Origin of the sequence: Halorubrum depositum, from assembly GCF_007671725.1 — an archaeon.
Lineage (GTDB): Archaea > Halobacteriota > Halobacteria > Halobacteriales > Haloferacaceae > Halorubrum > Halorubrum depositum.
In genome coordinates this window covers 713,446-768,538 of record NZ_VCNM01000001.1, presented here as the reverse complement: position 1 = coordinate 768,538, position 55,093 = coordinate 713,446, and the positions used below count along the sequence as shown (strand labels likewise).

The following is a 55,093-nucleotide window of genomic DNA, read 5'->3' as shown; positions in this document are numbered from 1 at the left end:
AAGGTCCCGTACATGGAGAAGGGGCAGATGGTGGTGTACTCGCCGGACAACTCGGAGCCGGTGGAGCTGATCGGGCTCTCGAAGTGCGTGACGCGCCACGGCGAGTAGGCGAGCGGCGGCCGGGTGAGATCGGTTTTCCGTCCGGACAGATCCGCCGTCGCCCTTTTTCAAGTCGGAACGAGAAGCGCCGAACATGACCAAACGGATCCTGGTGGCGGTCGACGGCTCGGCGGAGGCGACCGAGGCGCTGCGGTTCGCGGCCGCCGAGTGGCCGGAGGCCGATCTGACCGCGCTCCACGTGATCAACCCGGCGGACTCGACGACCGGGGCGGAGGGCGGGTTCCCGGGCGCGGTCGACCAGTGGTACGACAGCGCCAAGGGCCGCGGCGAGCGGATCCTGCGCGAGGCGACCGAGGCGGTGGACCGCGACGTCGACACCAGACTGGAGGTTGGGCGGCCGACCGCGACGATCCTCGCGGTCGCGGGCGGCGAGGCCGCCGTCGGCGACGAGGACGGGGCGGAGGGGACCGGGGAGCCGTTCGACCACGTCGTGCTCGCGAGCCGCGGCCGAACCGGGCTCTCGCGGATCCTGCTCGGCAGCGTCGCTGAGGGGGTTGTCCGCCGCGCCGACGTGCCGGTGACGGTCGTGCGGTAGACGACGGAAACGCGGCTATCAGCGCGCGGACGCCCTCACTCCTCGGCGCGCTCGGCCTCGACGATCTCCCCGACGACGGTCCAGCCCTCATCGTCCGGTCCCGACCGACCCAGCAGCACCGACTCGTGGTCCTCGGCGGTGATCAGTCGGAACTCGGCGTCGCCGTCGGCGTCGGTGCGAACCCCCTCGCCGCGGAACTCCCGTTGGAAGAACTCGGTGGAGGAGAACTCGAAGACGCCGGTCTCGCCGTCGTCGAGGGTGAGGCGGACCGGCCGCGGCTGGACGTTGTGGATCCGCTTCGCGATCGGGTGGAGATCGGGCATGGTCCCGAGTCGGCGCGGTGCGGAAATAAAACCGCGGTCCGTCCCCGAACCGCCACCGTACGCCTTTAAGTCCTTTCAACGCGTCTATATGTGGGATCACCGATGATATCCGCGTCACTCGACTACCTGCGCGACGGCGACGACGCCGTCGTGACCGTCCTGATCGGCGGCGTGCTCCTGCTCGCGAGCCCGCTCGTCGTCCCGTCGATCCTCGTACTCGGCTACGTCTCCCGCGTCCTTCGGCGGACGGCCGACGGCGACGACGCGCCCCCGGTCTTCGAGGAGTGGGGAGACCTGCTCGTCGAGGGAGCGAAGGCGTTCGCGGTCACGCTCGTCTACTCGCTGTTGCCGCTCCTCGTGTTCGCGGTCGCCGCGGTCTTCGGCGTCGGGGCGGCCGTGATCGGTTCGGGCGGGGGCGACGGTGGCCTGCTGGGCGGTCTGATCGGCGGCGCGCTCGCGCTGCTCCTCGCGCTCGCCGCGCTCGCCGTCTCGCTCGTCGGGCTGTACGTCACTCCCGCGGCGCTGGCCGCCGTCGCCGACTCCGGACGGGTCGGGGACGGGTTCGCGGTAGGAACGCTCTGGACCGTGGTCACGAAGCGGGCGTACGCGACCGGCTGGCTCACGGCCGCCGTCGTCGTCCTCGCGGGCGCGCTGGCGATCGGCGTGCTCTCGGTGGTGCCGGTGCTCGGGACGATCGCGGGGCTGTTCGTCCAGTTCTACGCGCTCGTCGCCGCGGCCGCCGTCATCGGCTGGACGTGGGCCGACGTGCGGCCCGTCGCGGCCGAACCGACTGACACCGAGCCCGCGGAGCGGCCCGCGGTGTAGGCGGCTTCAACGCGGAACGAACGCATCGGAACGCAGCAAAAAGCGGCGGCGGTCGCGTTACGCGTCGAGGACGTCGTCGTAGTCGCCGGCGTCGACGCGGTCGTCGAACGTCCGGGCGTCCTCGCCCTCGATGGTGACGCCGAGGGAGGCGCAGGTGCCGCCGACCTCCTTGGCGGCGTTTTTCACGTCGTACGAGAGCAGGTCGGTCGACTTCTGCTCGGCGACCTTCTTCACCTGTTCGATCGACATGTCCGCGACGAAGTCCTTCTGGGGCTCGCCGGAGCCCGTCTCGAACCCGGCCTCGTCTTTGATCAGCTCGGCCGTCGGCGGGACGCCGACCTCGATGGTGAACGAGCCGTCGTCGTCGTACTCCACCGTGACGGGGACCTCCATCCCGTCGAACGCGGCGGTTTCGTCGTTGATCTGCGCCACGACGTCCTGTACGTCCACCGGCGTCGGCCCGAGCTCGGGACCGAGCGGCGGGCCGGGGTTGGCCTGCCCGCCGGGGACGAGCGCTTCGATAGTTCCAGCCATGTCCGTACGAACCCGGTGACGACTTTTAACGGTTGTTCTTTCGGGTAGGGGGAGCCAGCGGTTCGCATACCTCGGACACCGAGCGGACGCGACGGGCGCGTTCGCGAGACGCGAGCCGGGTCGAATCGGAGGCGGACGTCGCGAGCGGTCGCCGTCGGTGGCTGGTGCTTTTATAAGCGGCAGCGTTACGACTCCCGTATGGGCACCCACATCGTTCCGGTCGGCTTCGACTACGACCGCATGATCGCCCCGCTCATCCGGGACCAGTTCGACGTCGACCGGGTGATCCTCCTGGAGGGGACGGTCGGCAGCGAGGCCAACGTCGAGTACTCGCGGAACATCGCCCGGAAGCTCGAACAGGACTTCCGAAGCCTGCTCGGCGCCGAGACCGTCCGCGAGCGACTGACCGACGTGTACGACTACGACGCCGCCTTCGAACGCGCCTTCGACCTGATCAACGCGGAGCTCGACCGCGACGGCACCGGAGAGGAGGGGAGCGGGACCGGCGGCGAGGGCGCCGCGGACCCCCCGGCTGAGCGCGAGGTGTGGGTGAACCTCTGTTCGATGCCTCGGCCGGTCTCGTTCGCGTTCGCGACCGCGGCCCACTCGATCATGGTCGAGCGGCAGGACGACCGCGACCGCATTCACACCTACTACACCGCCCCCGAGAAGTACCTCGAGACCGAGCTCGCGGAGGAGCTGCGCGCGAACCGCGACCTGCTGCGCGAGCTGGTCGAGAGCGACGCGGTCGACGGCGACGCCATCGACGACGGCCGCGTCGCCGACCGGCTCGACACGACGACGGACCTGTTAGAGGAGTTCGACGAGCGCGGCACCACCATCGGCGCGAAGCGCATCGGCGACAGCCACGTGATCGAGCTGCCCGTCGCCTCCTTCCAGAACGTCAAGCCGTTCGAGGAGCTCGTGCTCTTCACCCTCGGCGAGCACGGCGAGTTCGCCTCCGTCTCGGAGCTGGCGGAGACGCTCGCGGCCGACCTCAACGAGGAGTACACCGACTCGTTCCGCTCGAAGGTGATCTACAACGTCGACCGGCTCGGCCCCGGCGGGAAGGGGTACATCGAGCAGGAGGAGCGCGGGAAGTCCTACCGGACGACGCTCTCGCGGATCGGCCAGCTGTGGGTCCGAGCGCACGCGGACGAGGACCGAGAACTGGCGCGATAAATCGGGATTGCTGCGGTCGTGCTTCGCATCACGTCTGCCCCTTTGAGTCCCGCCCCGCACGGCAGCCACAGCCTCACGCCTCCCCAGCCTCGCGGCTCCCTTCGGTCGCCGCGTCCAGCGAGAATCATAGATTCTCTGGCAGCCGGCGGCGAAGCCGCCGGCGACCTCGCGCGTGCTGGCTCGCGGCCTGCCGGCCGCTCGCAGGCACGCGCCACCGCGGTTATTTAAATACGAAACCGAGCGCCTCTCGCCGATATCTCTACCACGTCGCCGTCGGCGGTTCGAAGCCCCGTTTCCGCCCCGCTCCACGTCTGCAGCCCGCGTCACGATTCTGAGAAGGGGTGCCGTGACCGTCCCGTTTTTACCCGTGGGGCGGGGACGTTTACCCCATGACTTCGGCGCGGGACCCCGACGCTGACGCCTCCGACGCGGAGGCGCTCGACCGGGACGACTTCGGCTTCGCCGATCCCGCCACCGACCAGTCGTTCGAGAACGCGCTGGCGAAGGCCCGCGACGGGACGCGCCTCACGGTCGACGACGCGACCGAACTGCTCGCGACCGGCACCGACCGGGCGGGGATCGACCCGGTCCGGAAGGAGGCCGTCCTCGAGGCCGCCGACCGCCGGCGCCGCGACGAGGTCGGCGACGAGGTGACGTTCGTCGCCAACCTCAACAACAACGTCACCACCGCCTGCAACACGGGCTGTCTGTTCTGCAACTTCAAGGACTCCGCGCACGCCTTCGAGGCCGACAGCGACGCGGACCACGCCGGATTCACGAAGCCCCCCGCTGAGTCCCGCCGGATCGTCGAGGACGCCCTCGATATGGGGATCTACGAGGTGTGTTCCGTCTCCGGGCTCCACCCCGCGCTGGCGCTGAACGAGGAGCACCACGAGCTCCTCGCCGGCTACGACGACCCCGCGAGCGCGGTGAACTACAAGCCGCCGGAGCGGTACGACACCGACCCGGGGACCTACGTCGAGCAGATCGAGGCGATGTCCGTCGGCGGGGTCCACCTCCACTCGATGACGCCGGAGGAAGCGTACCACGCCGCCCGCGGCACCGACTGGGAGTACGAGGCGGTCTACCGCGAGCTGGCGACCGCGGGGCTCGACTCGGCGCCGGGTACCGCCGCGGAGATCCTCGTCGACGAGGTGCGCGACGTGATCTGCCCGGGGAAGATCCGCACGGACGACTGGGTGGCGGCGATGGAGGGCGCGGTCGCGGCCGGCCTCGACGTCACCTCGACGATGATGTACGGCCACGTGGAGACGGTCGCGCACCGCGCGGAGCACCTCGGAGTGATCCGCGATCTCCAGGACCGCACCGGGGGAATCACGGAATTCGTCCCCCTCTCCTTTATCCATCAGAACACGCCGCTGTACCGCCACGGCGTCGTCGACTCTGGCCCCTCGCGCGACGAGGACGAGCTCGTGGTGGCGGTCGCGCGCCTCTTCTTAGACAACGTCGACCACGTGCAGGCCTCGTGGGTGAAGTCGGGAGACGCCCACGGTCTGAAGCTGCTCAACTGCGGCGCCGACGACTTCATGGGCACCATCCTCTCGGAGGAGATCACGAAGCGCGCCGGCGGCGAGTACGGCGAGTACCGCTCGTTCGACGACTACGTCGAGATGATCGCGGCGATCGGCCGCACCCCGGTGGAGCGCTCCACCGACTACCGCACCCGCCGCCGGATCGACCCCGACGGCGGCCCGCACGGCCCGCGGCTCGGCCCGCGGGCCGACGGCTCCCCCATGCTGCCGGACCGGTCGCCCGACGGCCCAGGCTCGGGCGGCGAGTCGGTCGGGGCCGACGACTGAGGCGGGACGCCGGGTGCGGCTCGCGCCTTTCGACGCCTCTCAGCGGTCGGGAACCACCGGAATACTCTTTACTGTGGTACTCGTTAGCACACCTAATATGCCCGCGTCAGACGTACCGACCCCCAATTCGGGGAGCGACGCCGAGGCCGAGGAGGGCGACGGCGATCGGGACCGTCCGGGGGTCGCGCTCACGCGCTCCGACGAGCGGGTGCTCGCGTACCTCGGCGACGCGGGAACCGACTACCCGGCGTTCGTCGCGAGCAACACGGGGCTGTACGTCGACCACGTCGAGTCTCGGCTGGACGCGCTCGAAGCGCTCGGACTGGTGGCCCGGGTCCCCGGCGAGGAGGTGTTCCGGATCACCGACGACGGCCGCGACGCGCTCCGCGACGACTGCGCGCCGTGGTCGGACTGATTTTCAGAAAGACGCGCCGACGAGAGCGACCTACCGCCCGAGGTCCGCGTGCGCCGAGGAGAGGTGTCTGGAGCCGAGCGCCGCGAGCAGCGAGAGCTCCCCCGCGAGCGCGCCGACCGCGATCGCCTCCGCGAGCGCGTCGCCGTTGCTGCCGGCCGGGTCCCCTCCACCGCGGACGCCGAGCACGTCGAGCCCGGCGGCCTGCGTGGGGAGTTTCGTGCCGCCGCCGACGGTGCCCACCTCGAGGCTCGCGAGCGACACGGAGCAGTAGAGGTCGCCGTCGGGCGTCGCCTCCGCGGTCGTGATCGCGTTCGCGCCCTCGACCACCTGCGCCTCGTCCTGTCCGGTCGCGAGGAACATCGCGGCGACCGCGTTGGCGACGTGGGCGTTGAAGCCGAGCCCGCCCGCCTTCGCGGAGCCGACGAGGTTCTTCCGGGTGTTGATCTCGGCGATCGCCTCGGGGGTCGTGTGGAGGCGCTCCTCGACGACCTCGCGGGGGACCTCGACGTCGGCGCTCACCGACCGGCCGCGCCCCTCGACCGCGTTGATCGCGGCGGGCTTCTTGTCCGAACAGAGGTTCCCGGAGAGCGCGATCAGGGAGGCGTCCGTCTCCGCCTCGACGACGTCGCAGGCCTCCCGCGTCGCGATGGTGGCCATGTTCATCCCCATCGCGTCCTTCGTGTCGTAGCGGAACCGCAGGAAGACGTTGTTGCCGACGACGTACGGCGTCACGTCGAGCAGCTCGCCGTGGCTCGTCGTCGACTCCGCCGCCTCCCGAAGCGCGTCCTCGCTGTCGCGGGCCCACGCGACGAGCGCCTCGGCCTCGGCGACGTCTGCGACGCGGAAGACGGGCGCGCGGGTCATCCCGCTCTTCGTCACCCGCGCGGTCGCCCCGCCGGCGTCGTTGACGACGGAGCAGCCGCGGTTGATCGAGGCGACCAAGGCGCCCTCCGTGGTCGCCAGCGGGAGGTACCGATCGCCGCCGAACGCGCCGCCGTCGACCGAGACGGGGCCGGCGACGCCCAGCGGCACCTGCACGGCGCCGATCATGTTCTCGATGTTCGAGCCGTGCGCGTCGGCGGCGTCGAACGCGTACTCGCCCAGCACGTCGACGTCGGCGTCCGCGGTCTCCGCGACGAGGCGCCTGCGCGCCGCCGCGGCCGTGTCGGCGTCGGCGTGCTCCTCGAGCTCGTGGAAGCGGATCTCGCCGTCGCGGACGCGCGCCGCGAGCGACGCGGGGGTGGCGTCGGTCATGCCCGCGTCTCCTCGCGGCGTGTGCTAATGACTGTCGGTTTCCGCGGTCATCGATCGCCTCCGGGCTCAGCGGTCGCCCTCGTCCAGCGCCGCCCACAGCTCCCCGAGAGTCGCCTCGTCGGCCGCGGCGACGTACAGGTCCCCCTCGCGCCGGACCGCGGCGCCGGCCTCGACCGCGAGCAGCTCCGTGACGGCTTGCTCCTCCTCGTCCGGGTGGAACTGCACGAGCCCTTGGATCCGGCCGCGGGCCAGCAGGCCGGAGTGGACCGTCGGCGCCCAGCTGTCGACCACGCGCTTGACGCGCTCGCCGAGCGCGCCGCGGATCGCGTCGGCCTCGGCCGCGAGCGCCGGGTCGCGGGGCACGTCCCGACCGACGATCGTCGCGACCGTGGCTCCCGCGACGTCGCTCTCGCCGTCCTCGCCGCCCTCGCCGCCCTCGCCGCCCTCGCCGTCCTCGCCGCCCGCCCCGACCCGCGCGTCGGCGGCCGTGACGCGGTCGCCGTCGTACCGGACGCCCTCGCCCGAGCGAGCGACGTACGTCTCGTCCGTCGCGGGCAGGTGCACCGCCGCGACGAGCGGCGCTCCGTCCCGGAGGACCGCGACCGACGACGCGAACGTCGGCAGGCCCGCGGCGAAGTCGTTGGTGCCGTCGAGGGGGTCGACGATCCACCGGTACGACTCGCTGCCGGGGAACTCGCCCGCCTCCTCGGCGAACACCGCGTGGTTCGGGAACGCCCCGCGAACGACGGGGAGCATCCGCGACTCGGCCGCCACGTCGGCCGCGGCCTTCACGTCGTGTGCCCCGTACTCGGCCTCGGCGTCGCCGTCTCGGTACCGGGCACGCAGCTCCGCGCCGCCGGCGAGGACGGCCGCCCGCGCGACCGCCTCGATCTGGTCGTGATCGGTCACGCGGCCCGGTTCGACGGGGGAACTAAAACGCGTTCCGGTGGCGGGCGCCGGGCGGACGAGGCGCCTACCGTCCGACGGACGAGCGGCCTACCGCCCGACGATCCCGGAGAGCCGCTCGCGGAGCGACTCGCCGCCGAGCTTGAGGTAGTAGGCGTCGCCGCCGTCCTCGTAGTAGTCGTCGATCCGCCGGACGACCTCGAAGCCGAGGTGCTCGTAGAAGCCGAGGGCGCGCTCGTTCGTCGTCCGGGCGTGGCAGGTGACCGACCGGTGGTCCTCGGCGACGTCGGCGACGAGCCGTTCGGCGTGTCCTCGCCCCCGGTGGTCGGGATGGACGGCCAGAAAGAGGATGTACCCGTCGCGGCGGACCGAGGCGAACGCGACGAGCGCGTCGTTCTCGACGAGGAGGTGCGTCGTGGAGCGGCGGTAGGCGTCGGTGAAGAAGCCGCGCCGCTGTCGGAGGACCCCCTCCTCGGTCCGGATCCGTTCCTTGAGGTCCCACGCCGCGGCGGCGTGGTCGGACGTCCCGGGCGGATCCGTCCGTTTCTCCACGTTGACGCTCACTGAAAGGAGCTAACAGGCCAGCGGAATATAACTCCACCGCCACCGGGGAGGGTTGCGGTCGGGCGGGCTCGCCCCGCGGCGGTTTCGACGGACCCGTCCGACGACGGAAGCATTTTGGTCGAGTCGGCCGTGATGCCGACAATGGCTGTCGAGTCCCCGCCGGACCGCGGGCGCCTCAGGCGAGCGCTGCTGACCGGCGTCGCCGTCATCGTCCCCTCAGTCATCACGCTCGCGGTGCTGGGGTTCGTGTTCAACGCGATCTACGACTACCTCGACGCCTTCTCCACGGCGGTCCTGCCGCTGTTGCCGCCGTCGACGCTCCCGGTCGACCGCGAGGTCGCCATCGAGGTCGCCACGCCGGTCGTGTTCGTCGGGACGATCCTCCTCATCGGCGTCGCCGTCGAGTCGACGCGATACGGCGAGCGCGCGGTCGACTACGCCGACTACGCGATCGAGCAGATACCGGGCGTCGGCTCCGTCTATCAGGGGTTCCGACAGATGAGCGACGCCATGCTGGAGTCGGACGGCGGGAACTTCCAGGAGGTGGTCCTCGTCGAGTTCCCGACGGAAGACGTCTACACCCTCGCGTTCGTCACGAGCGAGACGCCGGACGCGGTCGCCGGCCCGGCCGAGGGCGGCGAGATGCGGACGCTGTTCATGCCGATGGCCCCGAATCCGGTGATGGGCGGGCACGTCCTGTTCGTCCCCGAGCGCCGCATCGTCGATGTCGACCTGAGCGTCGAGCAGGGGATCCGGGCGCTGGTGACGAGCGGCGTCGCCCTCGAACGCGCCGCGGCCGACGCCGAGGGCGTGTCGCCGGCGCAGGTCCGCGACGCCGGTCAGGGGGGCCGGATCGACTCGTACCACTCCTCGATGTCGGACGCCGCGAAGCGCCCGGACGAGGAGACCGACCGGCCGAGCGGCGAGCGGAGCGACGACCGCGGCGCGCGGAGCGACGAGCGGATCGCGCCCGACGACGGCCCGGGTGACGAGCCGTGAGCTTCGCGCTCCGCGACCACACCGCCGACGTGGCGGTCGAGGCGACCGCGCCGACGCTGTCGGCGCTGTTCGAAGCGGTCGCCGACGGGCTCGCGGCCGCGAGCTGCGAGGAAGTCCCCGAGAGCGGTGACCGCTTCTCGCTGTCCGTGCGCGCCGAGAGCCGCGAGGCGCTGCTGTTCGACTACCTCGATCGGCTGATCTACGAGCGCGACGTGCGGCTCGTCCTCCCCGCCGACCACCGGTGTTCGGTCTCGGGGCCGGACGACTTCCCGGCGGACGGCGACGGTGCGGCGACGGACGACCCCGACGCGTGGACCGTCGACGCGACGGCCCGCGGCGTCCCGCTCGGCGACGTGGCGGCCCGCGAGATCAAGGCGGTCACCTACTCCGAGATGACGCTCGAACCGCGCGACGACGGCTGGTACGCGTACGTCGTATTCGACGTTTGAAGGGGGATACAAACCCGAGCGGAAGCGATCCGGGAAAACGACTATGAGTGTCGAGGGCGTTGTTACCGTATGTCACAGACCGAAGGCGCGGAGTCGACCGACCTCCGCTGGCGCTCGGGCGCGCTCGCCGGACTCGTCGCCGGCGTGGCAATGGGCGTGGTGTTACACGGGGCGTTGGGACTGATGCCGACGATCGGCGCGCTCGTCGGCGTCGAGACGGTCCTCGCCGGGTGGGCGGTCCACCTGTTCAACAGTTCTCTCTTCGGGGCCCTGTTCGTCGCGGTCTTCGACCGCGCCTTCTTCGACGACCTCCGCGCCGACGTCGGGGGGTGTCTCTCGCTCGGGGTCGTCCACTCGGCGCTGCTCGGGGTGATCACGGGCGGGCTGCTGTTGCCGACCGCGATCGCGCTCGAGGGGGCGACGTCGCTGCCGGTCTCCACGCTGCCCGTTCCCGGCCTCACGGCGAGCTTCGAGTTCGGCGCGGTGATCGCCGTCGCGCACCTGGTCTACGGGCTCGTGCTCGGCCGCGTCTTCGCCGCGCTCACGCTCGCCGAGGGAGCGATCGGTTGGCTGCCGTTCGATCCCGTCGACCGGTAGCGCGGCGGCCGTCGCCCGCCGCGGTCGACGGCGCCTCGTCGCGAACGACTCGCCGCGCCGGGACGCCCGCGCCCGCCTCTCGCAACGCCCTTGCCTCCCCGCGCCGAACGCCGGGGTATGACCACGCGCGAGTTCGACGGGATCCGACTGGAGAAGGTGCGGGAGCACGTCTGGGAGATCCCCCGCGAGGGCGACATGAACGTCCCCGCGCGGGTCCTCGCCAGCGAGTCGCTGCTGGAGGAGATCGGCGAGGACGACTCGCTCCGGCAGCTGAAGAACGCGACGCACCTCCCGGGCATGGTCGAGCCGGCCCTCTGTATGCCCGACGGCCACCAGGGGTACGGCTTCCCCGTCGGCGGCGTCGGCGCGATCGACGCCCGGACCGGCTGTATCTCTCCCGGAGCGGTCGGCTACGACATCAACTGCTTACCTGGTGACACCGATGTTCGACTCTCATTCGGTCGTCGGACCTCACTCGAAACACTACGAGACCGATTCGAGGACGAGCGAGCGACCGTCGCGACCGGTGACGACCTGCTAGCGTCGGAAATTCAGTTGTTCACCGAATCCGGAGCGAAACCGGTGTGTGAACTCGAAACGTCGACCGGTCGGCGAATTGAGGCGACCGGTGACCACCGATTCGAGACTCCAGACGGGATGGTCACCGTCGATGACCTCGACGCAGGCGACGAGGTGTACGTCCACCCGTTCGAAGGCCTCGAACACGAAGCCCCCGAGGACTTCACCGTCCTCTCAGCAGAAGATTTCGAAGACGCCAATCATCAGATACGGCGAGTTCTGGAAGAACGAGGGCTGCTCCCTCTCCGTTCTACAGACGAGACGTTCAACCGACTGCTCAAAATCGTCGGCTTCCTCCTCGGTGACGGGTCCTACGGCGGAGAGGGCCAGACGTGGTTCTACGGATCTCCCGAGGAACTGGAGGAAATTCGGGACGACGTCCGTGCTATCGGGTTCAAGCCGTCGAAAATCTACGAACGCGACCGGTCACACGACATCGACGGAAACACCTTCGAGCAGACGGAGTACAGCTTCAAGACGACTTCGAAGGCGCTTCGACGCGTGTTCATCGAACTCGGGGTCCCGGAGGGACCGAAAGTATCGTCGGGATTCACGACGCCCGACTATCTCGGTCGGCTCCCTGACTGGCAGCAGGCGCTCTTCTACTCAACGTATTTCGGCGCCGAAATGAACGCGCCGGCGGCACAGCACGACAAGAACCTCTATTGTCCGAAGGTTTCACAGACAAGAACTCTTGACACGGAAGCAGCGGGGAGGACATTCCTGGCGGACATGGCCGCGTTCCTCGATCGGGTCGGGATCCGAACTAACGACATCGAATCGTTCGAGACGGATACGAACAGATCGGCTTCGACGATTCGGCTCCGGTTAGGCGTCAAAAACGACTCCGAGAATCTGATTCGATTCTTCGGTCGTGTCGGCTATCGGTACCATCCCGAAAAGCAACGCGGCGCGATGGAAGCAGTCCAGTATCTTCGGACCAAAGAACGGGAAATAGAGCGGCGTGAAGCGATAGCTTCCGAGGCGAAGGCGCTCGCAGACGGTGGCTGCGACGTTTCGGATCTCGTAGATCGGTTCGGTATCAATGATCGGTTCATCGAACGGAGCGTCTGGAGCGGGCGCGAGGGTCGCCCACGCCCCGGTGATGAGTTCCCCGGATTCGACGAGTATCGTTCCGAACTTGACGTCCGGCCGGACGGTGCCGTCGCCGTCGAAATCGAGGATATCAGCGACGCTGGGTCGAAACCCGTGTACGACCTCGGCGTGACACACGACGCCCACACGTTCCTCGCGAACGGATTCGTCGTTTCGAACTGCGGCGTCCGGATGGTCCGGACGAACCTCACGTACGACGACGTGCGCGGCCGCGAGGAGGAGCTCGTCGACGCGCTCTTCGAGGCGATCCCCTCCGGGCTCGGCGGCGGCGGCGTCATCGACGGCGACGCCGACGCGATCGAGGGCGCCTTAGAGCGCGGCGTCGAGTGGGCGGTCGAGGCGGGGTACGGGATCGAGAGCGACCTCGCGCGCTGCGAGGACGAGGGGCGGCGCCCCGACGCGCGCCCGGAGTACGTCTCCCAGAAGGCGATGGACCGCGGGCGCAACCAGATGGGGTCGCTCGGCTCCGGCAACCACTTCCTCGAGGTCCAGCGCGTCACGGACGTGTTCCGCGGGGACGTGGCCGAGGCGTACGGGCTGGAAGAGGACGGGATCGTCGTCCTGATCCACTGCGGGAGCCGCGGGCTGGGCCACCAGACCTGCAACGACTACCTCCGCCGGATCGAGAAGGAGCACGGCGACCTGCTCGACGAGCTCCCCGACAAGGAACTGGCGGCCGCGCCCGCCGGCTCGGAGCTCGCCGAGGAGTATTACGGCGCGATGGGCGCGTGCATCAACTTCGCGTGGGTGAACCGCCAGCTGATCACTCACCAGGCCCGCGAGACGTTCGGCGAGGTGTTCGACGCCGACCCGATCGAGGACCTGGGGATGGAGCTGCTGTACGACGTGGCGCACAACATCGCGAAGAAGGAGACCCACGAGGTCGGCGTCGACGCCGACGGACGCCCCGCGGTCGGCGACGCGGCTGTGACCCGCGCGGATCGGGAGCTGTACGTCCACCGCAAGGGCGCCACTCGCGCGTTCCCCGCGGGCCACGAGGACGTGCCCGAGACGTACCGCGACGTGGGTCAGCCCGTGATCATTCCCGGGAGCATGGGCGCCGGCTCGTACGTGCTCCGCGGCGGCGCGGAGTCGATGGCGGTGTCGTTCGGCTCCACCGCCCACGGCGCCGGGCGGCTGATGAGCCGGACGCAGGCGAAACAGGAGTTCTGGGGCGGCGACGTGCAGGACGACCTCGAGGACGGCCAGCGTATCTTCGTGAAGGCGCAGTCGGGCGCGACCATCGCCGAGGAGGCGCCCGGCGTCTACAAGGACATCGACGAGGTGATCCGCGTCAGCGACGAGCTGGGAATCGGCGACAAGGTGGCGCGCACGTTCCCCGTCTGCAACATCAAGGGGTAGCCGGGGGCCGGTCCCCGCTCAGCGCTCCCGCTTCGCCGCACGACCGAGCTCCTCCTCGACGGCCTCCACCTTCTCCTCGGCGGTCGTCTCCGCGGTCCGCTTGTCGTCGACCTTCAGCACCGTCGAGACGCGGTCGCCGTCGACGGCGGCGTGGGCGGCCGCGGCGGCGGCGAACACCGTCTCGGCGTCGTCGGCCTCGATCACGGTACCCATCGGGTTCGTCTCGTAGCTCACGTCGAACTCGTCGAGCGCGGCGACGGCCTTCGCGACCTCACTCGCCATGCTCCCCTCGATCACCGGTGCGACGCTCAGCAGCGCGACAGTGGTCATGGCCGGGGATTCGCGCCGACGTTATTTAAAAACGGGCGAGCGCGGTAGGGTCCGCGTCGACTTTTCCTACTCGAGGGCGTCCCGCAGGAACGACAGCTGATGCCCGACCGCGGGCTCGAAGTCCTCGCCGAGCGGGGAGAAGTGGTCCGCGGGCATGGTGACGACGGTCCCGCGCGAGAGCGCCTCGCCCGCGTCGACGACCGCCTCGCTGTCGACGATGGCGTCGTCGGTCCCCGCCAACAGGAGGGTCGGCGCTCTGATCTCACCGAGTCGGTCGACCGGTCGGTAGTTCGCGACCCGCAGCAGCGACCGCGCGGGCGTCTCGTTGCGCCACGTCGACTCCCGGTCGACGAGGTCGAGGTACTTCCGCTTCGTCCCCGGCTCCGTGATCGCTGCGAACTCCTCGGCGGTGCCGACGATCGGAACGGTCCGCCCGCGACCGACCCGATGGCCGATCAGGTCGCGGAGCCCGGCGGCCCCGGACCGCGCGAGGTACTTCGCGCCGCGGCGCCGGGCGATCGCCCGGCCGTCGAGCATCGGGACCGCGCCGATCACGGCGTCGACGTCGGCGCGCTCGGCCCCGAGCGTGAGGACGTGCGCCGCCGACAGCGACGCGCCCCAGAGCACGAGCTCGCGCCCGACGGCGTCGACGCGGCCGACGCGGTCGATCGCGGCCGCGTAGTCGGCGCGCTGGGCCGCGGGGTGGACCGCCTGGGAGTCGCCGTCGGAGGCGCCGAACTCGCGGTAGTCGAAGAGGAACGCGGCGTAGCCCGCGTCGGCGAACCGCTCCGCGACCGCCGGGTAGCCGAAGGTCCGCTCCGCGCCGAGACCGGGTGCCATCACGACCACCGGGGGATCGTCGTCGTCGCCACCCGGCAGATAGAGGGTGCCGCGACAGGTGTCGCCGTCGACGTCGAACGCGAGCGCGCGGGTGGCGAACCGCTCGCGTGGCGGGCGGTCGAGCCGGCGCTGCGCGCGGTTCACCGGGTTTCTGCGGGTCACGTTCGGTCCCCGGACTCCACGGGGTCGTCGTCGCCGGACCCTTCCCCGTCGGCCTCGCCGTCTCCCCCCGGCGTCGCGGCCTCCCCGTCGTCGGCCGCCGCCGGTCCGTCCGCGTGCGACAGCGTCTCCAGCACGCGCGACGAGAACTCCGTCTCCGATATCTCGTACGCGGCCAGCGCCTCGAACCACTCCGGTTCGGCGCGCCACGTCCCGAGGACGTCGCCGGGCGCGCGGACGACCGTCGCCTCGACCCGGACGGGCTCCCACTCGTCCGCCTCGGCGCGGTCGATGAGCGCGTTGAGGGCGCGCCCCATCTCGCCGTGGTGCACCTCGCGGCCGGGGAACGCCGTCATGTACGTGAGATCCAGCGGGTCGCCGCCGTCGATCTCCTCGACGCTGATCCCGTAGCTGCGGAGCGCCGGCTCCACCTCGGCCGTCTGCTCGTCGCCGGTCATACGGGACGGTCGTCCGGACGGAATAAATCGGTACCGGCGCGGCCGTCGCTCGGAGAGAGAGAAACCCTCGATCCGCCGAAAGCCGCGGACGGGGGGTGGCCGCCGCGCACGGCGACCGTGATCGGAGTTGTCAGAGGCACACGATAGTCCCGCGCGGCCGACTGGTACTACTCCGCGAAATCATATAAACGCTCGGGAGGCGGTCCTTCGGGCCCTCCCGCTTCGGGACGCCGCCCAGATCCGACGCAGTCCGTCCGACCGGGCATCCTTTATCACCGTCGCGGAACAGGATCGGATATGATCCGGGGCGCGTCGTCGGTCCTGTCGCGGTCCACCGACGCCGCCGGCGTCCTCGTCGTCGGCGGGCTCCTGACCCTGCTGACGTGGGTCGTCACTCCGGCGTGGATCGGGGGGACCCTCGTCTTCCCCCCGCTCGTCGTCCTCGCGCCGCTCGCGCTCGCGCCCGCCTTCGTCGCCCGGGGATACCTCGTCCGCGTCGTCGCCGGCGGGGGCGCGACCGGGAACCGAGACGGGGCGCCCCCGTTCGTCGCCTGGAACGAACTGTACCGAGACGGACTCAGATCGGTCCTGCTGAGCGCGCTGCTGCTCGCGCCGCTGGCGCTCCTGTTCGCGGTCGTCGCCCTCGCGGCCGCCGCCGTCGGGACCGGGGCCGTCGACCTCGCCCCCGCGCTCGATCTCGCGGACCGCGCGCTCGGCCCCGGTGGCGTTCCCGCCGTCGTCGGCACCGGCGGCGGGCTCCTCGCCGTCGTCACCGTGGCGTACCTCCTCGCGTTCGCGTACGTCAGGCCGGCCGCGCTGGCCGCGTTCGCCGCGTCCGGGCGGCTCCGCGACGCCCTCCGTCCGGGTCGGGTCGCCGCCGTCGCCGGGTCGGCGGAGTACGCGGCCGCGTGGGCCGTCGCGGTCGCGGCGCTCGGCGCGGGGTACGCGCTGGCCGCGCCGTTCGTCCCGCTCGTCGTCGGCGCCGCGTTCGTCTTCGCCGTTCGCGTCGTCGCGCACGCGCTGTACGGCTGCGGCGCCGCGGGAGCGCTCGAGTTCGGCGTCGCCGAGTCGCGCGAGCCGATCGAGTCGCCCGCCTCGTCGTCGTCGGGAGCGTTCGGGTCGCCCGCGTCGCCGCCCGCGGCGTCGGAACCCGTCCCGACGCCGGCCGATCCCTCCCCCGACCGGCCCGACGGCGGGTTCCGGCGGTCGACGGCGGAGGTGCCGCCGGCGGTCCAGACCGGTCGGACCGTCCCGCTCGGCGTCGACCGCGAGGAGACCGCGCGCGAGGACGCCGCCGGGTTCGAGTGGGCCGCTCCCGTCGACCCGGAAGACAAGAGTTGATACGAGCGCGGGCGAACGGTCGCGTATGCGCATCTCCGACCGGGGATACGGCGAGGAGGGCCGGGAGCGGCTCACCCTCGTCCCCGAGAACGTCGACGACCTCTGGCACCTCGCGCACGTCCTCGAGCCGGGGGACCTCGTCGAGGGCGACACCACCCGCCGGATCCAGCGGAACGACGACCAGATGCGGGACACCGGCGGCCAGCGCGAGCACCTGTTCGTCACGCTGGAGGTCGACGACGTGGAGTTCGCCCGGTTCGCCAACCGGCTCCGCGTCTCGGGCGTGATCGTCGCCTGCTCCCGCGAGGACCAGCTCAACGCACACCACACGCTCAACGTCGAGGAGCACGACGAGATCACGGTCGAGAAGCACTTCAAGCCGGACCAGACCGAGCGGTTAGAGGAGGCGACGGAGGCCGCCGAGAACCCCGACGTCGCCATCGCGACCGTCGAGGAGGGGGCCGCCTACGTCCACACGGTCCAGCAGTACGGCACCGAGGAGTACGCCTCCTTCACGAAGCCGACGGGGAAGGGAGAGTACTCCCGGCCCCGCGAGGAGCTGTTCGCCGAGCTCGGCGAGGCGCTCGCGCACCTCGACGCCGACGCCGTCATCCTCGCCGGGCCGGGGTTCACGAAGAACGACGCGCTCGACTACGTCACCGAGGAGTACCGCGACCTCGCCGGTCGGATCACCACGGTCGACACCTCCGCCGCCGGCGACCGCGGGGTCCACGAGGTGCTCAAGCGCGGCGCGGTCGACGAGGTCCAGAAGGAGACGCGGATCTCGAAGGAAGCGAGCCTCATCGACGAGCTGACCGAGAACATCGCGCAGGGCGCGAAGGCGACGTACGGCCCCGAGGACGTGGCGGAAGCCGCCGAGTTCGGCGCGATCGAGACGCTCCTCGTGGTCGACGACCGGCTCCGCACCGAGCGACAGGGGGAGGGCGACTGGTCGATCGACGTCAACGAGGTGATCGAGTCGGTCGAACAGCAGGGCGGCGACGTGGTCGTCTTCTCCTCGGAGTTCGCGCCCGGCGAACAGCTCTCCAATCTCGGCGGGATCGCCGCGATCCTGCGGTACCGGCTGGAGTAGGCGGCGGGGTACCCGTCCCGCGCTCTGCCGCCCCGAAAGGCACTTACCGACCGTGGATGCACTCCGTGCATGAAGCGGCGTACCCTCGTCTTGGGTGTGGCCCCGCTCTGCGCGGGACTCGCCGGGTGCTCCGGCCTGCTCTCCGATCCCCCGTCGCTCTCTCTTGTCGTCTTCAACCACTCCGAGAGCCCGTATACGATCGAGCTGACTGTCTCCCGGCCGGCCGGCGGCGACTCCCGAAGCGACGCTCGGGCGTTTTCGGGACAAATAAGCGTCGAACCGGGCGGTCAAGCCTTCCGCGAAGACGTCGCGGAACGGCGGCCGTATCTCATCGAATACGGTCTCTTCGAGGACAACAGCGAGCTAACGGAGCAAGACCACGTCCACTACTATCCGGGCGACGAGGACGAGAGCGGGCGCCTGACGTTCGACATCGATCCGTCCGGGAACCTGACCCGACGGTGAGCGATTCGCACTCCCGTCGAATCGCGCCCCGGCGTTAGCGTCCCGTGAGCGCCTCGCTCGCGGGCGCGAAGTCGATCGTTTGCCCCCGTCCCTTCTCGCTCGCCCGCTCGTAGAGCATGTGTGCGGCCGCGACCGTCTCGATCCCGGTCCCGCCGGAGTCGAACACGGTGATCTCCTCCTCGCTCGTCCGGCCCGGATGCTCGCCGGCGACGACCTCGCCGAGGTCGGCCGCGACGTGGTCCTCGCCGACGAGCCCCGCCTCGACCGCGGCGAGGAACGACCCGGCGTCCTGCGTCGCCCGCTCGCGGATGTCGGGGACGTACGTCGCCCGGGCGATCAGCTCGGGCGGGAGCTCGTTCTTCTCCGGGTGGTACTGGCCCATCGCCGTGACGTGGGTGCCGGGCTCGACGTCCGCGTCGTCGATCACGGGCTCGCTCGCGTTCGTCGCCGCGATCACCACGTCGGCGCCGGCGACCGCCTCGCTCGCGCTCGCGACCGCCGTGACGTCGGGGTCGATCCGGTCGGCGAACTCCTCGGCGAACGCCTCGCGGTGCTCGGCGGTCGGCGAGAACACCCGGACGGCCTCGAACTCCCTGACGGTCGCGGTCGTCGCGAGCTGGCCGCGGGCCTGCGCGCCGCTGCCGATCACGGCGACCTCCGTCGCGTCCTCGCGGGCGAGCGCGTCGACCGCGGTCGCCCCTGCGGCGCCCGTCTTGAACGGGTTCATCGAGGCGCCGTCGAGCACCGCGAGCGGCTCTCCCGACTCGGCGTCGAACAGCGGCGTCATGAACCACGCATCGCCCGCGCCGAACCCCGCGGAGTAGGTGTAGCCGCCCATCGCGCCCGTCTCGGGCAGGATCGCGGTGTAGGAGGTCAGCATGCCCGGCGGTTCGCGGTTGTACAGCTTCGTTCGCGGTTTCGCCGGCGCTCCCTCGCCGATCTGGCGGTACGCGTCGCGCACGGCGGCGACGTAGTCCGACGGCTCGGCGAGGTCGTCGACGTCGGCGCTCGCGAGGAACAGCGTCTCGGTCATACCGGTCCCCTCGGGTGCGGGGGACTAAACCGTACAGGGAAGCGGAACCGTCGATCGGGTCGCGCGGCGCCGAGGCCGGTGCCGGCTCAGTCGGAGGCCCTGCCGGAGCGCGATCGGCCGGCGGTGCGGTCGGTCGACCGCTCGCCGGACCGCCCGACTAGCCGGCCCGGACGCACGCGCGTGCCGCCGCCGACCGAGTCGGTAACTGGGCTCCGGACGAACATCGCGTGGGCCATGACGCCCCCCGCGACGAGCGCGCCCCCGGGAAGCGCGGCCGTCAACGACAGTCCGACCAGGTTCAGAAAGGCTGTCACACCGATCAGCGCGGCCGGAATGAGTCCGAGGACGTAGTCGTAGTACCCAGTCATGCTCAGTCGCAAACTACGACAAAATCGCTATTAAATCTTTCTCAGGGTTCGACGTGATGCCTTCGCTGATCACTTCGTGGTTTCTGATAAGTTATGACAACTATTCCACGACGGGCGCGAGGCGGTGGAAAACCGTTCCGGCGGCTCACGGACCGAACTCGGGGCCGTCGGAGACGCGGCGGAATCGGAACGAAAACGAGTCGGACGACGGCGACGGCGGAGGCACCGATACGGATCGCTACCGGAGCCTGAAGTACAGGGCGCGCCAGCCGCCGAGGAACACCGACCCCGCCACGAGCATGACGACGGCGAAGCTCAGTTCGGCGCCGCCGCGGAAGACGAACGCGCGGAGCCCGAGTCCGACGACGGCGGCCGGGATCCACGACCGGATCGCCAGCGGCACCGACGACTTCGCCGTCTCCGCGGCGCCGGCGGAGTACGCGCCGACGACCGGCGCGATCAGGGCCCAGGCGATCAGGAACGGCGCGTACACGCCGGGCAGGTACAGCGGGTTCGACGTGAGGAACTCGACCGAGGTGTGGTTCAGCGTCCCGATAGTCAACATGACGATCAACGCGAGCAGGTCGCCGACCAGGAGCGGCGCGGCGGCGCGGTCGAGGCGATTCGAGAGGAACGACGAGTCGGCCATGTCGACCAGTCCGGGACGCCCCTACTTTGTACGCACGGATTCGGTCAGGCGGTCGCCGCGCCGACGAGCGTCGATCGTCGACCGCCGCCCGCCGCCCGCCGATCTCCGCGTCGCCTACTCGTACAGCGGGTGCTCCTCGCAGAGCTCGACGACGCGCTCGCCGACCTCGTAGATGACGTCGTCGCTGTCGACGTCGTCGACGACGCGGTAGATGAGGTCGCCGACCTCCTCCATCGCCGCCTCGTCGAACCCGCGTGTCGTGAGGCCGGCCGTGCCGGCTCGGATACCCGAGGGGTTGAACGGCGAGCGGGTCTCGCCCGGGACGGTGTTCCCGTTGAGGACGATGTTCGCGGCCGCCAGCGCGTCCTCGGCGTCACCCCCCGGCAGGTCCGGGTGCGAGTCGCGGAGGTCGGCCAACACGAGGTGGTTGTCGGTGCCGCCGGAGACTAAGGAGAGCCCGTGGCCCTGGAGCGTTTCCGCGAGGACCTCGGCGTTGTCGACGACCTGCTTCGCGTACTCCTCGAACTCGGGTTCGAGCGCCTCCTTGAACCCCACCGCCTTGCCGGCGACGTTGTGCATGAGGGGGCCGCCCTGCCCGCCGGGGAACACCGCCTTGTCGATGTCGTCGGCGTGCTCCGCGTCGCACATCACGATCCCGCCGCGACCGGCGCGGATCGTCTTGTGCGTCGAGCCCGTGACGAAGTCGACGATCCCCACCGGCGAGGGGTGGACGCCCGCCGCGACGAGCCCGGTGATGTGCGCGATGTCGGCGAGGTGGTAGGCGTCGACCGCGTCGGCGGCGGCCTGGATCGCCTCCCAGTCGACGGTCCGCGGGTACGCGGAGTAGCCGGAGACGACGATGTCGGGTTCGAACTCCTCGGCCGTCTCGCGGAGGCCCTCGTAGTCGATGTACCCGGTCTCGGGGTCGACCTCGTACTGCTCGACCTCGTATATCTGCCCGGTGAAGTTCGCGGGGTGACCGTGCGAGAGGTGGCCGCCGTGGGTCAGGTCCAGCGAGAGGATCTTGTCGCCCGGCTCCAGCATCGCGTAGTACACCGCCTGGTTCGCCTGCGTTCCGGAGTGCGGCTGGACGTTGACGTGTTCGGCGCCCCACAGCTCCTTCGCGCGCTCGATGGCGAGCTCCTCGACCTCGTCGGCGTACTCGCAGCCGGCGTAGTAGCGGGCGCCCGGGTACCCTTCGGCGTACTTGTTCGTGAGGACGCTCCCCTGCGCCTCCAGCACCGCCTCGCTGACGTGGTTCTCGCTGGCGATCATCGCGAGCGTCTGCTCCTGTCTGTCGCGCTCGCCGGCCAGCGCGTCGGCGACCGCCGGATCGACCTCCCGGACGTGCTCGTTGTCCATGTACGAACGCCGGTGCGATCGCGCATTAATCCTTCCGTCACGGCGTCGCTGCCGCGGCTCCCGCGAGAGCGGTGCCGCGAGCCTCGCACCGTCGCCCTCGCAAGCCTCGCACCGTCGCCCTCGCGGCCCTCAGGTCGTTCCGCCCGCGCCCGCCGCGACCCGTTCGGCCCGTCGGTCCCGATCGGGATCGACAAATCCGTCGTTTTCGGGCGTTTCGGCCGCTGAAAACCAGTTGTTCACTCCTCTAATCCCGTTAATATTAAATAGATATCTGGCTTTTATCCGAGAAGATAGATGGTGTCGAATTTACTGGAGACGGACGTCGAGAACGTCCTCGACACGGCGTTCGCCGACGCCGACGAGGAGCTCCTCGTCGTCGACCCCTCCGCGGAGACGATCGTATCGCTCGTCGAGGCGGCGACCGGTCGCGACGACCTACCGAAGCTGTCGATGCTGGCCGACGAGCGGACGCTGAAGGAGGTGACGGACGACTTCCTCGTCGCGTCGAAGGCGGCCGACCTCGTCGCCGACGGCTCGCTCGGGCTCCGCGTGCTCTCGGCGGACGTCGACAACGCGCTGTTCGTCTCTCCCTCGCGGGTGGTCGTCCTCGTGAGCGCGGGCGAGCACGTCGCCGCGCTCTCGACGGAAGAGGGGGAGTTCGTCGACGAGGTGTTCGCGACGCACCGCGACGCCTTCGAGGCGGCCGAGGAGTACGGGCTCCGAACGCCGGCGCTCAGCCGCGTCCGCGAGACGATGGCCGCCGAGATCGGCGAGGCCACCCGCGACGACTTCGACGCCGTGCTCGCGTCGATGGAGGCGGCCGACGCCGCGCTCGACGAGGTGACCGTCTCGCTGCTCGTCGCCGCGAAGAACGACGTGCTCCTCTACGACATCTCGAAGTGGGGCGAGGACGTCGGGATCGCCTCGAAGGCGACGTTCTCCCGAACGAAGACCCGGCTGGAGGACCTCGGGATCATCGACACCGAGAAGGTCCCGATCGACGTCGGCCGACCCCGCCTCCGGCTCAAGCTCGGCGACGACCGGCTCCACGGCGTCGACGCCGACGAGCTCGCGGCGGTCGCGAGCGAACTGATGGCCTGACCGGGGACCCGACTCCGTCTCCGCTTCGAGGCCCGACACCGCTACCCGCGGCTTTTTTTCGCTCCTTCGCGTCGGACGGGACATGGATATCGCACTTGTCGGCGAGGGGCCCGCGGTCGACGCCGTCTCGACCGCGCTCGGCGATGTCGACGTGAACGTGATGCCGGTCGAGCCGGGGCTGCTGGACGGCTTCGACCTCGCTGTCGTGGTCGACACCGCGGGGTCGGACGCGTTCGCGGCCGCGAACGACGCCCTCGACCGATGGGTCGGGATCGAGGTGGGCGGGCTCGGCGGCGTCCCGCTCGCGGACGTCGATGCCGTGGTCACCGTCTTCGACGAGGCCTGCTACGACTGCCTCCGGGCCCGGGTCGCGAGCGGCGGGGCGGAGCCGGCGGACGCCCCGAAGGGCCGCCGGTCGGCGGTGCGCTACGCCGGCGCGCTCGCAGGGCGCCGCGTCATCCGGCTGCTCGCGGGCGACCCGGTCGCCGACACGGTCGTCGAGGTGCCGGGCGCGGAGCGGACTCTGCTCCCGGTCCCCGGCTGCGACTGCGGCGACGCCCCTGGCGACGCGCTCCCGCGGGAGCACGCGGAGCGCTCCCTCGCCGAGTCGATCGACCGCGCGGAGCGGGCGGTCGACCCCCGGATCGGCGCGCTCTCGGAGGTCGGCGAGCGGGAGTCGTTCCCGGTACCGTACTACGTCGCACGCGTCGCCGACACGACGCCCTTCTCCGACGCCCGTGCCGCCGAGTTCGGCGGCGGCGTCGACGCCGGCTGGGACGCGGCGTTCATGAAGGCGCTCGGCGAGGGGTTAGAGCGGTACGCGGCGGGCGTCTACCGCGAGGCGTCGTTCACGCGCGCGCCGGCCGCGAACGTCCCGAGCCCGGTGACGCCCGACGCGTTCGTGCGCCCCGACGACGCCGAGTCGTACGACCGCGACGACGGCCTCGCGTGGGTCACGGGAGAGTCCCTCGCGACGGGCGAGCCGGCGAGCCTCCCGGCGGAGTTCGTCCACTTCCCGCCGCCGGAGCGGCGGTACCGCCCCGCGATCACGACCGGGCTCGGACTCGGCAACTCCGGGCCGGAGGCCGCGCTGTCGGGGCTGTACGAGGCGATCGAGCGGGACGCGACGATGACGAGCTGGTACTCGACGACGGAGCCGCTCGGGCTCGAGGTGGAGGACTCGACGTTCGCCGAGCTGGAGAAGCGCGCGCGGGCCGAGTCGCTGTCGGTGACGCCCCTGCTCGTCACGACCGACGTCGACGTGCCCGTCGTCGCCGTCGGCGTTCACCGCGACGGAGACTGGCCCCGGTTCGCGGCCGGCTCGGGCGCCGACCTCGACCCGGTCGCGGCGGCCCGGAGCGCGCTCGCGGAGGCGCTTCAGAACTGGACGGAGCTCCGGTCGATGGGCCCGGAGGCGGCCGCGGAGGAGGGCGCCGCGATCGGCCACCACGCCGACTTCCCCGACGAGACGCGGGCGTTCTTCGACCCGGACGCGAGCGTCCCGGCCGACGCGCTCGGCGAGCCGGCGGTCTCGGGCACGGACGAGCTGGAGGCCGTCGTCGACCGCGTCGAGACCGTCGGGCTGGAGCCGTACGTCGCCCGGCTCACGACCCGCGACCTCGCCGGTATGGGGTTCGAGGCGGTCCGCGTGCTCGTCCCCGGCGCGCAGCCGCTGTTCACCGGCGACCCCTTCTTCGGCGACCGCGCCCGCGACGTGCCGCGGTCGATGGGGTTCGAGCCCGAACTGGAGAAGGAGTACCACCCGTTCCCGTAGTCGCTCGTCTCCCCCTTCCCGCTCGCTGGCCGCCCCACCCGCCCTATTTAAGTCGCTCCCGGCCGCCGGCTCTGCCATGGACGTCGTATCCGACGCGGACGTCGAGGCGGCCGAGGCGGTCGACGACGTGTTCCTCACGCAAGGCGCGGTCGGCGAGGACACCAGCATCCAGCGCTTCGTCATCGAACCCGGCGCCGAAGTGCCCGAGCACGACCACCCGCACGAGCAGATCGGCGTCGTCACCGAGGGGGCGCTCACGTTCCTCGTCGACGGCGAGGAGCTGGTCGTCGAGGCCGGCGACACCTACAGCATCCCCGGCGACGAGCCGCACGCCGCGCGCAACGACGGCGACGAGGCGGTCGTGGGGTACGACATCTTCTCGCCGCCGCGCGCGAACCCGGACTGGCGGGAGTGAGCGACCGGGCGCGCGTTTGTGAGTGACCCCGGCGTCGACCCGTCGTCGACCGTCACCGCGCGGGGCCGACCGGTCAGTCGCTGACGTCCGCGAAGCAGTTGAACTCGACGGTGACGGAATCGACGGTTTCGCCGGCTGCGTTCACCGCGACGACTCGGTACTGCCCGTGGAACGGTCGCCGGCCCAGGGACTGCTCGTACCGGAGCTGTCCCTCGTTCACGCCGACCTTGTTCGCCATGAGTCCGGCGTCGTCGGCCGAGACCGGAATGACGTGCGCCAGCGCGTCCGTCGCGTCGTACACCTCGATCCTGTCGAGGTCGTTCTCTCGGACGTCGTCGACGGACAGCGGAACCGCGAGCCGCACGTCGCCGTCTTCGACCGTCCCGCTCGCGCCGGTGTCGAGCACGTCCCCGTCCCCGTGATCGAGGGCGCTCGTCTGACAGTCGACCGTGTCCGAACCGCCCGATTCCGACCCGCTACAGCCTGCGATCCCGGCGACAGCCGCGCTGCCGACGGTCGCCAGCAACGCTCTTCTGGAGGGCATACGAACGGACGATCGTCTGGATTGACACGAAGTCTTTTCGGTTCCGCGACGCCGGCCGCGCCGTCCTCGCTCGGACTCGTGGGCAACGCCCGCCACTGTCACGCACCCTTTATCAATCGACTCCCAAACGCGGACAACGATGGCACGCGCGAGCGCCGGCGCCCGGCTCCACTTCGGCTTCTGTAACCTCAGCCTCTCGCACGAGCGGCTGTACGGGGCCCTCGGCGTCGGCCTCCGCGAGCCGCGGGTCGTCGTCGACGCCGAGCCCGCCGACCGGGTGACGGTCGAGACGGCCGACGGCGACGAATCCACCGACCCCGCCGTCCGCGACGACGTCCTCCGGTACGCCCGCACGGCCGTCGACCTGCTCGGCGTCGGCGGCGCCCGCGTCACGCTCCGCGAGTCGCTCCCGCGCCACGCCGGGCTCGGGAGCGGGACCCAGCTGGCCGCGGCGACGCTCGCGGCCGCCGCGGTCGCTCACGGCGAGGAGCCCCGCGTCCGCGAGCGCGCCCCGGCGCTCGGCCGCGGGGGACGCTCCGGCGTCGGCGTCGCGACGTTCGAGGCGGGCGGGTTCGTCCTCGACGCCGGCCACCCGACCGCCCGGTTCACGACCGACCGCCCCGCGGACGGCGAGTGGACCGTCCCGCCGGTGGCGGCCCGCCACGACGTCCCCGACGACTGGCGCTTCCTGCTCGTGCGCCCGGACGTCGCCCCGGGCCGGAACGGGGACGCGGAGGACGAGGCGATGCGGACCGCGGTCGAACGCGCGGACCCCGGGCTCGCCGACCGGATCGGCGGGATCGTCACGCGCCGAGTGCTCCCCGCGGTCGCGACCGGGAACGCCGAGCGGTTCGGCGCCGCGGTCGCGGAGATCGGTCGGCTCAACGGCGCCTGGTACGCCGACGAGCAGGGGGGCGTCTATCGCCCGCCCGTCGGCGACGTGGTGGCGTCGCTTTCGGGGTCGGCCGCGGTGTTCGGCGCGGGCCAGTCCTCGTGGGGCCCGACCGTGTACGGCGTCACGGACGCCGCGAACGCCGACGCAGCGGCGGCGGCGGGCGAGCGCGCGCTGGCGGAGGCGGGCGTGGGCGGGTCGGTCGCGGTCGCCCGCGCCGCCGAGGGCGGGGCGCGGGTGACGGAGTAGCGGATCGGTCAGCCGCCGCGCTCTCCTCCCGCCCCAAACGAGCAACAACACTAAGCGGTGCGGCGTCCCCGTACGGGACATGACGAGCGTTCCGTTCGGCGTCGCCCGCCTCGATTCGATCCTCGGCGGCGGCGCGCCGCCGGGCAACGTCGTGCTGCTCGCCGGCGAGTCCGGGGCGGGCGCGCGCGAGTTCCTGTACACCAGCGCGGCGATGAACGCCCTCGGGCGCGCCGACGCGGAGCTGTTCGACCTCTACTACGGCGACCTCCCGGACGACGCCGCGCTCCCGGACGACGTCCACTACCTCTCGTTCACCGCCGACACCGACGCCCTCACCCGCGAGATGGGGTACACGATGGCCGACGAGATCGTCGACGCGGCGATCGACGAGATCGCCTTCCGCGACCTCTCGCCGGAGTACTTCCAGCTGAGTCCGGTCCCCCGCGACTGGTACGAGGCGGAGACCGCGTCGATCACGGAGCTCGGCGACCGCGGCGAGTACGAGGACGTGCTCACGGCGTTCGGCGACTACCTCTCCGCGAACGCCGACGGGAGCTTAGTCTGCATCGACTCCGTCACCGACCTCGTCTCGATGGTCGACGAGGACACGGAGTGGAGCGACGTGGCGATGGTGATGAAGGGGCTCAAGAAGGCCGCCTACCGGTGGGGCGGACTCATCCTCGTGTTGGTGAACACCGACTCCATCTCCGACCGGGAGTTCGGCGCCCTGATGGACGCCGCGGGCGGAACCCTCCAGTTCACCTGGGAGAGCGGCGGCTCCCAGCGCGCCCGGACGATGTTCGTCCGCGAGTTCCGCGGCGTCCTCTCCCGGCTGGAGGCGGAGAACATCGTCCGGTTCGAGACGGAGATCCACGAGGGCGGCTTCGACATCAGCGACGTGCGGAAGATCCGGTGAGCGGTCGAACGCGGCACCGACCGCGTTTCACTCGGGCCGGTCCCCGCGCTCCGAGTATCGATCCGGAGAACGGCGCGACAGATTACTTAAGTCTCCCCGTTAAACGGAGCATAAATGGCGGGGTATCCTCAATGAGCGACTTCGATCCGACCGACGGAACGGTCGACGCCGCCGACGAGGCCACCGCCACCGAAGCCGCCGTCGACGAGGCCGCCGATGAAGCCGACGTCGGCCGCGAGGAGCTGCTGAAGCGCGCGATCGTCGCGCTCGCGGAGGAAGAGGGGATCGACGTGCCGGACCGAGAGGAGGTGGCCGCGATCGAGTCGCGGCTCGACGCCCTCGACGCCGACGTCGACGAGAAGGTCGAGGACCTCCGGGAGCGCTTCGTCGAGCTCTACCGCGACCTGGAGGCGAAGGCGCCGGCCGACCACGCGCACGCCGAGACGGCCGACCGGCTGGACGCGCTCGCGGCCGACCTCGACCGGACCGCGGAGCGCCTCGACGAGCTCGAAGCGGACGCGGCGGCGCGGTCGACCGTCGACGAGGCGGTCGAAGGGCGCGTCGGCGACCTCGACGACCGGCTGGCCGGCGTCGAGGAGCGGGTGGACGACCTCGCGGAGTCGGCGGCGCACGCCGACGCGGTCGACGTCGAGGAGCTCGACGACAAGCTCTCCCGGGTCGCGAGCGCGGTCGTCAGGGTCCGGCGCCGACTGGAGGCGGCCGAGCGCGACCGGGCCGACCGCGAGCGCCTCGACGCGCTGACGGCGACCGCCAACCGCGACGGCGTCCGGAAGGCGGCCTGCACCGACTGCGGCGGAACCGTCGACATCGGGCTGTTGACGACGCCCGAGTGCCCCCACTGCGGACGGGAGTTCGCCGAGCTGGAGCCGAACCCCGGCTTCCTCGGCACCTCGCGGCTCGTCGCCGCGGAGCAGCCCGCCCTCGACGGCGACGTCGACGAGGGCGAGAGCGGCGACGTGAGCACCCGCGACGCCGGAGGCGACCGATGAGCGACGAGGGTGACGGGCGGCGCCGCGACTCGGACGCGGGCGAGGTGGACGACCCGTTCGACTCCCTCGAGGTGCCCGCGGCCGAGGTCGACGACCCCTTCGCCGAGCTCGGGGCCGGTGTCGAAGGAGACGATCCAGACGGGGGCGATCCGGACGGAAACGATCCGGACGGAAACGACCCGGACGGGGGCGCCTCCGACTCCGACCCCGTCGATCCCGCTCCCGTCGACCCCGAATCCGGCGCCTCCGGCGCGCGGCGCGACGACCCCTTCGACGAGCTCGGTCCCGCCGACTCGGAGACCGACCTCGACGAGGCGTTCGAGCGGATGGACGTCGGCGGCCCGGTCGAGGAGGACGTCTGGGAGTCCCTCGACGCGGACGCCGCCGGGACCGACTCGCTCGGGGAGGCGACGGCCGTCCCCGGCGGTGGCGACACCGAGCACGTCGTCTCCAAGCGGACGTACTGCCAGCAGTGCCCGCACTTCACTCCGCCGCCCGAGGTCGCGTGCGGCCACGAGGGGACGACGATCCTCGAGGCGGTCGGCTTCGACGAGTTCCGCGTGCGGAACTGCCCGATGATCTCCGAGGAGGACCCGACGTTCGATTCCGGTGAGTGAACTAAAAACGATTACGTCACCACCGATCGATCCCGACGACGGTTTCTGAATACTCTCAAGCGTCTCCGGCGTGAGTCCACGCACACTGTGGGAATCGTCGGAGCGGCGCGACGGCGCGGGATCGAGTTCGGTCCGGGAGCGCTCACCGGAGCGATAGGGGATTCGATTACGGTCATCCCGCTCGTGGTCGCGCTGGCGCTGTTGACCGACGTGTCGCTGCCGCACGCGCTCGTCGGCTTCGGCGTCTTCCAAGTCGTCTGGGGGGTCCGGTACGGGCTCCCCGTGTCGGTCGAGCCGATGAAGGCGCTGGCGGCGCTGGCGATCGCGGGCGCGCTGACGTACGCCGAGCTCGCGCTCGCGGGGCTGATCCTCGGGGTCCTCCTCCTCGCGATCGGGCTCTCCGGGACGCTCGCGCGGGTGGAGCGCTGGATCGGCGAACCGGTGATCCGCGGGGTGCAGTTCGCGGTCGGGCTGATCCTGCTGCAGACCGGCGTCGACCTCGCGCTCGGCGACCCGGTCCTCGCGGCGGTCGGCGTGGGAATCGCCGCGCTCGCGGCGCTCGCCGGGCACCGGAAGGCGAGCGCGCTCGCGGTGGCGGTCGCGGGCGTCGCGATCGCGGTCGCCACCGCGGGCGTCCCGGCACCGCAGTGGCCCGGGTCGCCGCCGACGCCGTCCCTCTCGGCGTTCTCCGCGGCGGTCACCCGGCGGACGGCCGACGGCGTGGTCGCGCAGCTCGCGATGACGATCGGGAACGCCGCGCTGGCGACCTCCCTCCTCTTCGCCGACCTGTTCGACGCCGAGGTGACGCCGGACGAGCTGTCGGCGAGCATGGGCGCGACGAACCTGCTCGCGGTGCCGCTCGGCGGGATCCCGATGTGTCACGGCTGCGACGGGGTCGCCGGCAAGCACGCGTTCGGCGCGCGCACCGGCGGCGCCAACGTCGTCCTCGGTGCCGGCTACCTCCTCGCCGTCCCCTTCGCGACGCCCGCACTCCTCGGCGCGTTCCCGGTGGCAATGCTCGGCGCGCTGCTCGCGATCGTCGCCGTCTCGCTCGCGCGCAACGCCCTCGACTCCGAGAACGTCGCGCTCTCGGTCGCGATCGGGCTCGTCGCGCTGGCGACGAACCTCGGCGTCGCGTTCCTGCTCGGGATCGTCGCGCACCTCGCGTGGGAGCGGGTCGGGAGCACCGACGATGGTTTATAAATGGCCGACGGTGCGGCGGCGCGCGCCTCCGAGCGCCCACCGGGCGTGAGGAGCGCGCGCGAGGGAGTCGCTGGCGCCGTCGGCGCCAGCGACGAGGCTGGGGAGGCGTGAGGTGCTGTGCGGTTGCGGTGCGGGGTGGGACTCAAAGGGGCAGCCGCGCTCGGCGAACCCCAGCGACGCAAGGACCGCAGGGAGCGCAGCGACCGAGGACCGCAGCGAGCTGTGGGAGCCGAGCGCGGCTGGGGCTTTGAAGGTCGTCCCCGTGTCGTTGAGGAAACCACGTCACAATCCGGCTCCGTATCCGTCCTCGTCTAGAGCGCAGTCACGGGAGCTAAACCGCTCCGTACCGTACGCGACGCGTATATGCAGTTCTGTGACGACTGCGGCTCGATGATGGTCTCCGTCGACGGGGAGATGGTGTGTCAGAACGACGACTGCGGCGGCACCGCCGAGCGCGACGAGGCGCTCGCGGCCGACTTCGAGTCGACCACGGAACAGACCGGCGACGAGGTGATCGAGACGGAGGAGGGCGCGAACTTCGAGGGGAAGCCGACCGCGACCGACGTCGTCTGCGACGAGTGCGGCCACGGCGAGGCGTGGTACACGATCAAACAGACCGGGGCCGCCGACGAGCCGCCGACGCGCTTTTTCAAGTGCAAGGAGTGCGGACGTCGCTGGCGCGGCTACAACTGACGGCACCCGAAGCCGCCGTATTCGGCACACCGGCGATTTCCACGCTACGAGTCGAGCCGCTCTATCGCGAAGCTGCTGTGGCCGTGGGTTTCGAGCGACAGGTACGTCAACTCCATCTCAGACTCCGCGCAGAACTCGTGAACCGCGGCGATGACGCCGTACCGCCGCCCCTCGGGGACGTCACCGAGGCAGTAATCGTGTCCGGCGATGACGCCGTCGGATTTCACTTTCTCTCTGCAGATCCGCAGCTCGTTCAGCGTTTGCTCGTACGTGTGGGTGGTGTCGATGTACGCCCAGTCGAGGGACCCGTCTTCGAAGCGTTCGAGGGCGACGTCCGGTCGCTCCGGCAGGACTTCCACGGTTCCGTCCGCGATCTGCTCCGCGTACCTGGTTTTCACCTCCTCGACGCTCCGGTCGCTGAACTCCGTCGACTCCCAGACGTCGATCAAGTACAGTTCGTCGGGGTCCGTTATCGAGAGGATCTGCTCGGAGAAATCCCCCTCGTCCGTCCCCAACTCCGCGACGCGTCCGCCCTGCGGGAACGCTTCCAGCATCTCCTCTCGAGACGGGACGACCTCGGCGTCTCTGACGTGTTCCGTCGAGAGGGTCTCCGGGACGGAGTCCCTTCCGTGAGGGGCCTTGACCCGATCCGGGTCGTAGAAGACCGACGCGCGTGCGCCCTTCAGTACGGGATACGCTCGCGCCGGGACGAGCCCTGCGATCCGGCCTTTCAACGTATTGAGGGGAGAGACCACGAATGGTAGCTGTCGCCCGTGTGGGGCTTATATGTGCCAGTTCGTTCACCGGCCGTTAGCACGGCGATAACCGACTGCCGTTTATACGCTTCTGCCCGGACGCGGCGCGAAAAAGCTCGCCGCGTCCGCTCCCACGTCACCGGCACGCCCCACGAAGAAGTGGTCGGAGTCGAACGCTCTCGTCTCGATTCCCAGCTCCTCGGCCCGCTCCACGACGGGCTCCCAGTCGGCCGTCGAGTCGCGGGTCGCGTACAGGATCCGCGCCGGCACGCCGAGATCGACGAGGTCGTCGAGCGCCGCGACCGCGTCGACGTCGGGGTTCAGCCGGGCCGTGGGTGCGAGCGCGCAGACGCCGGCGAGACTGGGGCGCGAGGCGGCCGTCACGAGCGCGACCGTTCCCCCGAATGAGAAGCCGAACAGCCCGACGCGCTCGTAGCGCTCGGCGGCCCACGCGACCGCGTTGTCGGCGTCCGTGCTCTCGCCGTACCCCTCGTCCCAGTCGCCGTAGTCGAAGCGGAGGCAGTCGACCCCGCGGTCGGTCAGCGCGTCGCTCACCGCCCGCAGTCGCTCGTCGCCGCGGTGGCCCCGCTGCTGGGGGTGGGGCGGGCAGGCGACGACGACCGCGTCGGCGCGGGCGTCGCCGTCCCGGTCCAAACCGGCCGTGTCGCCGTCGCCCGCGGCGGTGTCGAGGCTCGCGCGCACGTCGCGGCCGCCGGGGACGAGGACGGTATCGCTCACGGGAGCCTCGAAGTTCGCCGCCTCAGGGCACCTGCGTCACGCGCTCGACGTCGTCGAGCGCGGCGAGGTCGTCGGCGAGCACCGCCTGGTCGACGCCGGCCTCGTAGTAGAACACCAGGTCGAAGGTGCCGTCCCGGAGGAGCTGCTGGCACTCCCAGACGAACTCCTCGCCGTCGAGGGTGAGCCCCTGGAACTGGTTCGACGAGAAGCTCGTGTCGTCGTTGCCGGCCTCGATGTACGCCTCGCCCTTGCCGGCGTGCTCGGCGATGACGTCGTTGGCGGCGACCGTGAGCTCGTGCATCTCGAGGTCCTCCTGCCCGCCGAGCGTCGTGTGGACGATACAGCCCAGGAGTTCGATGTCGCCCGGCTCCAGCAGGGCCTTCGTCCGCGCGTAGAGGTCGGAATCGACGGTCTCGCTCATGGCCCTCTATTCCGTCCCCGGTGATAAACGGGTGACGGTTCACGCGTTCGGCACGTATCGAGACGGCGGGCGGGAACCCGGAGACTCAGTCCCTGAGACAAACGACCGGCCCGTCGGCCCCCTCGTCGACGTCGACCAGCCCGTCGTCGTCGAGGTCGTCGACGAGCCCGCGGAGCCACTCGCGCCCGTGCTCGCCGTCGGGCGCGTAGTCGACCCGGACTCGGGGACCGAGTTCGTCCAACGGCAGCTCGTCGTACTCGCCGAGCGTCCGGACGACACGCCCGCGAAACTGCCGGCGGCTCCCCTCGAAGCTCGGCTGCTCGGGCACGTCGGGCGCGGTGAAGTCGCCGGTTTCGTACGCGTGACACCGGCCGCGCCACGGGCAGCCCGCCTCGTCGCAGCGGGGGGTCGTCCCGCAGGCGACGCCGCCGAGCTCCATGATCGCGTTGTTCCAGACGCGGGACTCGCCGTCGGGCATGACCAGGGAGGCGACTCGCGCGAACGCCGCGTCGTCGTCGGGGACCGCGAACGCGCGGTGGAGCACGCGCTTCACGTTGGTGTCGACGACCGCGTCGCCGTTGTTGAACGCGAACGACGCCACCGCGTTCGCGGTGTACGGGCCGACGCCCATCAGCTCCTGCAGCTCGTCGGGGGACTCCGGGAACTCGCCGCCGTAGTCGTCCTCGACCTGTCCGGCGGCCTCGTGGAGGTACTTCGCGCGGTTGTTGTAGCCGAGCGAGTGGTCGGACCAGAACGAGACCACGTCGCCGCGGTCGGCGGCGGCGAGGTCGGCCGTCGTCGGCCACTCGTCGAGGAAGTCCTCCCACGCGGGCACCACGCGATCGAGCTGCGTCTGCTGGCTCATCACCTCGCTGACGAGGACCTCGTAGGGGTCCTCGGTGCGCCGCCACGGGAAGTCGCGGTGGTCGGCCTCGTACCACTCCACGAGCGCCTCGCGGACCGCGCCGAGGTCGGCCGGCAGTTCGGGGGCGTCGCCCTCGGCGAGCCCCTCCGTGCCGCCCCCCTCGCCCGCGATCGCGTCCGAATCGGTCATTATCATCAGTCGGTTCGGCGCTCGTTTATCGGTGCTGGTCCTCGCCGGCGCCGACCGGGGCCATCGATCGCGGATCGCGGTCGGGACCCGGATACTCGCCGCCGACGGCCTCGGGGTAGAGCTTCTCGGCCGAGAAGACGGCCGCGAACGCCCGCGGCTCCCGGACGCTCACCGGAAGTCGGTCGCGGAGCCCGGCGGCGGCTCTCGCCCCCGTGAGCGACGGGTCGAGGCTCACCACCTGCATCGCGGTGCCGCGGTACGCCGAGGCCAGCGCCGGGTGGTCGCCCGCCGGGTGCGCCACCGGCTCGCGCCACGCCTCGACCGCGTCGCGCCAGTCGGCCGCGAGGCCGGCGTCCGCGAGCGCGGCGATCACCGCCTCGGCGTCGTCGAGGAGGGCGTCGCTGGCGACGAGCGTCGTCCACGAGTGCGCGCGTAGCGCGTCGAGCGCCTCGCGGGCAGCGCCGCCGACGAGGAGGTCCGCCGCGAGGACGTCGGCGTCGACCACGACGCGGGCGGGGCTCGGCTCGCGGTCGACGGGGGAGGGATCGGCGTCGCTCTCGGCGTCGTCGTCGGACGCACCCTCGTTCTCGGAGCCCGATCGGCGATCCGCGAGCGCGACGCGAACCTCGTCCTCGGTCGCGTCGTGCGCGGCGGCCCGCTCGAACAGGTCGGCGAAGGTCATGACCGGAGCGTGGTCGCCCACAGGTATCGACGTTGCGGCTGCGCGCGCAGTCGGTCGTCAGCGATACCGTCGGGCCCGACTCGTCCGGGCGGACCCGATCGCCCTCACTCCAGCCGGTCCGCGAGGTCGTGGAACCCCTCGATGACGACGTCAGGGTCAGGGCCCAGCTCCTCCGTCGGGAGCGTCTTCCCGGGGCGGGAGACCCACGCGGCCGACATGCCGGCGTGTTTCGCGCCCCAGACGTCCCGCATCCCACCGCCGGAGGCGTGCAGTATCTCGCCGATCGGCGTGTCGGTCCGCTCCGCCGCGTGCTCGTAGATCCCCGCCTCGGGCTTGTACGTCTCGACCTCGTCGGCGCTGATCGCGTCCGTCACGACGTCGCCGAGGCCCGCCGCCGCGACCAGGTGCTCCAGCATCTCCGGCGAGCCGTTCGAGACGATGTACACCTCGTACCCCAGGTCGGTGATCCGGCGGATCCCGTCCTCGACGTCGTCGAAGATCGACAGCTCGTCCTCGTAGACGGTGCGCCGGATCTCGTCGCGGGTCGCCTTCGGCACGTCGTACCCGTTCGCTTCGAGCGCGTATCGGAGGCCCTGCCCGATGAGCTCCCAGAACGGCTGGTAGGCGTCGATGTCGTTCGCGATCATCGAGTACTGGAGGTACTGCGCGCGCCACAGCTGCGAGACGCTCTCGGCGTCGTCGAGGCCGTCGACGTGCGCTTCGAGCACCGCCTCCTGCGAACCGATGTCCACGAGCGTGCTGTACGAATCGACGGTCACCGTCGAGACGGAGTCGAAGTCCATGGTCGTGGTACACCAACCCGCGTCATAACCGTGGTGAATGCGGCCACGACGACGAACGGCAGAACAAGCCTAGGCCGAGATTTGAACTCGGGGTCTCGTCCTTACCAAGGACGCGCTTCCGTAGCCGCCTGCGGCGGCGGTAAAGGGGCTAAATCTGCCGGTAGGCCCCACGATGCGTGCTTCTCTACACTCTACTACCAATTCTACTTATAAAAAACGGGGGGTTGTAGCCCCGTGTGCCGTGCCAGTATCACCTCATATCCCCAAATTCGAGTGGTGGTCGCGTGGTTCATTCACCATCCCCACCCTCCGAGATACCTCCAAATTTCACGTCGAGAAGCCTCTACCAACTGAAGATCAGTCAACTACCAAGTTTTTTCTTGACGCCGACAAAATCCATAGCGAAGAACATCGTCTATGGAGCAATCACATCTCTTTGAGAGAAGTGTAAGCCCGATCTACGTCTACTATCGGGAGATACAAAGCTCCGACCTCCACAACCGGACAATCACCGAATCAGAGCCGGTTCAGAATTTTAACGAAGTTCTCGATGGATTCGAGGCGCAGACTGGAGAACACCATTTCTCGGAGTTGGATATGGAACCCAACCCAGAAATGCTCATCGAGGCGATTTTCGACACCTACCCTGAGCATGACGACCAGAGCTGTGCAATGCTGGTCAACGACTTTTGTAGCAATATGATGACCAGCGCCCGTCAAGAAGGAAAATACGCTGTCCTCATCGTAACCGCCGATTCTATCTTCATTTGCCATACCGACTCGAAAGAGAAGTCGATCACCAAGAACGTCGACGTGATCGAACGGCTACTTGACACCGACAACGTGAACAAGTACGCCGAGTTCCGCCAGCAGGACGGAGAAACCATCGTCCGACACTACGAGCGCCACCAGACAAAATCTCTCTCCGGCTGGCTCGGTATTAGTGACACTCAAATCGCGTACAGAGATGCGGGCGAGGTGCAAGTGTTCACCGAGATAGATAGCTCAACCTGCGCGTTCCAATACACGAGAGATGAGTTTGAGGAGAAATTCCTCCTACCCGAAGGTGAATACGAACTCATCGAGGGGGTACTACGAACTCCGAATAACGAGTATAGCGTGACACAGGTGAAGTTCGGAAATCGGTTGTACGACGATACAGAGGAGTTCCTACAAGACTTCCACAGTCTCTACTACGAGGTCAAGTCCTATCGGGAACACTTCAATCAAGTCGCAAGCTCGATGGAGCCGTTCCAGTCGAAGCTATACGACAACAAAAACTGCGTCACCGAAGGTAAGAACGGACGCAACCTCGTTCTGAAAGAGCATGACGATTTCAATATCGCCTTCGCCAGCAACAAAATTGAGATAGCAGAATCGTGGCTCGTTGACCTCGTTCGGCAGTTCAACGATGGAACAGAGACGCAGATTTACCACGCTGGCAGGCCGTTTTCAAAAGACGCATTCAGGGTCGGTAGCTTCCAGATATTCAACGAGACGGAAGCTGAAGACTTGGAAAAGCTGAATCTCGTTTACGAGCGAATCCAGAAGGCTGGAACCAGCGATCAGCTCACCAGTATTCTCTCTTACGTAATCTTCTCCGTCGCCTCAGAATGGGTTGAATCGCCGCTCAGTCACTTCTTCAATCAATTAGCGGAGAAGTACGCGAAACGCTTGGATGCTGAAGGGGTCATTCTGCAAGCTGAAGATACGGTTATCGAGTTCAAAGCGCGGGACTGGTTTACCAGCGTAGAGGATGAAGACCAAATTGCAGATCGAATCTCGAAGGAAATTCACGGCGATACGCGGTTGTTAGTCGGCGGGATTGATGAAGAACAACAGCAAATCAAGCCTATTGATGGGGGTAGGTTTGATTCAGAGCGCAACCAACGGATTCGAGAGAAGGTTCTGGAGCGGAATGGGAATTTAGACCACATCCATCTCCAGAAGATCAGTCTCCATAATGGCGACTGTCTTCTATTCATCTTCAGCACTCAGACAAATGACTTCGGCGGCCTCGAAGAAGTCGTATAGCTAAGCACTATCATTTATATACCCACGGGGTGTGGTTCTTTATATGGAGTTGACCCCGAAACAACTCGCGTTCTTGGAACACGAACTCGAACACATCAAGGACAACCCCAACCGCGACTACGAAGACCGAACAATCGCCGCAGAAATCTTCGGGAAGGTCGCTGGCGAGATCGAGTGGGAGAAGGAACAGCACCTCAACGGCAACATCCCTCCCGAAGAAATCTTCTCCTGATTCACCGCATCGAGGGGTTGAACAGGTCGGACAGTTTTATGGCCTTGATTCGACCACTTGGCTATAATGACAGAGACAGTTGACTCCCTCCCGTCGCGTCCTCTCACAAAGCGTGAAGTTCTCAGTATGGAAGATCAGGCTCGTGAGTATTGTATCCGTCCAGAGTCGGATGAAGCGTTCATCATCTCGTTTATTGGCGATGATGGAATCCACGCATTAGGATTCGACGTGGACGCTGAGGAGTGGATTCAGTTTTACAGCACGGATACAGAATACTCCGATGAAGCGTTCGATGAGTTCGAGGACGCAATCTACGACTGGGCAAAGTCCCAGTACGGTGAACGGCTTGGCGTAGGCGATCTCGAAATGGTCGGGCCGAGCGACCCCTCCATCGAGGGCGGAGACTCCGAGAAGCCCGAGGAAGTGGAGATGGGCCTCGAACCGGAGTATGATTGCCCGGACTGTGACTATTACAAAACGGGCGTCACAACCAGCCCTCAGAGTTTCTTGGAACACCTCAGGAACGAACACGGATATTCGGATTCTGAGTCTATGGAAATCTTACAGGGATAGACGGATGCCCCAATTCATCGAGGGGGATAGAGTCCGAGTCGATATTCCCGATGAGACTGACCCCGACCACCGACTCCACGGCGAACACGGGACTGTCGTTTCGGTACTTCAAGACGACGCCGGAACCACGACAGGGGACGAACGCGACGATATAATCTATCGTGTTGATCTGGACGATGGGGACACCATCGACCTGCGCTGGCGTGACCTCAGGCCACCTATTGAGTAGTTACTCCGGTTGATGCAACCTTTTTAATGTGCGACTGTCTCGGGTTTGTTATGCCCGACACGTCTGCGATTCTTGATGCCCTCCACGGGATTGCCTCCCGGCTCGATGAGGATATGACCGAAAAGGACGTTGAGAACGCATTTCTCAACGAGAATTTCTACACTCATCTCGGATACGAGGGAACGGGCCACGACCTCCGTAGTGAGTGGACGCTTCCCGACGACCGACGGCCCGACTACGTAACTCTGGACAATAACGAGTCAGTCACCGTCGTCTACGAGTTCAAGACGACTGGACGCGATCTCACCCCGCACGAAGACCAACTATTCCACTACGTCGATGAGCTGAAAGCCGACTACGGGGTGCTAACCAACGGGCAGGAGTTCCGACTGTATAGGCGAGACGGCCATACTCGAATGGCTGGTTTCGCTCTTAGCGAAGCCACCGAGAGTGACGCCGCCGATATTGCCCACGCTCTCGAAAAGCCGGAGTGGGACATTACTGACCCACAGAGTGTAGACGAATTTCTCTCCCGACTCGATGAAGTGGAACTCGATACGGAACTCGGTCGGGAACACTTCTTCGATACCTTCCGGTTAGAGGAGAACAGCCCCTTCGCTGATCTCGTTACCGCGATGATGGACTTGTTGGTGGAGCTACGAGATGAGAGAGAAGCAAAATTCGTCAAGGGGGCCTACGACTTTTGGGAAGCCAGCTACGCCAGCGAACCCGATGAAACCCCGGAGTCGTGGGAACCATTCATCGACGGGAAACACACCCTTCGGGACTTCATGTTCTGTCTGGAGAGTGGTCACGCCCTTCTCGCCCGAGTCCTGCTGGCGAAGGCGACTGAAGACCACGAGTTCTTCCGAAATACGGCGTACAACGGGATGGACGAATACTTCCAAGGACTCCAAGGGTTCGGGAACGATATTAGCCTCGACGCCTATCCCGTCGCCGCCAACGGTTTGATCGAGGATATGGAAGAACACCTCGTTCAGAGTCTTTTCGAGGACGACATCTTCATCTGGTGGACTGACGGCTTCGCGGAGCAAATGACACGCACGCACGCGACGAGAGCCAGTCAGTTCGAGGACGTTGCTAAGGGTACTGGTGAGGTCACGAGAATCAGCCCCGCTACGCGAGATCGGTTTAGTGACGCAATCGCCCACATCATTTTCTCCGTCCTCAAGTTCGACTTCTCGGAGATTGAAGGCGACCTATTGGGCGACCTCTACCAGCACTACTTCGACCCCGAGACACGGAAAGCCCTCGGTGAGTTCTACACCCCACAAGAGGTCGTGGACTACATTATGGACGGGGTTGACTACGATGTGGGCGTATCTGGTGAACGTCTCATCGACCCGTCCTGTGGTTCAGGTACATTCCTCGTTGAGGCGATTGACCGCTATGTAGAGGACGTGGAGCGGTATAACGACGACCCGGATTGGGAGAAGCATCTCATCGACCTCTGTACGAGTCCGCACATCGTCGGGCTGGACATTCACCCGTTCGCGGTGCTGATGGCACAGATTCGATTCATGGTCGCCATTCTCCCACAGTACCGAGATGCGAAGGAGGAGAACCGCGACTTCACGATTCGTCGTCTCCCCATCTACCGAACGGACACGCTCCGAAACGAGCGTGAGCTGACCGGAATCGACCTCGGTGACGACGGGCAGAAGCAGATGACTCTCGATGGGGTGACGGACGACAATCAGGACGTGAAGATTCCCGTTCCTCTCCCGGTGGAAGTGGACGAAGACGAGGTTGATGAGACAGAAGACGGGTTCCTCGTTCAGCGGGTTCGGATGCCCCTATACGATACCGCTCGACTAAACGCCAATATCCGAAACTTCGATGAATACTTCGCGGCGCTTCAGGGCGTTCTCGACGTTGTTAAGTGGTATATGGAGGAAGAAACGTGGGAGTATAGTGGCGGGCTTGAGCAAGGCATCTACCGCTACACGACCCAAGAGTACGACGGCATCGAGGGGTTCTTCGCACCCTACGTAGACGACATTCTCGATACCGTCCGCTATCTCCGAGTAGAACACGGAGACGGTCGGCTGTTCAAAATCTTCGAGGACACCGTACTGTCCCTCGTTGTGAAGAACTACATGGACTACGACTACGTGGTTGGGAACCCGCCATACGTCCGAATCCAGCATCTCCCCGACCAGCAAAAGGCGATGATGGAACAGCTCTACGAGTCCACCACCGGGAATTACGATCTCTACTGTCCGTTCTATGAGCGAGGACTTGATTTCCTCAAGGAAGGGAGTGGGAAGCTCGGATACATTACTCCAAATCAGTTCATGGTCACGGACTATGGGGAGGGGATTCGTCGAGTCCTACTCCGAGAAACCCGACTCGATGAGGTGTATGACTTCCGTGATTCAGGGGTATTCGAGGACGCTACGAACTATCCTGCTATTGTTATCGTGGAGAACGAACCGGATGAAGACGTTAGAAAGGAAAACCAAATCCGGTGCGTGAGAGTCAAAGGCAACGTCAATGAGGATAGCGGGCCTTCAGTAGATGAGGAAATCATCGAGGCAGTACGCGAACACCGGGATGAGCCGGGATACTCGGATGATTATATCGACGTGTTCGACTTCCCGCAGGCCCAACTGAGTAGTCAATATTGGGCGTTGATGCCCCCCGAAGAACTCTCCGTGTTCAACAAACTCGCGGAGAACGGAGACAACCAAATTAAGGACGTAACTCAGGGAGTCTTCCAAGGAATCCGAACCAGCGCCAACAAAATCTATATCGTAGACGTGCTGGACGCTGACCGGGTTGAATCGCAGGACACCGAGGGTACAGTAACTACTAGCCCGATTGGAGGGAGTAACGAGTTTGAAATCGAGAAGGAGCTACTTCGACCATTCCTTCAAGGAGATGAAATCGGACGGTGGCGTGGGGAGTGGTCGGGCCGTCACGTCGTTCATCCGTACCGCGTAATCCGGGATGATGAAGGCGAGATCGTTGACGCAGAGCTATATTCGCAAGACTATCTCGAACAGGAACTACCGAAGACGTGGGACTTCTTCCTCCATTACAGAGAGGAGTTGGAGGGGAGAGAGGGCGGTCGTATGGAGGGCGAAGACGACTGGTATGGGTACATCTATCCGAAAAACCTCGAACTGTACGAGAATCCCAAAATCATCCAGTCTGAAATCTGCTCTCGTGCCACCTATATGCTGGATGAAGTGGGTACTTGGTACTTCACGACCGGATATGGCGCACTTCTGGAACCGAGCTATCGGAATCAGACCGAGGAGATCGTCAGCCAGCTAAACTCGAAAGCTCTTGACTTCTACTTCAAGCATATCGCAGTCATTAAAGCGGGAGGATATTACTCGTACAGGACTCAGTACGTTGAACAGCTCCCGTGTATAACCAACGCAGAGAGCCGTCTGGAGCAAGAACTCGAAGAAACGATCTCGAACATCACCGACCTAATAGACACAGGTACTCGGACTGATCGGTTCCCTGAGGCGTATCTTGAGCGATATGATGGCAGTCTCGCCTACATCAATTACGAATGGCAAACTCGGCGTTACCCTGTGAACGCTGATATTCAAGAAAAGGCCGATGGCCGGTTCGCTGTAACTGCCGGTCGCTCTGACGAAATCACCGCCCCGCTGATGGACAAGGGCGACAGGGAGGAGCGTAAACTCCGAGCAAAGTACGTTCAAGCCGCCGTCGATGGGCGGAATATGAAAAGCGGCGAGGAGCAGACGATACCAATTCCCGACACTCAGGGCGGAGTTGAACAGCTTATGGAGGCGCTGGAAGCCGACCGGCAGACCGTTGAGGAGACAAGCATCGAGGAGCTTGAAGCCGAGATCGACCAAACGGTGTACGAGATGTTCGACCTAACCGACGAAGAACAGGAAGTCATAGAAGACTACCTCGAAGTCTTCTAAACGAGTCGTCTTTGGAATGAATGAGGTAACAATCGTAAACGTCGTCGGCTCGGGTGCTGTTAGCTCTGAGTTCGATTTAGAGGAACTTAGCTTGGAGATTGGGAGTGAAGCCGAGTACGACCCTGAGAATTATCCGGGGATGTATCTCCGCTTCGAGGGCAAGCCCACGATCACGGTCTATCGAACGGGCAAATTCATCATCTACGGAGCCGACAATATTGATGAAATCTACGAGACGCGGGATTTCCTACTCACCCGACTGGCTGACCTCGGTGCAATCAAATCACCCGAAGATACGGGATTCTCAATACAGAACGTCGTGTGTACGGGGAAGCTTGAGGGCGAGCAGAATCTCAACGCAGTCGCTATCCAGTTGGGATTAGACCGGACTGAGTACGAGCCGGAGCAATTCCCCGGTCTGATTTACAGGCCCGAGGAACACAATTGCGTGATCTTGATTTTTGGAAGCGGGAAGGTAGTGATTACAGGCTGTAAAGACCAGTCCGTTGCTGAAAGTGCGCTGGAGAGCCTAAAGCAGGAAATCGCCCTGCGATAGCATTATGACGATTCTCCAGCAAACGCAAGGATATGCACCAGAATTTATCTATTGAAGAAGGGTTCAATGTTCGAGAAAAAGCTGATGAGCTTGATTGTGATACTGATGTGGAGATCGGATTCGTCCCTGTCGGGTTGAAAGGCGCTGACTCGAAATCGGATTTGTCGTACCACGATAGCGCAATTACGGTGAACAAATTAGCTCAGGAGGAAGGTATTGAGTTAGACACCTTTGTTGACTACGAGGAACTGGACACTACCCGTCTAAAGAGTACGGAGGTTTTCTTGGGGGGCCTTCACGTTACCTACGAGTTCCTAAAGAACAATCCCGGTACAGTCCTCACCCTGATTCAGCTCATTAAAGACCACTACTCCAGAGCGGCAGTTGATGGAGAAGCGCAAATGTCTCTCTTGATCGAGAATGAGGATGGGAGTGTTACTGAGTTGGACTACGAAGGGCCAGTAGACGAGATCGACTCAATCTTAGAAAAAGTCGATGAGATGACCGATAGCGAGACGGATGATTAAGACTACGCCGATTATGATGCAACCGCAGACAAGCGACCTATTACAGGCGATTGATGACGTATCCTCGAATGTCCTTTCAGTAAATAATCTCTCACGGGACATGGAGAAGCGAGACAAGGTACTGTCTCAGATTGAGGAACTGCTCTCGGTTGCAGAAGAATACAAATCTCAGGTTCAGTCGTCTGATGCCCCTTCTAAATGCGCTAATAGAATACTCTCGATAGAACTGACGTTGGAGTGTTGGCAACACGAGTTGGAGATGTGGAACGACTTGAGAAATGAGGAGTGGGGGTCAGCGTGGGACAATATGGTTCATGCACAGCTTGCTTCCCAGAATGCGTTACAAGCCGATAAGTTGGGAGAAAAGCTTGGTATGCGAAAATACCATCGGCGTTTGAACACCATCGAAGAACTACTGTTCCCTGACCAGTTGTTCACCAGTCCCGGTATGAAGACGGGTACTGCTATTTGCTCTATCTGCGACGAGGAATACTCCCAATGTCCCCACATCAAAGGTAGAGCGTACAACGGCGAGATGTGCATTACAGAATTGAGGGATATTACAGAAGTAGACCATATCGCCCTCGTAGAAGACCCTGCGAACAAATTACAGAGAGTCACTTCGTTAGAGTGACTTCCTCGATTGAGCCTACTTACACGGACTGTACCAGCACTCCGGGCACACCGCACAATCGTCTGTCTTCTCCAGCTCACCGTCACCACACTCCGGGCAGGTGAGCGTATCACTCCCGGCGTCCTCCTCCGAGACGATGCCGAGACGTAGTGCGGCCTTTTCGCTCACCTCACCCTTGAGGTACAGCTCCAGCAGATCGTCGTCGCGGTCGCCGTCGTCGTCCAGCTTGTTCTCTACGCGGGTCGTGAGAACCTGCACGTCCCGAGAGCCGTCCCGGTACACGGTGAGGCCCTTGATAACCGCGCCGCGCTTCTCCGCATCGAGGGCGAGACGGTAGGCTTCGCTCACGTCGTCGTGCGTAGCCTCGTTCGGGAGGTTCACCGTCTTGCTGATGCCCGAGTCGCAAAACTCCTGAAACGCTCTCTGCATCAGTCCGTGCTGTTCAGAGGACAAGTCCTGTGTGGTGACGAAGATTTCCGCGATCTCCTCGGGGATGGAGAGGTCATTCACGCCGTCGAACTCGTTGTTCCGCATCAGCGTCTCGGCTTCCTCCTTGATGCTCTCCACATCGAGGCCGTTCGCCTCAAGCGTCCGAAGGAAGTAGTCGTCAAACTCCACGAGTAGGTCGTCGCCCTGAATGTCCTCGGAGACGTTCTTGAAGTTCGCCACGTTGTAGGCAGGCTCGCACCCGCCCGTCGTGTTCGCCAGCATCGAGGTCGTGCCGGTCGGCGCGATTGTCGTGATGTTGTGGTTTCGGATGGGGAACCCGCCCTTCCAGTCGTTCGGGTCAAGTCCGGTGCGGGCCGCGAACCACTCGTCGTACTCGGTCGGGTCGGCGTACTTCGACTTGTCCCAGTAGGAGAACACACCGCGCTCCTTGGCGAGATTGTGAGACACCCACGTTCCCTTCCGGTCGATGTACCGCATAACGGCGCGAGCCATCTCGTAGGAGTCCTGCGTCCCGTAGGGAATCCCCATCTGGAAAAGCATCTGCGCGAAGCCCATGATGCCGAGGCCGATCTTCCGCATCCCGTTGACGCGCTCGGTGATCTCGGGAATGGGGAAGTCCGACTGCGTGACAACGTTATCGAGGAATCGGACACCCGCCTCGATGGTTTGATTCAGGTCTTCAAAGTTCGTGACCTCCTCGAAGTACCACTCCACGGCTTCGCGGGTGGAAAGGTCGCCAGTAGCGATTGAATCCAGCTTGTCGCTCAGGAACTCGTCGTAGGTCGGGGCGTCCTCGTTCAGCATCAAGCTCAGGTTGATGTGACCGAGGTTGCACGCCTCGTACTCCACGAGCATCTGCTCGGCGCAGGGGTTAGTCGCGTTCATTCGGAACTCGGGGTACTGCTCCACGTCGAAGGAGTGCTGGCGGTTCGACTCCTCGAAGTTGAACAGGCCCGGCTCACCGTTCCGCCACGCCCCGTCGATCATCACGTCCCAAATGAACGCGGCGGGAAGCTCCATCGGCTCCCCCACATCGAGGCGAAGGCCCTCGTGTTCCTCCCACTTCTCGCGGAGCGTCACGCGCTCCCCGAACAGCTCGCACTCGATCTCGTCGGCGTAGTCCCGCCACAGGTTCTCCTCCACGATTGCGCCCTCGCCGTCGTCAAAGGCGTCACGAGGGTTGTCCTGATACTCCGGGGAGTAGAAGTGTGCCGTCGCCTCTCGGACGATATACGGCTCCGTGTAGTCCGTCTCGGGGTCGTAGAGAGTGTAGGCGTCCTGAGCCTCAACTGCCTCGATGAAGTTGTCCGTCGTAGCGACAGAGATGTTGAAGTTCGAGAAGTCGCCCTCGTTCCGCTTCGCCACGATGAACCGCCCAATGTCAGGGTGGTCGGCACGGAGAATACCCATCTGAGCGCCCCGGCGCTTACCGCCCTGCTTCACCTGATTGCACGTCTCATCGAAGACCCGCATGAAGCTCACAGGGCCGCTCGCTTCGCCGCCCGTGGAGTTGATGAACGCTCCCTTTGGTCGGAGGTGTGAGAAGGCATAGCCGACGCCGCCCCCGCTCTGGAACGTCAGCGCGGCCTCCTTCGCCGTCTCGAAAATGTCCTCCATATTGTCGCGGGGTTCGAGGACGAAACACGCCGAGAGCTGGTTCATCTCAGTTCCAGCGTTCATCAGCGTCGGGCTGTTCGGGGTGAACCGGAGCGTCTTCATCTGGTACTCGAACTCGTCGGCCCACGTTTCGTAATCCTCGTCGGATACCTCGGCCCCCGCGACGTTCTCTGCGACTCGTCGGAATAGGTCGTCGGCGTCCTCGACGATCTCGCCGTCAGCGTTCTTGCGGAAGTAGCGGGCGGGGAGAATACCGTGGAGTGCGTTGTCGGTGAGGCGGTCTTCTACGGTGAGAGAATCATCAACGGTCTTGATTGGGGTTTCTACGGTCTGTTCAATTTCGTCTGCTTCAGTTGTGACTATGGACATCTGTATAGTATAGTAATATAGTAGGTGGACTGCTCGGAGTGATTCACTTCATCGAGGGGTTTGTCTCTATCCTACCCTCTCCTAAGCGAACTACTTAGAGTGAAAAACACCCCGTACTACCCTCTAAGGGGTAATACGGGGTATGGATACTTCGAGTGAAGTCACTCCGCTCGTCACGAAGTTCCTCACTCTAATAGACGGTGACTAAGGACTTATAGTTACCGAATTAAGTCTTAGTGTGTTAGCCGTCTGTGGGGAGGAGTCGGTCGAGGATGCTCTGGATTCGACCGCGTTTGAGTGCTAATGCCATGAAGAAGCCGAGTAGCCACGCGACGAGTGGTGGCGTGTTTGAGAGTTCAGGTATCATATCGTAGGGGATTAAAGACTCAAAGAGGCATCTTTAAGTCATATGGCCGCGTCTATTAGAGTGAGGAGAAATGGATTTTTCGAGTGTAACCAAGCCGCTTAGTGACCTCTCTAACTACGTGAGGCCGGACGGAACGCCTGCCGAAGAAAACCCGGAAGAAGACCAGATCATCGAGTTCGTGACCGAAAAGGAACTGTACGGAGCGATTCCCGAGCCAGTTCCTGCGAACAAGGTACTGCCGGATTGGTATAGGAAACTCGGCCAATACACCGACCCGGATTCTCGATTCGGGTCTGGTAATGACCGCCACAGTATCGCATCTTCGACCGTCAAGCGGTGCGCTCCGTTTATGGAGGCAATGACGTTGGGGTGGATTATCCCGCTTCCAGCGGAAGTCCAGTTCAAGGCCGCTGACGGATATGTAGAGTACGAATGGGATTTCTCAACTGAGGTAATCTCAAACCACGATCTCGCTCAGGTGGGTGGGGAGATGTTCCCGAACCACGAGTGGCCGATTATGAAATTCATCAACCAATGGAGCATGAAGGTTCCAGAGGGATACTCGGCACTCATTACTCAGCCGATGAACCGTCCGGGCCTCCCCTTCACTCCGTTCTCGGGAGTCGTTGACATTGATAGATATTTCAACAACGTCAACGCCCCGTTCATGTGGACAGGTGGTGAGTACGAAGGTATCATCGAAGACGGAACTCCTATCATTCAGGTGATTCCGTTTAAGCGAGATATGCTTCTGACTGATGGAATCACCCGTCCGATGACGGAAGAAGAAGAAGTTGAGAAAGAACGAACACAGAACTCACTCAATTCTCACGTATCTACGTACCGCGACAAGCTTTGGGAGTCGAAGCCGGGGTCGCGGATGCTCCCCTACGAAGGGGAGGAATAGCTATTCTCTACGGGACAAGAAACGTGTTCTTGTCAATGTAATCTCGGACAATTTCGACGCCAGCGGCGGCGTTGAAGTTGACCCCGTTGAGATGGTCGGACGGGGACACTCTCCAATCGTCCTCATAGTGAGCATACATCTCACGTCCAACTTTTCCATCTCGGCGCTCGAACAAAGTAATGTGCAGTTGCATCCCCGGAGCGACGTGATCGGGAGCGTCTGTGTTTAGCAGAACCCACGACCCTTCGCTCGGTCGGCCATCGGGGAGAGACTTGTAGCAGGCAATCGGATTCCGGCGGAATCCCACTTCGACCAGCTCTGTCTCGATGGTTTCCTCATCCTCGTCGAACGTCCCGGCGTACTGGTTCCAGCCGCACGTACCAACGCCGTATCCATCGAACCGGGTGAGAAGGGGGTGAAGCTTTGGGAACAGCCAGCGTCGTAGACCTTCTTGCCAGTCGTCGTCACTATCCAATAGAAATCTTGGGAACATAGAAAGAAAAAGAACCCCGGCCTTAGGCCGAGGTAGAGCCGTCAGTCGTGTTTTCGGATTCTCGCTCCGCTTCGGAGCCAACGTCTTCACCGCTCACAACATCCCACATATAGGCAACTGCCTGCTCAAGCGCATCGAGCTGAACCTGCCTATCGGGAGACGACTTCGCAGATTCTTCCTCGTAGTCGAGGATAGCCTGCTCGATGAGCTTCTTCCGCTCGTCAGTAACGAGAGCGCGGTCAACTGAAGTCTCCCCATCGTCGGGGATAATTCGTTCATCGAGATAGGCATACTCCGCGTCGGGGTCAACCTCTACTTTATCTACGCGCTCATCTCCAACCTCACTCCCGTCGTAATCCGGGGGAGTAACAAGAACAGTAATTTCCTGAACCATTTACATCAGCTCCGAAACATCGTAGAGGAAGGTAGCACCGTCCTCTCCCCGCTTACCGGCGTTTGCATTGCTGTTACCGCCCTTTCGTTCGTGGCCGGGGATTCCACCAGCACCGCCGCTGAGTTGAATCGTCGGCGTCTTGTCGGTGAACCCGATGATGAGGCCACCGGAGCCGCCACCCGCACCGCCCGCCGACATAGTGTTGTTCTCTTGAGTGTAGTTGGCGAACGAATTGCCGTCCCACTCATTCCCGCTCTGACGGCCCCAGTATCCATCTCCACCGACACCGCCCTGAGCAGAGAAGGTTACATCGAGGGAAACGCTCTCGGAGACGAGAAGGATGAACCCGCCAGCGCCACCGCCAGAACCGGCTTCACCGCCGTCGTAATTCATCGTCGCGTCTCCGTTGTTGGCCCCGTCCGGGTCAACGCTCAGGCTGTTCTTGTGGTGGTAACGCTCGTCACCATTACCGCCATCTCCGCCCTTAGTGATGAAGCTACCACCGCATCCACCACCACCGCCGCCGACTTCACAGCGGTCGCGGTAGTTACTGTTGTTGTTATTGTCGTAACGGCGAACTTGTCCGTTACCGCCCCCACCGGAACCGCCGCCGGAGCCGGGGAGCATCGTGTCGATGGGACTCTGCGTGATGTACGCACCGGAGATAAGGTAGTCTTCGATGTACGACTTCAGAGTGGAGTCGTTATAGATCGAGGAATGAGCCTGTCCCTTGTCGCCCCCATCTCGGTTTCCGTTCCAACTGTTGTTGTTATATTGGGCGTTGGAACCACGCTCCGCTCCAACTCCCCCACTTCCGTCCTTTCCTGTTGAGGGGATACTGTAAGCGGCTCCCGCATTTGCGTTGTTATCGTTTCCCCAACTATTTCCGGTACTTCCATCTGCACCGTCTACATTAATTTGGCCAGTCCCGGCGATCTCCTTAGCGAACAGCTCAAGGTTCCCACCGGATGCTCCACCAGCATCGGAACCGCCTCCGCCCGCAATGTCCTTCTTGACTTGGATAGTTCCGTTGACAGTCAGAGATTCCGTGACCATCAGACGAACCCGAGCAGGGAGAGTAAGAGTGACCCCTGATTCGACTGTCAGATTCGTATATTCAAGAATAGGGTTGGTCTTGACAGTATTCGAGCTAATCGTTACGTCGCCAAGTTGTCCGCTTCCGTAATTAACCATAGTTTAGAAAATTGACTGTTATTGTCGCCGGGCAAGTCGGGTGTGCATATGCATCCTCCGCAACTGTCGCCCGTCTCGATTCCCGTCGTGCCACACCTCGTGGCCCTGCTTCGTGAACGACCGAGCGTTCACTTCCATCTGCTCGAACGCAGAACCACCCTGCTCCGCAATCGTGAGTGTATCTGAGCCCTTCCCGACCACGACGTACTGCTCGCCGTCGTCATCGTCCAGAACGAGATCGTCACCGACTTCGACCCGAGCATTCACATCGAGGTCGCCATCCATCGAGTCGCCGGTCACGTTCACGTACCTCGGGTCAAGATCAACCGTTACGCGACCGTCCTCCTCCTTCGTCACAGGGGCCGTGAAATTGATCTCGTGAACGTTGTCCTCCCCTCCTGAACCGAAGGCACGGATGTTCACGCCGTTGTCACCGGGGCGGAGAACCCATCGGCGGTACAGGGAGTCGAACGAGGGGTTGTTCGCCGTGTCCGCCCGAGCGAACTTCACGCGAATCTGTGGATTCGTCGTCGCGCTAACAGCCGCCGAAATATCGTGGTTAGACTGAATATCCGAAACGAGCGTGTTTCCGTTCTCGTCTTCCACGTCCACCACAACGCTCTCGGCGTCGAACGTCCGGGTGAACCGAAGCAAGTCCCATCCCTCGATGCGGGAGTCCGGTTCGGGGCAAGACACGACGACCTCGCCGTACTCTCGCGCTCCGGTGTGAACGTCGTCGACGAACACACTTCGAGTCGAACCGGAGTCCGTGGTCTTCGAGCCGAACCAGATATTCGAGATCGCCGTCGCGTCCATCGGGCGACCGCTGATGATAGTCTGACCGTCGATAACCACATCGAGCGTTCCGGCGTCGAAGTCCGGGTCAACCTCGAACACGTAGTTCTGCCCGGCAGTCCACGACGCGAGAAGTTCCGTGCCGTCACTTAGAGAGACGTTCCCTGCGCCGTCGTTGAACTGAATCTCCAGCTCACGGTTCCCGTTCTCGTCGTCCAGCCGGATGATAGACTCGTCGTTGATGTTCGCCGTGTCCTCGGAAACCTCGAAGGAGAACTCGAAGTCCTGAGCAACGGGAACGTCCCGCTGGAGCTTCGGCGTGTAGGCTTCCCCGACCGACGTGATCTCGGCACGTCCGTTCGTAGAGTCGTGACTGACACCCGTAGTGTCGCTCCACGACCACGCCGAGTGGTTCGGGGAGATACCGCTCTCGAAGTCAGCGACGACCTGCTCGTTGATGAGCTTGAGACTCCCCGCATCGAGGCGAGTCCTTGCCGGAGTCTCGTGCGTGACGGAGAACCCCTCCGAACCGGCGAAGTCGCTTGTCTCGTCGTAGCCCGTCTCAGGGAAAATGTCGTACTGCTCGCCGTCAGCGACGAACAGCAGGTGGTTCGTGTGCTTGAACCACGTCGTCCCGTCTGTCAGCTCGTCGGGGTTGGCCGACTGGATGAACTTGAAGCCGCCGAGCTGTTCGGGAGCCTTCCCCTGAAGCGTCTCAGCGTCAGCGACCTGCCCATCGTTGTCCGGGTCGATTGCGTTCGTGAGATCAACGAGGTGCTGAACGTCCTCGATGAGATTGTGAACGAGGAAGTTGTCGTAGTGCGTTACGGGCGGGTTGTCCTTCGTGTACCTGTACCCATCGGGAAACTCGGCCCGCTCCTCAGCGACAGCTCCCCATTCCTTGAGCTTAGAAGTGTACGCCATTTATTGAATCAGTCCTCCTTTTGTCCCGCCCTCGCCGGTTGGGTTGCCCTCGGAGTCAAGAGCATCATAGCCGCCATCGTATCCGTTCCAGTTCGTATTCTCGTACTCCTCCTTCGTCTTGTACCGGAGCGAGCCGTTATACTGCGACTTGACCGTAGTGCCGACCGGAGCGAGCTTCTGAACGACCTCCGAAATATCCTCTCCAGAGAGGTCGATCTCCTGTACGTCCTCGTAGGGAAGTAGGAAACAGACAGTCCGCCTGTGGATTTCCCCAAAGAGGAACCGCCAGTCCTGAAACCACAAATCCTCGATTTCGCACCCGAGAATCGTAGCCATCGAGCCGAAAGCATCTTCGACCGTGCCTTCGCTCGTGTTGAGCTGATACTCCGCGAGAATCCGCGCTCGGAGGTGGTCACGGTTTTCGCCAGCGTGCTTCTGGATTTCGACCATCGCCCCGAGTTCTTCGAGGGAGTCAATGTCCATCGCCTCCTGAACGGTCGTCTCGTTATCGAGGGTCTGAATGTCGCCGTCGAGGTCAACTACTTGGCGGCCAACCGCATCGAGCATCTTCCAATTCCCGCTCTCATCGTCGTCAGCGTAGTACGATGGAAGTGAGTTGACCAGTTGCTCAACCTCGTCGTGAATCGTCGCCATTCACCTACACCTCGCTCGTGTGGAGCGTAATGTCGGTGCGAGCGTCCGTGTTTGCTTCCTCCATACTCCCAATCGAGATGTTCGACGTGGAATCCGGCGGGTCGGTGCGACCAATCTTGAGGCCGGTCACGTCGTACACGCCGGGAACGTCCCGAATCCGGTACTCGATCTCGCCGTAGAGAACGTCGTCGGTCACGCCAAGCTCACCGTCCTTCTCGAAGCCGTCCGTGGTCTGACCGCCGACGTACCGAACGATGTTGTTCAGCACGTCGTCATCGCTCTCGTAGGTGGAATCGACCTGCACATCTGCCTCGATGTAGATGGTCACGGGGTTCGCCCGCGAGAAGTCAACCGGGTGGGTCTGACCATTCGGAAGCTCCGCTACAACTCCCTCCACGGCCACACCGTTTACTCCGGCAACCAGCGTCGAATCCATCCCCTTTGTTTCGAGGATAGCCTGCGCGATCTCGGCGTCGTCCCCACCCGTCACGACAAGCTCACCAGAGTTAGCGGGCAGATTGTAGCCGCGCCCGTTGTCGTCAGGAGTGTCGTTGATGAGAATACTGACCGAGGTGACGCCCTCGATTCCCTGAACCGCCGTGACCAGCGCGGGGCCGGTTGCACTCGAACCCTCTGCCAGCTCCTCGCTTGCTCGCTCACGGAGATGTTCGTCCCCTTCTCGGTTCTCTCCACCCGTGGTGTTCGCAGGGTTCGTAACACGCTCGATGCCTGCCAGCGGAACAGGGAGAGCGGTAATCGTGTTCGAGCCGACGTTCGAGTTTGCTCCGGGTTCGACCGCGACGACCGGGGCGGAAGCCGACTTGGTTCCCTCCTCGATAACCGCACCCTCCGTAGTCACAAACTCAATCGGGGGGTCGTTTCTCGTCTGAACCTCAGTCCCCGCCGGAATGTGGTAATCCATTTCGGCGGCGTTGGCACGCGAGAACGTAACCTCACCACGAGCGCGAACTGCCGGTTCCCGAGTCACGCCAATGAGCGCCGTGAGAAGATCGAGAGCCGCACCCTCGGCGTTGTCAATCTGCGTGGACTGAAGAACAAGTCCAATATCGTCCTGTGCCTGAGCGAGACGCCGAGCGATAGGCCGGTAGAAATTCCGAATTACAGCGAGGTCAGATTCCTTAATGTCCTCTGACCAATACTGCTTCGCGTCGGCAATCATCGCATCGAGGATTTCAGCCTCGGTATCGCCGTCAAAAGAGCCGTCTTCGTTAATCGTCATTCACTAATTGTTTCCTCGAAAACCTCGTTCGATTTGTAGTCGATACCGACAACGTAGGCGTGCGGGTTCTCGTCGTGTGGTTCGACCCGAATACCTGAAATCTCAGAAATACGGTCGTGCTGACGAGCCACCCTCGATGCTTCCAGTTTGAGTTTCTGTTCGATGGTCGCTTGGTCGAACTCACCGATAGCCGAGTTCCGCATCAGCTCGGTGAGCATAATCACGACCGACTGCTCGAATTGCTCCCGCCCACTTACCGTGGCAAGATCATTGCTCGCGTCCAGAAAAACAGAGAAGTCACTATCAAGAGCTAAATCAAGCATAGGGAGGGAGTCCTCTAATACTATTAATGGTAAAGGGTTTATATACGATGTACGGCCCGGAGAGGGCTATTCTGTGTGCGTTACGGCCCCGTTCCCGCCGCTGTCAACGACGGTCGCCGTCCCCGCTCCGGGGTCACTCGTACTATCCCCGACTCGTACAATCGGGTTTCCGTTAATCGTTACACTCGGGTTCTCGTCGGGCGTGAGGTCGTGAGAGTAGAAGTCGTCACAGTATCCGCCGTCGTCTGTTTCCACGTAAGCGTGAGCGTGAGAGTCGAAATGCATCGAGTCGGCGTGATCGGTGACAGGCACTCCGTTGATCGTCACGGACGTATCGCCGTCCGCGTCCTGCGTCTGTCCCGTCACCGTGGCTTGGCACTCCGAAGGGTGTCCATCTGCCTCACACGTCGCTCCGTGAACTACCCACTTCTTGCTCATACGCTCCCCGAGGTGTCGAAGTCAACCGAGGACGACCGGAACTGGAGGTGTCCACCAGTCTCAATCGTCACGTCGCCGGTCGCTTTGATGTTCACCCCACTCGATGCGTTGATATTCACATCGTAGCCCTCCGAGTCGGACTGCTTGACGCTAATCTCAGTCCCATCATCGAACGCCATTACCTGCTCACGTCCACCAACTTCGTCGGGTAGAATGTCCTCGTCAGTTTCAAGAACGCCAATAATGACCCACAGATTGTCCTCAGTCCGCTCCATCAGCACCCGAGAGCCTTCAGTAATCGACTGAAGGTGTCCGGGGTGGAGATGAGCAACTGGCACTTCTTTGTAAGTTACCCCCGCTCGTGCCACCTGCACATCGGCAATGAGAATACCAGAGCTGGTCGTCGTAGATGTAACTATCCCGTGAATCATATCAGATCAGGTCGTTCAGTTGGAAGCCCTTGTCCGCCTCTTTCCGAGCCTCATACGTTTCCTCGTCGACGTACTCCTTGCTCGTCGGGTCGAAGTAGCGGTTGTAGGTCTTCACGTTGTCCGGGTGGAGGTGTCCGTCAGCCACCGGAACCACGTTCAGGCGGAGCGTCCATTCACCGTCGTCGGTGAGCGTGTGCTGAACGCCGGTAATTGTGAACTTCTCCAACTGAAT

61 protein-coding genes and 1 tRNA gene (2 of these 62 running past the window's edge) are annotated in these 55,093 nt (G+C 65.3%); 31 read left to right on the top strand and 31 right to left on the bottom strand.

The genetic code is table 11. The features are described 5' to 3' along the window. Positions 1-108 carry the 3' portion of an ATP-binding protein gene (locus FGM06_RS04075; protein WP_144797808.1) on the top strand. The gene continues 1,830 nt to the left of window position 1, outside the view, so only the last 108 of its 1,938 coding nucleotides appear in the window; its start codon lies beyond the left edge, outside the window; its stop codon occupies positions 106-108. Positions 109-193: 85 nt separating this feature from the next. Next, positions 194-655 carry a universal stress protein gene (locus FGM06_RS04070; RefSeq protein ID WP_144797806.1) on the top strand — a complete coding sequence of 154 codons (462 nt, stop codon included), beginning with the start codon at positions 194-196 and terminating at the stop codon, positions 653-655. 35 nt (positions 656-690) lie between these two features. Here FGM06_RS04070 and FGM06_RS04065 read toward each other — a convergent pair whose 3' ends face one another. Further along, positions 691-978, bottom strand: coding sequence for a transcriptional regulator (locus tag FGM06_RS04065; RefSeq protein ID WP_144797804.1), 288 nt, complete (start codon positions 976-978; stop codon positions 691-693). A 102-nt stretch (positions 979-1,080) separates the two neighbouring features. Between FGM06_RS04065 and FGM06_RS04060 the strand changes: the two genes are divergently transcribed. Further along, on the top strand, positions 1,081-1,803 hold the full coding sequence (locus tag FGM06_RS04060; protein ID WP_144797802.1) for a DUF4013 domain-containing protein: 723 nt from the start codon (positions 1,081-1,083) through the stop codon (positions 1,801-1,803). 57 nt (positions 1,804-1,860) lie between these two features. Here the strand turns inward: FGM06_RS04060 and FGM06_RS04055 are convergent, their stop codons facing one another. Continuing rightward, positions 1,861-2,337: a 50S ribosomal protein L11 gene (locus FGM06_RS04055; protein ID WP_144797800.1), complete on the bottom strand. Its 477-nt coding sequence runs from the start codon at positions 2,335-2,337 to the stop codon at positions 1,861-1,863. Between the two features lie 198 nt (positions 2,338-2,535). Between FGM06_RS04055 and FGM06_RS04050 the strand changes: the two genes are divergently transcribed. From FGM06_RS04050 to FGM06_RS04040, 3 genes are all read left to right on the top strand, one after another. Continuing rightward, the gene (locus tag FGM06_RS04050) at positions 2,536-3,519 is read left to right on the top strand and encodes an HFX_2341 family transcriptional regulator (protein WP_144797798.1); all 984 of its coding nucleotides are present in this window, start codon (positions 2,536-2,538) and stop codon (positions 3,517-3,519) included. A 389-nt stretch (positions 3,520-3,908) separates the two neighbouring features. Further along, complete coding sequence (cofH, locus tag FGM06_RS04045; RefSeq protein ID WP_144797796.1) at positions 3,909-5,339, top strand: 7,8-didemethyl-8-hydroxy-5-deazariboflavin synthase subunit CofH; 1,431 nt, start codon at positions 3,909-3,911, stop codon at positions 5,337-5,339. 97 nt (positions 5,340-5,436) lie between these two features. Further along, a complete protein-coding gene (locus FGM06_RS04040; RefSeq protein WP_144797794.1) occupies positions 5,437-5,754 on the top strand; it encodes a DUF2250 domain-containing protein in 318 nt (105 codons plus the stop codon). Between the two features lie 30 nt (positions 5,755-5,784). Here the strand turns inward: FGM06_RS04040 and hmgA are convergent, their stop codons facing one another. The 3 genes from hmgA to FGM06_RS04025 form a co-directional block, all read right to left on the bottom strand. Continuing rightward, complete coding sequence (gene hmgA / locus FGM06_RS04035; protein ID WP_144797792.1) at positions 5,785-7,008, bottom strand: hydroxymethylglutaryl-CoA reductase (NADPH); 1,224 nt, start codon at positions 7,006-7,008, stop codon at positions 5,785-5,787. A 66-nt stretch (positions 7,009-7,074) separates the two neighbouring features. Continuing rightward, positions 7,075-7,917 (bottom strand): inositol monophosphatase family protein, encoded by an 843-nt coding sequence (locus FGM06_RS04030; RefSeq protein WP_144797790.1) that lies wholly within the window; start codon positions 7,915-7,917, stop codon positions 7,075-7,077. A gap of 87 nt (positions 7,918-8,004) precedes the next feature. Then, positions 8,005-8,478: a GNAT family N-acetyltransferase gene (locus tag FGM06_RS04025; protein ID WP_144797788.1), complete on the bottom strand. Its 474-nt coding sequence runs from the start codon at positions 8,476-8,478 to the stop codon at positions 8,005-8,007. Between the two features lie 141 nt (positions 8,479-8,619). Here FGM06_RS04025 and FGM06_RS04020 point away from each other — a divergent pair, with 141 nt between their 5' ends. From FGM06_RS04020 to FGM06_RS04005, 4 genes are all read left to right on the top strand, one after another. After that, positions 8,620-9,477 (top strand): DUF502 domain-containing protein, encoded by an 858-nt coding sequence (locus tag FGM06_RS04020; RefSeq protein WP_144797787.1) that lies wholly within the window; start codon positions 8,620-8,622, stop codon positions 9,475-9,477. Next, positions 9,474-9,926 (top strand): archease, encoded by a 453-nt coding sequence (locus FGM06_RS04015; RefSeq protein ID WP_144797785.1) that lies wholly within the window; start codon positions 9,474-9,476, stop codon positions 9,924-9,926. Before FGM06_RS04020 ends, FGM06_RS04015 begins: the two co-directional genes overlap by 4 nt. 69 nt (positions 9,927-9,995) lie before the next feature. Beyond that, positions 9,996-10,523: a hypothetical protein gene (locus FGM06_RS04010; RefSeq protein ID WP_144797783.1), complete on the top strand. Its 528-nt coding sequence runs from the start codon at positions 9,996-9,998 to the stop codon at positions 10,521-10,523. 117 nt (positions 10,524-10,640) lie between these two features. Beyond that, the gene (locus FGM06_RS04005; protein WP_144797781.1) at positions 10,641-13,580 is read left to right on the top strand and encodes an RtcB family protein; all 2,940 of its coding nucleotides are present in this window, start codon (positions 10,641-10,643) and stop codon (positions 13,578-13,580) included. A gap of 18 nt (positions 13,581-13,598) precedes the next feature. Here the strand turns inward: FGM06_RS04005 and FGM06_RS04000 are convergent, their stop codons facing one another. The 3 genes from FGM06_RS04000 to FGM06_RS03990 form a co-directional block, all read right to left on the bottom strand. After that, positions 13,599-13,910, bottom strand: coding sequence for an MTH1187 family thiamine-binding protein (locus FGM06_RS04000; protein ID WP_144797778.1), 312 nt, complete (start codon positions 13,908-13,910; stop codon positions 13,599-13,601). Between the two features lie 66 nt (positions 13,911-13,976). Beyond that, positions 13,977-14,912: an alpha/beta hydrolase gene (locus tag FGM06_RS03995; RefSeq protein WP_144797776.1), complete on the bottom strand. Its 936-nt coding sequence runs from the start codon at positions 14,910-14,912 to the stop codon at positions 13,977-13,979. After that, entirely contained in the window at positions 14,909-15,367 is a 459-nt protein-coding gene (locus FGM06_RS03990; protein ID WP_144797774.1) for a hypothetical protein, read from the bottom strand. Before FGM06_RS03990 ends, FGM06_RS03995 begins: the two co-directional genes overlap by 4 nt. A 297-nt stretch (positions 15,368-15,664) precedes the next feature. Between FGM06_RS03990 and FGM06_RS03985 the strand changes: the two genes are divergently transcribed. The 3 genes from FGM06_RS03985 to FGM06_RS03975 all read left to right on the top strand — a co-directional run bounded on the left by FGM06_RS03985 (position 15,665) and on the right by FGM06_RS03975 (position 18,266). Then, on the top strand, positions 15,665-16,708 hold the full coding sequence (locus FGM06_RS03985; protein ID WP_144797772.1) for a DUF4013 domain-containing protein: 1,044 nt from the start codon (positions 15,665-15,667) through the stop codon (positions 16,706-16,708). A gap of 25 nt (positions 16,709-16,733) precedes the next feature. Beyond that, positions 16,734-17,801, top strand: a complete 1,068-nt coding sequence (locus FGM06_RS03980; RefSeq protein WP_144797770.1) for an mRNA surveillance protein pelota — start codon at positions 16,734-16,736, stop codon at positions 17,799-17,801. Positions 17,802-17,870: 69 nt separating this feature from the next. Further along, positions 17,871-18,266, top strand: coding sequence for a hypothetical protein (locus FGM06_RS03975; RefSeq protein WP_144797768.1), 396 nt, complete (start codon positions 17,871-17,873; stop codon positions 18,264-18,266). A gap of 34 nt (positions 18,267-18,300) precedes the next feature. Here the strand turns inward: FGM06_RS03975 and FGM06_RS03970 are convergent, their stop codons facing one another. From FGM06_RS03970 to glyA, 4 genes are all read right to left on the bottom strand, one after another. Next, complete coding sequence (locus tag FGM06_RS03970; RefSeq protein WP_144797766.1) at positions 18,301-19,299, bottom strand: ornithine cyclodeaminase family protein; 999 nt, start codon at positions 19,297-19,299, stop codon at positions 18,301-18,303. 86 nt (positions 19,300-19,385) lie between these two features. Beyond that, on the bottom strand, positions 19,386-19,667 hold the full coding sequence (locus tag FGM06_RS03965) for a hypothetical protein (RefSeq protein ID WP_144797764.1): 282 nt from the start codon (positions 19,665-19,667) through the stop codon (positions 19,386-19,388). A 238-nt stretch (positions 19,668-19,905) separates the two neighbouring features. Next, a complete protein-coding gene (locus FGM06_RS03960) occupies positions 19,906-20,316 on the bottom strand; it encodes a DUF3054 domain-containing protein (protein WP_144797762.1) in 411 nt (136 codons plus the stop codon). Between the two features lie 114 nt (positions 20,317-20,430). Then, the gene (gene glyA / locus FGM06_RS03955; RefSeq protein ID WP_144797760.1) at positions 20,431-21,678 is read right to left on the bottom strand and encodes a serine hydroxymethyltransferase; all 1,248 of its coding nucleotides are present in this window, start codon (positions 21,676-21,678) and stop codon (positions 20,431-20,433) included. Positions 21,679-21,972: 294 nt separating this feature from the next. Here glyA and tbsP point away from each other — a divergent pair, with 294 nt between their 5' ends. The 3 genes from tbsP to FGM06_RS03940 all read left to right on the top strand — a co-directional run bounded on the left by tbsP (position 21,973) and on the right by FGM06_RS03940 (position 24,968). Further along, a complete protein-coding gene (tbsP, locus tag FGM06_RS03950; RefSeq protein ID WP_144797758.1) occupies positions 21,973-22,779 on the top strand; it encodes a transcriptional regulator TbsP in 807 nt (268 codons plus the stop codon). Between the two features lie 82 nt (positions 22,780-22,861). Next, complete coding sequence (locus tag FGM06_RS03945; protein WP_144797756.1) at positions 22,862-24,553, top strand: YcaO-like family protein; 1,692 nt, start codon at positions 22,862-22,864, stop codon at positions 24,551-24,553. Positions 24,554-24,629: 76 nt separating this feature from the next. Next, positions 24,630-24,968 carry a cupin domain-containing protein gene (locus FGM06_RS03940; RefSeq protein ID WP_144797754.1) on the top strand — a complete coding sequence of 113 codons (339 nt, stop codon included), beginning with the start codon at positions 24,630-24,632 and terminating at the stop codon, positions 24,966-24,968. 73 nt (positions 24,969-25,041) lie between these two features. On the opposite strand, the gene FGM06_RS03935 is transcribed toward FGM06_RS03940, so the two are convergent. Continuing rightward, positions 25,042-25,512, bottom strand: coding sequence for a hypothetical protein (locus FGM06_RS03935; RefSeq protein ID WP_144797752.1), 471 nt, complete (start codon positions 25,510-25,512; stop codon positions 25,042-25,044). Positions 25,513-25,651: 139 nt separating this feature from the next. On the opposite strand from FGM06_RS03935, the gene FGM06_RS03930 reads away from it, so the two are divergent. The 6 genes from FGM06_RS03930 to FGM06_RS03905 all read left to right on the top strand — a co-directional run bounded on the left by FGM06_RS03930 (position 25,652) and on the right by FGM06_RS03905 (position 31,092). After that, on the top strand, positions 25,652-26,653 hold the full coding sequence (locus FGM06_RS03930; protein WP_144797750.1) for a beta-ribofuranosylaminobenzene 5'-phosphate synthase family protein: 1,002 nt from the start codon (positions 25,652-25,654) through the stop codon (positions 26,651-26,653). A gap of 79 nt (positions 26,654-26,732) precedes the next feature. Next, positions 26,733-27,569, top strand: a complete 837-nt coding sequence (locus tag FGM06_RS03925) for an RAD55 family ATPase (RefSeq protein WP_144797748.1) — start codon at positions 26,733-26,735, stop codon at positions 27,567-27,569. Positions 27,570-27,700: 131 nt separating this feature from the next. Then, positions 27,701-28,579 carry a hypothetical protein gene (locus tag FGM06_RS03920; RefSeq protein ID WP_144797746.1) on the top strand — a complete coding sequence of 293 codons (879 nt, stop codon included), beginning with the start codon at positions 27,701-27,703 and terminating at the stop codon, positions 28,577-28,579. Further along, entirely contained in the window at positions 28,576-29,196 is a 621-nt protein-coding gene (locus tag FGM06_RS03915; protein ID WP_144797743.1) for a hypothetical protein, read from the top strand. Before FGM06_RS03920 ends, FGM06_RS03915 begins: the two co-directional genes overlap by 4 nt. Before the next feature lie 87 nt (positions 29,197-29,283). Beyond that, the gene (locus FGM06_RS03910) at positions 29,284-30,399 is read left to right on the top strand and encodes a putative sulfate/molybdate transporter (protein WP_144797741.1); all 1,116 of its coding nucleotides are present in this window, start codon (positions 29,284-29,286) and stop codon (positions 30,397-30,399) included. A 363-nt stretch (positions 30,400-30,762) separates the two neighbouring features. Continuing rightward, entirely contained in the window at positions 30,763-31,092 is a 330-nt protein-coding gene (locus FGM06_RS03905; protein WP_144797739.1) for a transcription factor S, read from the top strand. 44 nt (positions 31,093-31,136) lie between these two features. Here FGM06_RS03905 and FGM06_RS03900 read toward each other — a convergent pair whose 3' ends face one another. The 7 genes from FGM06_RS03900 to FGM06_RS03870 form a co-directional block, all read right to left on the bottom strand. Next, entirely contained in the window at positions 31,137-31,847 is a 711-nt protein-coding gene (locus FGM06_RS03900; protein WP_144797737.1) for a class I SAM-dependent methyltransferase, read from the bottom strand. Between the two features lie 81 nt (positions 31,848-31,928). Then, complete coding sequence (locus FGM06_RS03895) at positions 31,929-32,585, bottom strand: CocE/NonD family hydrolase (RefSeq protein WP_144797735.1); 657 nt, start codon at positions 32,583-32,585, stop codon at positions 31,929-31,931. 22 nt (positions 32,586-32,607) lie between these two features. Continuing rightward, the gene (locus FGM06_RS03890; RefSeq protein WP_144797733.1) at positions 32,608-33,006 is read right to left on the bottom strand and encodes a DUF5778 family protein; all 399 of its coding nucleotides are present in this window, start codon (positions 33,004-33,006) and stop codon (positions 32,608-32,610) included. Between the two features lie 85 nt (positions 33,007-33,091). Continuing rightward, positions 33,092-34,060: an HhH-GPD family protein gene (locus FGM06_RS03885; RefSeq protein WP_144797731.1), complete on the bottom strand. Its 969-nt coding sequence runs from the start codon at positions 34,058-34,060 to the stop codon at positions 33,092-33,094. Between the two features lie 25 nt (positions 34,061-34,085). Next, positions 34,086-34,742 carry a DUF7384 family protein gene (locus tag FGM06_RS03880; RefSeq protein WP_144797729.1) on the bottom strand — a complete coding sequence of 219 codons (657 nt, stop codon included), beginning with the start codon at positions 34,740-34,742 and terminating at the stop codon, positions 34,086-34,088. 104 nt (positions 34,743-34,846) lie between these two features. Next, a complete protein-coding gene (locus FGM06_RS03875; RefSeq protein ID WP_144797727.1) occupies positions 34,847-35,545 on the bottom strand; it encodes a haloacid dehalogenase type II in 699 nt (232 codons plus the stop codon). A 66-nt stretch (positions 35,546-35,611) separates the two neighbouring features. Then, a tRNA-Thr gene (locus FGM06_RS03870) sits at positions 35,612-35,680 on the bottom strand. A 282-nt stretch (positions 35,681-35,962) separates the two neighbouring features. On the opposite strand from FGM06_RS03870, the gene FGM06_RS03865 reads away from it, so the two are divergent. The 8 genes from FGM06_RS03865 to FGM06_RS03830 all read left to right on the top strand — a co-directional run bounded on the left by FGM06_RS03865 (position 35,963) and on the right by FGM06_RS03830 (position 44,265). Beyond that, on the top strand, positions 35,963-37,579 hold the full coding sequence (locus FGM06_RS03865; protein WP_144797725.1) for a hypothetical protein: 1,617 nt from the start codon (positions 35,963-35,965) through the stop codon (positions 37,577-37,579). 43 nt (positions 37,580-37,622) lie between these two features. Then, on the top strand, positions 37,623-37,811 hold the full coding sequence (locus FGM06_RS03860) for a hypothetical protein (RefSeq protein WP_206668664.1): 189 nt from the start codon (positions 37,623-37,625) through the stop codon (positions 37,809-37,811). 66 nt (positions 37,812-37,877) lie between these two features. Continuing rightward, the gene (locus FGM06_RS16185) at positions 37,878-38,384 is read left to right on the top strand and encodes a hypothetical protein (protein WP_206668663.1); all 507 of its coding nucleotides are present in this window, start codon (positions 37,878-37,880) and stop codon (positions 38,382-38,384) included. 4 nt (positions 38,385-38,388) lie between these two features. After that, positions 38,389-38,613: a hypothetical protein gene (locus FGM06_RS03850; RefSeq protein WP_144797721.1), complete on the top strand. Its 225-nt coding sequence runs from the start codon at positions 38,389-38,391 to the stop codon at positions 38,611-38,613. Between the two features lie 50 nt (positions 38,614-38,663). Next, complete coding sequence (locus tag FGM06_RS03845; RefSeq protein WP_144797719.1) at positions 38,664-42,548, top strand: Eco57I restriction-modification methylase domain-containing protein; 3,885 nt, start codon at positions 38,664-38,666, stop codon at positions 42,546-42,548. Between the two features lie 16 nt (positions 42,549-42,564). After that, positions 42,565-43,104: a TATA-box-binding protein gene (locus FGM06_RS03840; protein WP_144797717.1), complete on the top strand. Its 540-nt coding sequence runs from the start codon at positions 42,565-42,567 to the stop codon at positions 43,102-43,104. A gap of 32 nt (positions 43,105-43,136) precedes the next feature. Then, positions 43,137-43,631 carry a hypothetical protein gene (locus FGM06_RS03835; RefSeq protein ID WP_144797715.1) on the top strand — a complete coding sequence of 165 codons (495 nt, stop codon included), beginning with the start codon at positions 43,137-43,139 and terminating at the stop codon, positions 43,629-43,631. A 100-nt stretch (positions 43,632-43,731) separates the two neighbouring features. Beyond that, complete coding sequence (locus FGM06_RS03830; protein ID WP_144797713.1) at positions 43,732-44,265, top strand: hypothetical protein; 534 nt, start codon at positions 43,732-43,734, stop codon at positions 44,263-44,265. A 15-nt stretch (positions 44,266-44,280) separates the two neighbouring features. On the opposite strand, the gene FGM06_RS03825 is transcribed toward FGM06_RS03830, so the two are convergent. Further along, positions 44,281-46,701 (bottom strand): adenosylcobalamin-dependent ribonucleoside-diphosphate reductase, encoded by a 2,421-nt coding sequence (locus tag FGM06_RS03825; RefSeq protein ID WP_144797710.1) that lies wholly within the window; start codon positions 46,699-46,701, stop codon positions 44,281-44,283. A gap of 437 nt (positions 46,702-47,138) precedes the next feature. On the opposite strand from FGM06_RS03825, the gene FGM06_RS03820 reads away from it, so the two are divergent. After that, complete coding sequence (locus FGM06_RS03820; RefSeq protein WP_144797708.1) at positions 47,139-47,975, top strand: hypothetical protein; 837 nt, start codon at positions 47,139-47,141, stop codon at positions 47,973-47,975. A gap of 7 nt (positions 47,976-47,982) precedes the next feature. On the opposite strand, the gene FGM06_RS03815 is transcribed toward FGM06_RS03820, so the two are convergent. The 10 genes from FGM06_RS03815 to FGM06_RS03770 all read right to left on the bottom strand — a co-directional run. After that, entirely contained in the window at positions 47,983-48,450 is a 468-nt protein-coding gene (locus FGM06_RS03815; RefSeq protein ID WP_206668662.1) for a hypothetical protein, read from the bottom strand. A 40-nt stretch (positions 48,451-48,490) separates the two neighbouring features. Next, a complete protein-coding gene (locus FGM06_RS03810; RefSeq protein WP_144797704.1) occupies positions 48,491-48,862 on the bottom strand; it encodes a hypothetical protein in 372 nt (123 codons plus the stop codon). Beyond that, on the bottom strand, positions 48,863-49,918 hold the full coding sequence (locus FGM06_RS03805; protein ID WP_144797702.1) for a hypothetical protein: 1,056 nt from the start codon (positions 49,916-49,918) through the stop codon (positions 48,863-48,865). A 156-nt stretch (positions 49,919-50,074) separates the two neighbouring features. Then, on the bottom strand, positions 50,075-51,775 hold the full coding sequence (locus FGM06_RS03800; protein WP_144797700.1) for a hypothetical protein: 1,701 nt from the start codon (positions 51,773-51,775) through the stop codon (positions 50,075-50,077). Then, on the bottom strand, positions 51,776-52,429 hold the full coding sequence (locus tag FGM06_RS03795; protein ID WP_144797698.1) for a hypothetical protein: 654 nt from the start codon (positions 52,427-52,429) through the stop codon (positions 51,776-51,778). It lies immediately after the preceding gene. 4 nt (positions 52,430-52,433) lie between these two features. Continuing rightward, entirely contained in the window at positions 52,434-53,669 is a 1,236-nt protein-coding gene (locus FGM06_RS03790) for a baseplate J/gp47 family protein (RefSeq protein ID WP_144797696.1), read from the bottom strand. Then, entirely contained in the window at positions 53,666-53,992 is a 327-nt protein-coding gene (locus FGM06_RS03785; protein ID WP_144797695.1) for a hypothetical protein, read from the bottom strand. The genes FGM06_RS03790 and FGM06_RS03785 overlap by 4 nt, the downstream gene beginning before the upstream one ends. 66 nt (positions 53,993-54,058) lie before the next feature. Beyond that, complete coding sequence (locus FGM06_RS03780; protein WP_206668661.1) at positions 54,059-54,430, bottom strand: hypothetical protein; 372 nt, start codon at positions 54,428-54,430, stop codon at positions 54,059-54,061. Continuing rightward, positions 54,427-54,705: a hypothetical protein gene (locus FGM06_RS16180; RefSeq protein ID WP_206668660.1), complete on the bottom strand. Its 279-nt coding sequence runs from the start codon at positions 54,703-54,705 to the stop codon at positions 54,427-54,429. The genes FGM06_RS03780 and FGM06_RS16180 overlap by 4 nt, the downstream gene beginning before the upstream one ends. A gap of 157 nt (positions 54,706-54,862) precedes the next feature. Continuing rightward, positions 54,863-55,093: the 3' end of a hypothetical protein gene (locus FGM06_RS03770; RefSeq protein ID WP_144797691.1), read on the bottom strand. The gene runs 1,212 nt beyond the window's last position; 231 of the gene's 1,443 nt are visible here — the last part of the coding sequence; its start codon lies off the right edge, out of view — the gene reads right to left on this strand; its stop codon occupies positions 54,863-54,865.

Excerpts from the sequence above, each read along its gene's own strand:
- FGM06_RS04070 (WP_144797806.1), top strand. The coding sequence starts at position 194 with ATGACCAAACGGATCCTGGTGGCGGTCGACGGCTCGGCGGAGGCGACC.
- FGM06_RS04065 (WP_144797804.1), bottom strand. The coding sequence starts at position 978 with ATGCCCGATCTCCACCCGATCGCGAAGCGGATCCACAACGTCCAGCCG.
- FGM06_RS04060 (WP_144797802.1), top strand. The coding sequence starts at position 1,081 with ATGATATCCGCGTCACTCGACTACCTGCGCGACGGCGACGACGCCGTC.
- FGM06_RS04055 (WP_144797800.1), bottom strand. The coding sequence starts at position 2,337 with ATGGCTGGAACTATCGAAGCGCTCGTCCCCGGCGGGCAGGCCAACCCC.
- FGM06_RS04050 (WP_144797798.1), top strand. The coding sequence starts at position 2,536 with ATGGGCACCCACATCGTTCCGGTCGGCTTCGACTACGACCGCATGATC.
- cofH (WP_144797796.1), top strand. The coding sequence starts at position 3,909 with ATGACTTCGGCGCGGGACCCCGACGCTGACGCCTCCGACGCGGAGGCG.
- FGM06_RS04040 (WP_144797794.1), top strand. The coding sequence starts at position 5,437 with ATGCCCGCGTCAGACGTACCGACCCCCAATTCGGGGAGCGACGCCGAG.
- hmgA (WP_144797792.1), bottom strand. The coding sequence starts at position 7,008 with ATGACCGACGCCACCCCCGCGTCGCTCGCGGCGCGCGTCCGCGACGGC.
- FGM06_RS04020 (WP_144797787.1), top strand. The coding sequence starts at position 8,620 with ATGGCTGTCGAGTCCCCGCCGGACCGCGGGCGCCTCAGGCGAGCGCTG.
- FGM06_RS04010 (WP_144797783.1), top strand. The coding sequence starts at position 9,996 with ATGTCACAGACCGAAGGCGCGGAGTCGACCGACCTCCGCTGGCGCTCG.
- FGM06_RS04005 (WP_144797781.1), top strand. The coding sequence starts at position 10,641 with ATGACCACGCGCGAGTTCGACGGGATCCGACTGGAGAAGGTGCGGGAG.
- FGM06_RS04000 (WP_144797778.1), bottom strand. The coding sequence starts at position 13,910 with ATGACCACTGTCGCGCTGCTGAGCGTCGCACCGGTGATCGAGGGGAGC.
- FGM06_RS03990 (WP_144797774.1), bottom strand. The coding sequence starts at position 15,367 with ATGACCGGCGACGAGCAGACGGCCGAGGTGGAGCCGGCGCTCCGCAGC.
- FGM06_RS03985 (WP_144797772.1), top strand. The coding sequence starts at position 15,665 with ATGATCCGGGGCGCGTCGTCGGTCCTGTCGCGGTCCACCGACGCCGCC.
- FGM06_RS03980 (WP_144797770.1), top strand. The coding sequence starts at position 16,734 with ATGCGCATCTCCGACCGGGGATACGGCGAGGAGGGCCGGGAGCGGCTC.
- FGM06_RS03975 (WP_144797768.1), top strand. The coding sequence starts at position 17,871 with ATGAAGCGGCGTACCCTCGTCTTGGGTGTGGCCCCGCTCTGCGCGGGA.
- FGM06_RS03970 (WP_144797766.1), bottom strand. The coding sequence starts at position 19,299 with ATGACCGAGACGCTGTTCCTCGCGAGCGCCGACGTCGACGACCTCGCC.
- FGM06_RS03965 (WP_144797764.1), bottom strand. The coding sequence starts at position 19,667 with ATGACTGGGTACTACGACTACGTCCTCGGACTCATTCCGGCCGCGCTG.
- FGM06_RS03960 (WP_144797762.1), bottom strand. The coding sequence starts at position 20,316 with ATGGCCGACTCGTCGTTCCTCTCGAATCGCCTCGACCGCGCCGCCGCG.
- glyA (WP_144797760.1), bottom strand. The coding sequence starts at position 21,678 with ATGGACAACGAGCACGTCCGGGAGGTCGATCCGGCGGTCGCCGACGCG.
- tbsP (WP_144797758.1), top strand. The coding sequence starts at position 21,973 with ATGGTGTCGAATTTACTGGAGACGGACGTCGAGAACGTCCTCGACACG.
- FGM06_RS03945 (WP_144797756.1), top strand. The coding sequence starts at position 22,862 with ATGGATATCGCACTTGTCGGCGAGGGGCCCGCGGTCGACGCCGTCTCG.
- FGM06_RS03940 (WP_144797754.1), top strand. The coding sequence starts at position 24,630 with ATGGACGTCGTATCCGACGCGGACGTCGAGGCGGCCGAGGCGGTCGAC.
- FGM06_RS03935 (WP_144797752.1), bottom strand. The coding sequence starts at position 25,512 with ATGCCCTCCAGAAGAGCGTTGCTGGCGACCGTCGGCAGCGCGGCTGTC.
- FGM06_RS03930 (WP_144797750.1), top strand. The coding sequence starts at position 25,652 with ATGGCACGCGCGAGCGCCGGCGCCCGGCTCCACTTCGGCTTCTGTAAC.
- FGM06_RS03925 (WP_144797748.1), top strand. The coding sequence starts at position 26,733 with ATGACGAGCGTTCCGTTCGGCGTCGCCCGCCTCGATTCGATCCTCGGC.
- FGM06_RS03920 (WP_144797746.1), top strand. The coding sequence starts at position 27,701 with ATGAGCGACTTCGATCCGACCGACGGAACGGTCGACGCCGCCGACGAG.
- FGM06_RS03915 (WP_144797743.1), top strand. The coding sequence starts at position 28,576 with ATGAGCGACGAGGGTGACGGGCGGCGCCGCGACTCGGACGCGGGCGAG.
- FGM06_RS03905 (WP_144797739.1), top strand. The coding sequence starts at position 30,763 with ATGCAGTTCTGTGACGACTGCGGCTCGATGATGGTCTCCGTCGACGGG.
- FGM06_RS03890 (WP_144797733.1), bottom strand. The coding sequence starts at position 33,006 with ATGAGCGAGACCGTCGATTCCGACCTCTACGCGCGGACGAAGGCCCTG.
- FGM06_RS03885 (WP_144797731.1), bottom strand. The coding sequence starts at position 34,060 with ATGACCGATTCGGACGCGATCGCGGGCGAGGGGGGCGGCACGGAGGGG.
- FGM06_RS03880 (WP_144797729.1), bottom strand. The coding sequence starts at position 34,742 with ATGACCTTCGCCGACCTGTTCGAGCGGGCCGCCGCGCACGACGCGACC.
- FGM06_RS03875 (WP_144797727.1), bottom strand. The coding sequence starts at position 35,545 with ATGGACTTCGACTCCGTCTCGACGGTGACCGTCGATTCGTACAGCACG.
- FGM06_RS03865 (WP_144797725.1), top strand. The coding sequence starts at position 35,963 with ATGGAGCAATCACATCTCTTTGAGAGAAGTGTAAGCCCGATCTACGTC.
- FGM06_RS03860 (WP_206668664.1), top strand. The coding sequence starts at position 37,623 with ATGGAGTTGACCCCGAAACAACTCGCGTTCTTGGAACACGAACTCGAA.
- FGM06_RS16185 (WP_206668663.1), top strand. The coding sequence starts at position 37,878 with ATGACAGAGACAGTTGACTCCCTCCCGTCGCGTCCTCTCACAAAGCGT.
- FGM06_RS03850 (WP_144797721.1), top strand. The coding sequence starts at position 38,389 with ATGCCCCAATTCATCGAGGGGGATAGAGTCCGAGTCGATATTCCCGAT.
- FGM06_RS03845 (WP_144797719.1), top strand. The coding sequence starts at position 38,664 with ATGCCCGACACGTCTGCGATTCTTGATGCCCTCCACGGGATTGCCTCC.
- FGM06_RS03840 (WP_144797717.1), top strand. The coding sequence starts at position 42,565 with ATGAATGAGGTAACAATCGTAAACGTCGTCGGCTCGGGTGCTGTTAGC.
- FGM06_RS03835 (WP_144797715.1), top strand. The coding sequence starts at position 43,137 with ATGCACCAGAATTTATCTATTGAAGAAGGGTTCAATGTTCGAGAAAAA.
- FGM06_RS03830 (WP_144797713.1), top strand. The coding sequence starts at position 43,732 with ATGGAGAAGCGAGACAAGGTACTGTCTCAGATTGAGGAACTGCTCTCG.
- FGM06_RS03825 (WP_144797710.1), bottom strand. The coding sequence starts at position 46,701 with ATGTCCATAGTCACAACTGAAGCAGACGAAATTGAACAGACCGTAGAA.
- FGM06_RS03820 (WP_144797708.1), top strand. The coding sequence starts at position 47,139 with ATGGATTTTTCGAGTGTAACCAAGCCGCTTAGTGACCTCTCTAACTAC.
- FGM06_RS03810 (WP_144797704.1), bottom strand. The coding sequence starts at position 48,862 with ATGGTTCAGGAAATTACTGTTCTTGTTACTCCCCCGGATTACGACGGG.
- FGM06_RS03805 (WP_144797702.1), bottom strand. The coding sequence starts at position 49,918 with ATGGTCACGGAATCTCTGACTGTCAACGGAACTATCCAAGTCAAGAAG.
- FGM06_RS03800 (WP_144797700.1), bottom strand. The coding sequence starts at position 51,775 with ATGGCGTACACTTCTAAGCTCAAGGAATGGGGAGCTGTCGCTGAGGAG.
- FGM06_RS03795 (WP_144797698.1), bottom strand. The coding sequence starts at position 52,429 with ATGGCGACGATTCACGACGAGGTTGAGCAACTGGTCAACTCACTTCCA.
- FGM06_RS03790 (WP_144797696.1), bottom strand. The coding sequence starts at position 53,669 with ATGACGATTAACGAAGACGGCTCTTTTGACGGCGATACCGAGGCTGAA.
- FGM06_RS03785 (WP_144797695.1), bottom strand. The coding sequence starts at position 53,992 with ATGCTTGATTTAGCTCTTGATAGTGACTTCTCTGTTTTTCTGGACGCG.
- FGM06_RS03780 (WP_206668661.1), bottom strand. The coding sequence starts at position 54,430 with ATGAGCAAGAAGTGGGTAGTTCACGGAGCGACGTGTGAGGCAGATGGA.
- FGM06_RS16180 (WP_206668660.1), bottom strand. The coding sequence starts at position 54,705 with ATGGAGCGGACTGAGGACAATCTGTGGGTCATTATTGGCGTTCTTGAA.